Source organism: Stappia indica (assembly GCF_009789575.1).
In the GTDB taxonomy this organism is placed as follows: Bacteria; Pseudomonadota; Alphaproteobacteria; order Rhizobiales; family Stappiaceae; genus Stappia; species Stappia indica_A.
Map to the genome: position 1 here is coordinate 4,878,980 of NZ_CP046908.1, position 57,671 is coordinate 4,936,650.

Genomic DNA, 57,671 nt, shown 5'->3' on the forward strand with positions numbered 1-57,671 from the left:
CGGGCTGGAGGCCGAGCGCGAGCAGGGCATCACCATCGATGTCGCCTATCGCTTCTTCGCAACCGAAGCGCGCAAGTTCATCGTCGCCGACACGCCGGGCCACGAGCAGTACACCCGCAACATGGCGACCGGCGCCTCCAACTCGGATCTCGCGATCATCCTGATCGATGCCCGCAAGGGCGTGCTGCAGCAGACCCGCCGGCACTCCTTCATCGTCTCGCTGCTGGGCATCCGCCACGTGGTGGTGGCCGTCAACAAGATGGACCTGGTCGGCTACGACCGGGAGGTGCTGGAGCGCATCCGCGCGGACTACGCGGCGTTCGCGCAAGGCTTCGGCTTCGAGACGCTGGAAGTGATCCCCATGTCGGCGCTGACGGGGGAGAATGTCAGCCGCCGCAGCGAGGCGATGGACTGGCACGACGGTCCGACGCTGCTGGAACATCTGGAAGCGGTGGATGTCGCCGGCGAGGATCGGCTCGGCCCGTTCCGCATGCCGGTGCAGTGGGTGAACCGCCCGAACCTCGACTTCCGCGGCTATGCCGGCACCGTGGTCAGCGGCGCGATCCGCCCCGGCGACAAGGTGGCGGTGGCCGCGTCCGGGCGCGTTGCCACGGTGGCGCGCATTGCCACCATGGGCGGCGACCTGGACGAGGCGGTGGCGGGCGACGCGGTGACCATCACGCTTCAGGAAGAGGTCGACATCTCGCGCGGCGACGTGCTGAGCACGCCGGAAAGCCGGCCGGAAGTGTCCGACCGGCTGAGCGCCCATGTGATCTGGATGGGCGACCAGGGGCTGCGCACCGACCGCAACTACGTGATCAAGGCCGGCAAGCGCAGCACCACCGGCGTGGTGGCGCGCATCGAGCACGGCATCGACGTCAACTCGCTGAAGCACCTGCCGGCGAGCACGCTGGCGCTCAACGAGATCGGCTTTTGCGAGATCCACCTGAGCGCGCCCATCGCCTTCGACCCCTACGAGGTCAACCGCGAGATGGGCTCCTTCGTGCTGATCGACCCGCTGACCAACCAGACGGTCGGAGCGGGCCTGATCTGGGCGAGCCTGAGGAAGGCGGACAACATCCACCGCCAGGCCTTCGACATCGACCGGGCAGCACGCGCCAGGCTGACCGGGCAGACGCCGCGGGTGCTGTGGTTCACCGGCCTGTCGGGCGCCGGCAAGTCGACCATCGCCAACCTGGTGGAGCAGCGGCTGCACGCGCAAGGACGGCTGACCTTCCTGCTGGACGGCGACAATGTGCGTCACGGGCTCAACCGCGACCTCGGCTTCTCGGAGGCCGACCGGGTGGAGAACATCCGGCGGGTGGGCGAGGTGGCGCGCCTGTTCACCGAAGCCGGCGTGATCACGCTGGTCTCGTTCATCTCGCCGTTCCGCTCGGACCGGCAGATGGCACGCGATCTGTTCGCGCCGGGCGAGTTCGTCGAGATCCACGTCCATGCGCCGCTGGAAGTGGCCGAGACGCGCGATCCCAAGGGCCTGTACCGCAAGGCGCGGGCCGGCGAGATCAGCAATTTCACCGGCATCGACAGCCCCTACGAGGCGCCGGAAGGGGCCGAGCTGGTGCTCGACACGGTGTCGCGCCCGGCCGAGGACCTGGCCGACGAGGTGATCCGCTATCTCGGCCTGTAGGGTCTGAGGCGAAATGCTGAAAAAACCGGCCGGAAGACACGCTTCCGGCCGGTTTTGCCGTCTTTTTAGGCGGCCTTGCACGCGAATTGAGCGCGACCCAAAATTGCTTGATGCATGGGCAATTGCGGGGCAGTCTTTCTGGTGACCCTTCATAAAAACACCAGTGGGGACCACATGCGCAGACTGTTTGGCATTGCCTTCGCGCTGACGCTGGCCGCTCCGGCCGCGATGGCGCAGACCGAGATCAAGTTCACCCTCGACTGGAAGTTCGAGGCTCCGGCCGCGCCCTTCTTCATCGCCCAGGACAAGGGCTATTTCGAGGAGGAGGGCCTCTCCGTCACCATCGACACGGGCGCGGGCTCGCGCGAATCGATCCCGCGCGTGGCCACCGGCGCCTACCAGATGGGGTTCGGCGACATCAACGCGCTGATCAAGCTGCTGGACGAGCAGCCGGACCTGAAGGTCAAGGCCGTGATGATGGCCTATGAGCGCCCGCCCTTCGCGGTGATCGGCCGCAAGAGCCTCGGCGTCACCGAGGATCCCAAGTCCCTGGAAGGCAAGAAGCTGGGCGCCCCGCCGCCGGATGCCGCCTTCGGCCAGTGGCCGGCCTTCGTCGACGTCGCCGGACTCGATACCTCCGGCATGACCATCGAGAATGTCGGCTTCCCGGTGCGCGAGCCGATGCTGGCCCAGGGCCAGGTCGACGCGATCTTCGGCTTCTCCTTCTCCTCGGTGATCAACCTGAAGTCGCAAGGGGTGCCGGTGGACGACATCGCCACCATCCTGATGGCGGAAAACGGCCTCGACCTCTACGGCAACGTGGTGATGGTCAACACCGACTTCGCCGAGAGCAATCCGGAAGCGGTGAAGGGCTTCGTCAAGGCGCTGGTGCGCGGCTTCCTCGACACGATTGCCGATCCGGAAGCCTCCGTGCCTTACGTGCTGAAGCGCAACGAGGTGCTGGACGAGGCGACCGAGACCGACCGCATCCTGATGGCCGTCGACGGCTCCATCGCCACCCCGGCGGTGAAGGCCAACGGCTTCGGCGGTGTCGACATGGCCAAGCTCGCCAAGTCGATGGAATACCTCAAGACCTCCATGGGCGTGAGCGACACGCCGCCGGCGCCGGAGCGGGTGTTCGACGCCTCCTACCTGCCGCCGCTCGAGGAGCGCATGATCAAGTAAGGCCTGCGCCCGCGCATCCCTTGTCTGCCCTCCGCGGCGGGGCAGGGGAGGCGCGGGCGTCGGGTCCTCAGGCTTGTCGGCGCCAGCCAGAACGGGCGCCCCGCGCCGGGCGCACTCGCCCGTCCCAAGGCCCCGCAAAGGGCCGCATCATCCTTTGGAGTTTCGCCCAGCCGTGACAGGTTTCGTCGATCTCAACAACATCCGCCTTGCCTATGACGGCGGCGACGGCACGCTTGCCCTCGACGACCTGACCATGGCCGTGAAGAAGGGCGAGTTCGCCGCCGTGGTCGGCCCGTCGGGCTGCGGCAAGTCCACCTTGATGAAGCTCGCCACCGGGCTGATCCGACCGCAGGCCGGCACCGTCGAGGTGGCCGGCAAGGAAGTGGACGGACCCGTCTCCGTCGTCGGCATGGCCTTCCAGAACCCCTCCATGCTGCCCTGGCGCACGACGCTGAAGAACGTCATGCTGCCGCTGGAGATCGTCCAGCCGCATCGGCGCCGGCTGAAGAGCGAATACGAGAGCTACGTCGCCCGCGCCGAAAGCCTGCTGGAGGTGGTCGGCCTCAAGGGCTTCGGCGACAAGTTCCCCTGGCAGCTGTCGGGCGGCATGCAGCAGCGCGCAAACCTGTGCCGCGCGCTGATCCACGATCCGGCGCTGTTGATGCTGGACGAGCCGTTCGGCGCGCTCGACGCCTTTACCCGCGAGGAACTGTGGCAGGTGATGCGCGACCTGCATGCGGAAAAGGGCTTCACCGTCATTCTGGTGACCCACGACCTGCGCGAGGCGGTGTTCCTGGCCGACCGCGTCTTCGTGATGAGCGCGCGCCCCGGCCGCATCATCGTCGAGCGGGAAGTGGACTTCCCGCGCCCCCGGCCCATCGACCTGACCTATGACGGGGGCTTCAACGACATCGTCCACGAATTGCGCGGACACATTGCCGAGGCGAGGGCCGCCGCATGACCAACGATCGCTGGATCAAGGCCGCCCCCTGGCTGTGGACCATCGGCCTGTTCGTCGTCTGGGAGGCGGCGTGCAAGGGGCTGGATATCGCCGTCTTCATCCTGCCGGCGCCGACCGACATCTGGGCGGCCATCGTCAAGTACTGGTCGCCGATCTGGAAGAACTCGCTGCAGACGCTGTTCACCACGACCGTCGGCTTCCTGCTGGCGGTGGCCGGCGGACTGGCGCTGGGGCTCGCCATCGGCTGGAGCCGGGCGATCTATGCCGGCCTCTATCCCTTGATGATCGGCTTCAACTCGATTCCGAAGGTCGCCGTCGTGCCGATCCTGGTGATCTGGTTCGGCATCGGCACGGTGCCGGCGGTGCTGACCGCCTTCCTGATCGCCTTCTTCCCCATCGTCGTCAACGTGGCGACGGGGCTCGCCACCATCGAGCCGGAAATGGAGGACGTGCTGCGGGCACTGGGCGCGAAGAAGATGGACATCATGCTGAAGGTCGGCATCCCGCGCTCCATGCCCTATTTCTTCGGCTCGCTGAAGATCGCCATCACGCTGGCCTTCGTCGGCTCGGTGATCTCCGAGACGGTGGCCGCGAATGCCGGCATCGGCCACATGATGCTGGCGGCACAGTCGCAGTTCAACGTGCCGCTGGTCTGGGCCGGCCTCGTGGCGCTCGCCGTGCTCGGCATCGTCATGTATGCGGCGATGGCCTGGCTGGAGATGCGCATGACCGGCTGGGCGCACCGTTCGGGCCGGAACTGAACTGACCGCCTCGCGTGCAACACTCCGGCGGAACCTGCCGCCGGAGTGGCGGCAGGGTGTAGGCAAGCGGCGTGCGAGCCTGTAACACGGTCGGCGCATCCAGCCGGCCGGAGACCTGCATGTCGTTCCTCTATGTCCTGAAGCGCCGCATCCAGCGGAACCTGCCCAAGCCGCTCCAGCGCAAGCTCCAGGAGGCGATCTATTTCGCGCTCTACCGGCTGTCGCCGGCCCGCCACCAGAACTTCTTCAACAGCGGTTTCTCGCCGGCTGAGGCGCCCTGGACGGAGCTGGCGCCCTTCGACCGCGAGCCGCTGCAGGCAACGCTCTACGACAAGGTGCTGTGGGAGTTGACCCGGGACGCGGGCCGCAGCGGCGCCGAATGGGCCGACATCCTCGACATCGGCTGTGGCCTCGGCGGCGGCGTGCAGGTCGCCCATCACCGCTTTCCGCAGGCGCGGATCACCGGCGTCGACGTCAATTCCAGCGCCGTCAGCGTCTGCCGCAAGCGGATGCAGCCGTTCCCCGGCATCCGCATCCTGCAGGGCAATGCCCGCGACCTGCCGCTGGCCAACGGCTCCTTCGACATGATCTTCAGCGTCGGCGCGGCGAGCTATGTCGGCATGGATGCCTTCATGAAGGAGGCCGCGCGTGTGCTGCGTCCGGGCGGCGTGCTGAGCTTCTCGGTCGGCTACACGGACAAGGAGTTCGCCGACCAGCGCAAGATCGTCGACGAGCTCTGCGAGAAGAACGGGCTCGACGTGCACAAGGTGGTCGACATCACCGAGAACGTCTTTGCCGCCATCGCCGAGGACGTGCCGCGCCGCCGCGAGCTGATCAACCGGGTGCCCTGGCCGTTCCGCGACTACGCGCTGGACTGGGCCGACATGCCCGGCACCATGCGCTATCAGGAATATGTCGACGGCCGCCGCCTCGACTATGCGGTCTGCTGCGTCAAGCGCTGAGGGGCGAGGGAATGGCGCCTCAGCGCCGCTGGGCGGCCTGCGGCACGCCGGCCGAGGCGGGCGGTGCGGTGCGGGGGCTGGCGAACTCGGTGTCGATGACGTCGCGCAGCTCGCGGTAGAGCAGGGCGTCGAATTCCAGATATTCCTGCACCTTGTCGATGCCCTGAAGCCGCTCGGCCAGCTCCATCGTGCCCGGCAGGGCGTAAGATTCGTAGCCGCCGAAGATGTCGCGTCCGGTGACTTCCTCGACGCAGGCGTTGAACGCGTCGATCCGCTCCTCGACGCCGACCGCATCGAACTCGGCCAGCCGGTCCAGCGCCATGCTGATATGCCGCTCCTCCGGCGCGTCGCCCTGGTCGCAGACCAGCGTGCGCACGAAGGGGTCGGCAATCGTCTGGGCCTGCTGCGGGCGCAGCCGGGTGAAGGCGTCTTGCAGCGACTCCTCGCTCTCCAGGTCGATGGTCTCGCACAGGCCGAACAGGTTCTCGAGCCCCGAGACGAGGTTCTCCAGCAGCTTGCGGTTGGAGGACCGCGAGATCTGCTTGATCATGACCAGCCGCTCGGCGAGCTCGACGATGGGATCGCGCAGCAGCGCGATGCGCGTGTATTCGCGGCTCAGCAGGAACTCGGCGATGCGGTTGTGGTTGTTGCGGCCCATCACGAACTGCGAATGGGCATTGTGGTTGATCAGGATGCTGGAGATCGTCGCGAAGGTGATCCGCTCGCTGTTGGTATAGGTCAGGCTGAACAGGTCGCCCGCCATGTTGCGCATGCGGATCTGCGGCACGACGCAAAGGTTGAAGAACATCACCCGCTTCTCGATGCGGAAGGGCGAGGCCGTGTGCCGGTGCACCATCAGCCCGGTTTCCTGCTCGACGAGCTGGACGTTGTCGGCCTTCTGGATGCCCTTGACGATCTTGTCGTCGATGTGGAAGCCGACGAAGCCGGTCGCGTGAAGCCCCAGGTCCTTGATGTCCTGGCGGTTCACGTTCGGGCCGAGAACGGCGATTTCCTCGTCGTTGACGATGACCTTCACATGCGGCGTCCCGCCCGGATTGTTGGGCACGATCCAGCCGGAAAGGACGCCGTTGGCCTGTCGGTCGATGTGAAACTGCACTGTGCCGGGTCTCCCGGGGCTGTCCCGTCAGATCGCGTGGTCCTTCACCGATGCAACGATCAGCGAGGCGATCGCCCACAGGACGAAGGAAATGAAGAAGATCATGAAGATGCCGGCGGCAACGCGCGGATAGAGCGCGGTGTCGGGCACGGCGGGGCGGACGATCTCGACGAGGTAGAGCTGCTGGCGCTCGGTTTCCTGCCGCGCCTTCTCGTAGGAGGAGACGGCGATGGAATAGCGGTTGGCGGCGAATTCCTCTTCGAGCCGCAGGTTCTCGAAGCTGGCGACCACGTCCGAGACGGTGCCGCCGCTGCGCCCCTGCGAGGCGAGCAGGCCTTCCTGCTCGGCGATCTGGGCCTTGACCTGGGCCAGTTCGCGCTCGATCACCTGGCGCGGCGCGAAGTCCCGGTCGATCATCGAGGCGGTGGTCTCCAGCCGCGCCTCCAGCTCGATCCGCTTGATCATCAGCTGCGACAGGACCTGGCCGATGGATTCGGCGGTCATGGTCGGGTCGATGATCTCGCTGGCATTGCGGTAGACCCGCAAGGTCTCGCGCGCCTCGGCAAGGTCGGACCGGGCGAGCTCCACGTCGGCGAGGGCAACGCGCAGCGCTTCCTCGCGGGCGCGGCGGGAGATCTCGTTGACGAGCGTCTCGCTCTTTTCCACCACCTGCCGGGCCAGCCAGTCCGCCTCCTCGGCTGAAAAGGCCGTCGCCTCCACGGTGATGATGCCCGACTGGGTGTCGAGCGAGGCCGACACCCGGTCCTGCCAGTACTCGACGATGTCCTCCCACGTCGCCTCGGGATCGATGGTCGCGAAGTAGTCGCCGCGATCCCGGTTGAACAGGCGGAAGACGGTCTCCTTGCCGCCGACATCCTCGATGATCGCGCGGCTCTTGACGTAGTTGAGCACGGCGAAGCTGTCGGGGCTGGTGCCGGAGACGCCGGCGACCTTGGCGACCATGGCCAGCGCCCCGGTGCCCACTTCCTGCTGGGTGTCGCCGCTGCGCACCATGAAGCGGGTCTCGGAGGCGAAGATGTCGGAGGCGAGGACGAGGAAATAGAGCGCGGCGAGCACGGTCGGGATCAGCACGAAGATGCCGAAGCTGCGCCACAGCCCGCCGCCGCGCCGGCCGGTCGCATCGGTCTCGCGCAGCTCCTTCAGGTCCTCGCGCACCGTCCGCACGAGACCCGAGACCTTGCCGCCGGCGCGTGCCAGCGGCCCGCGGCGGCGCGGGGCGAGGCTGTCGGGATCCGTGCCGCCGCCGGTCACCTTGACGGCGCGGGCGGCAACGCCCTCCGGCCGGGCCGCCTTGCGCTCGGCCGCGGTCGCCTCGGACTTCGCCGCTTGCGTCCTCCCCTCTTGCGTCTTGGGGGGGCGTTCCCTGGTGCCGGGAAGGCGCGAAAGCAGTCTTTGCATCGTCACGTCCAGCGCCTCGCGTCCATCGTCATACCGCCAGATGATTGCGGATGAGAACCGCGAGGCCGACCAGGGCGCCCCAAGCGGAAATGCACAGCACCAGAACCACCGTCCAGGACCAGATCCGGCGCGGATACTCGGCGTCTTCCGGCAGGGTCGGCTGCATCACGATCGCCGTATAGACCTGCCGCCGGTCAGCGTCCAGCCGCGCCCGCTCGTATTCCAGGCTCGCCTGGGTGTACTGCTTGCGGGCGATCTCCTGGTCGAGCAGATAGCGGTCGAACAGCGCCTTGGTGGTGGACAGCGTCTCGCCGGTGCTGCCCGGCGAGGCAATCTCCCGGCGCAGGCGCGCGATCTCGCCCTCCAGCGTCTCGATCTGCCGGGAGAGGAACTGCATCTGCGGCGTGTCGGCGTCCATCGAGCCGAGCAGGGTCTGCTGCCGCACCTTCATCTCGGTGAGGCGCACCTCCAGCTCGGTCGCGACCGCCGAGATCGACTTGGCATAGGTCTCCGGATCGAGCAGGCCGGTGGTGTTGCGCAGGTCGGCGAGTTCCTCGCTCAAGGTCTTCAGCCGGTCCTGCGCCTGGTCGAGGTCCTGGCGGTTGAACTGCAAGAGGTCGGCGCGGGCGCGGGCCGACAGGTCGTTGACCAGTTCGTCGATGGCCTCGAGGATCAGCCGGTTGATCTGCTGCGCGTCCTGCGCCGAGAACGCCTGCACCGAGACGGTGACGATGCCCGACAGGGTCTCCACATGGACGCCGACGCGCTCGCGCCAGTAGTCCATGAAGTCCTCGATCGGATCGCCTTCGGGGAAGCGCGAGAAATAGTCGATGCCGGGCGCGTTGAACTTGCCGAACAGGTCGATGCGCTCCTGCAGCCGGTCGATCAGCGCCCGGCTGTGCACATAGCTCTCCACCACCTTGGCCTCCTGCATCAGGTTGCCGGTGGGAAGCCCGGTGAGCGACATGAAGGCGGCGGGCGCGGAGGCCTTGAAGTTGCGCAGCGAGAACTGCGTCTCGGACGCATAGCGGTCCGAGGCGATGAGACCGAAATAGATGCCGGAGACCAGCACCGGCACGAACACCACCAGCAGCCAGCTGGCGGCAACCGACATGAGGAACAGCCGCTCGCCGCGCCGGCGCCGGAAGCCGCCGCCGCCGATGACACGGCGGTTCGAGCGGATGCGCCGGCTGGCCTCCTTGAGGGCCGCCGAGATCGCTTCCGTTCGCTTGCCGCTCCTGGCGGGCGCTTCCTCGACAAGGTCGCCGCCGCCGAGCACCACGTCTATCAGCGCGTCCGACATCTTCTCCGCCATCCGCGCCAGGCCTTCCGGCCCGGCACCGCTACATGTTCAACTGCTTGTACATCTCGACCGCATCCGAGACCGAATCGAAGAAATACATCTTTCCATCGGCCAGCACGATGCCACGGTCGCAATACATCTGCACAAGCTCGATGCTGTGCGAGATCATAATCATATCCGAATATTGCTTGCGCTTGTTGAACTCGTCCCGGCAACGCTGCTGGAAGCGGGAGTCGCCCACCGCCATGACCTCGTCGATCAGGTAGCAATCGAAGTCGATCGCCATCGACAGGCCGAAGGCGAGACGCTGCTGCATACCGGAGGAATATGTGCCGAAGGGGGCGTCGATGAAGGGGCCGAGCTCGGAAAAGTCCTCCACGAAGCGCACCGCCTTGCGGATGTCCTGCCGGTAGACCCTCGCGACGAACTGGATGTTCTCGCGCCCCGTCAGCGCCGGATGCAGGCCGCCGGCGAACCCGAGCGGCCAGGACACGCGCGATTCCCGCACGATGCGGCCGCTGTTGGGCATCTCCGTGCCGGCGATCAGCCGCATCAAGGTCGACTTGCCCGCGCCGTTGATGCCCATGATCCCGTAGCTGACGCCCTTGTCCAGCCGGAAGCTGATGTGGTCCAGCACGATCTTGAGCGTCTTCTGCGTGCGGTAGAACTTGAAGACGTCCTGGAACCTGATCATTTCATCAAGAGCTTTCCGCGCACCGCCCGCTCCGCCGCAAAGCCCAGCAGCAGGGTGAAGAGCGACACCTGCACCACGTACATGGGATCGACCGTGCTGCCGCCGTAGCCGTCGTAATAGGCAGTGCGGAGCCACGAGATGCAGTGATAGAGCGGGTTGTAGACGATGTATTCCAGCACCCAGTGCGGCATCATGCTGGGCAGGTAGAGTGCGCCGGAGGTGATCCACTGGGCGATCATGATGAGGATGAAGATCGCCACCCACATGGGAAACAGCACCAGGATCACGCAGCTGAGCAGGCCGACCGAAATGCCGTAGAGCACCGTGAGCGCGATGGCGGCGATGGCGATGGCCGGCTGGTTGGGCAGGAAGTCGACGCCGGCGATGTAGAGGATGGTACAGAAGGCGAGCAGCACGCACATGGCGGTGATCATCTCCAGCAGCGCGCGCGCCAGGATGATGTCGATCACCTTCACCACCGGGAAGAGCAGCATCGGCTTGTTCTGCTGGATGGCGAGCATCATCATCCGGCCAGGATACAGGCACAGGATGTAGGGCATGATGCCGGTGCCGAAGAACACCACATTGTTGGTGCCGAGCGGCACGGCCCGGCCGATCGCGACCCAGATGCCGAGCATCGCCAGAAGGTGGGTGAGCGGCCACGCGACCGCGATGACGAAACCGATCGCCGTGCGCCCGAACCGGGTGCGCATGTCGCGCAGGATGAGCGCGCCCAGCACGGCCTTCTGATTGGCCAGGGCGGCGACGAAGGACGTCCTCATGTCACTCCCGAAGCTTCCGGTCCCGCCGGCGCGTGTTGCATTGCGGGATAATTGACCGGGGAACGCGACGATTCCATGGCATGTCCGGGCCGGCAGGGCAATGCGGCTATTCCCCCAGCCGGTCGGCGACGAGGCCGGCCAGCGCCAGCGCCGAGGTGAGGCCGGGCGACTCGATGCCGTAGAGCGCGACGAGGCCGGCATGGCCGTGCTCGCGAGGTCCGTCGATGCGAAAGTCCGCCGCCGGCTCGCCGGGGCCGGAGATCTTCGGCCGGATGCCGCTGTAGTCGGGCTGCAGCGCGCCGTCGGCAAGGTCCGGCCAGTATTTGCGGATCTCGGCATAGAAGCCGTCGGCACGGCGCGGATCGACCGTGTAGTCGAGGCCGTCGATCCATTCCACGTCCGGGCCGAAACGGGCCTGGCCGCCCATGTCGAGCGTCAGGTGGACGCCGAGGCCGCCGGGCTCGGGCACCGGATAGACCAGCCGCGAGAAGGGCGCGCGGCCGGAAATCGAGAAGTAGCAGCCGCGGGCGAAATAGGCCTGCGGCGGCCGTGTGCCGGCAAGGAGGGCGGCGAGCGAAGGCGCGCCGTGGCCGGCGGCGATCACGAGATTGCTGCAGGTGAGGCCAAAGCCCTCCGCCCCGTCCGCCACCGTGAGCCGGTAGCCGCCGTCGATCCTGTCGAGGCCCGTCACCTTGGAGCCGCAGACCACCTGGCCGCCATGCGCCTCCAGCCCGCCCTGCAGGGCCTGCATGAAGGCATGGCTGTCGATGATGCCGGTGGAGGGGGAGAGCAGCGCGCCCTCGCAGGCAAGATGCGGCTCCAGCGCAAGAGCCTCGGTGCGGGTGAGAAAGCGCAGGTCGTCGACGCCGTTCGCCTCGGCCCTGGCGCGGATCGCGGCGAGCGTCTCGACCTGGTCGGGCGCGGTCGCGACGATCAGCTTGCCGAGCCGGCGGTGGGGCACGCCGTGCTCCTCGCAGAAGCGGTAGAGCAGCTCGCGCCCGGCAAGGCAGGCGCGTGCCTTGAGGCTGCCGGCCGGATAGTAGATGCCGGCGTGGACGACCTCGCTGTTGCGGGCGCTGGTCTGCGAGCCGATGATCGGATGCTCTTCCAGCACCATCACCTCGTGACCGCGCAGGGCGAGATCGCGCGCGGCCGCAAGCCCGACCACGCCGGCGCCGATCACCACCGTCTCGACATCCATCCCCCGCTCCTTCTCAAGCTGCCGGCGCAAGCTGCCGGCGCAAGCTGCCGGCCCAAGCTGCCGGCCCAAGCTGCCGGCCCGAGCTGCCGGCCCAAGCTGCCGGCAAAGCGCCGCATTTCCGTGTGACGTCGCTTAGGCCATTGGCAGGGGCATCGCAACAGGCGGGAATCGTTCTGGTTGCGCTGCGGTCTTGTTCGCCTCGGTTGCGTCTTCTATACAACGCCGGGTCCGTTCCGGTGCCCGAACTCTCAAGCACAGGCTTTCTTTTCATGTCGGTCGATGTTGTCAGTCTCGAAATTCCCGAAGTGAAGATTATCCGGCCAAGGAAGTTCGGCGATCATCGCGGCTTCTTTTCGGAGGTCTACAACAAGAAGGCCTTCGCGGACGCCGGGATCGAGCTGGATTTCATCCAGGACAACCATTCCTACTCGGCGGAAGCGGGAACCCTGCGCGGCCTGCACTACCAGGGCGGGGAGTTCGCCCAGGACAAGCTGGTGCGCTGCGTGCGCGGCCGGATCCTCGACGTGGCGGTCGACATCCGCAAGGCCTCTCCGACCTTCGGCAAGTGGGTGTCGGCGGAGATATCGGCCGCCGAATGGAACCAGATCCTGGTGCCGGTCGGCTTCGCCCATGCGATCCTGACCCTCGAGCCGGACACGGAGATCATCTACAAGGTCACGGGCCACTACGCGCCCACCCACGATTTCGGCATCCGCTGGAACGATCCGGACCTCGCCATCGACTGGGGCGTGGACGAGGACAAGGTGACCCTCTCCGACAAGGACAAGGCGCAGCCCTTCTTCAAGGATGTAATCCACTGGTTCTGACACGTCAGACGCGAGGCGCTCCGGCGCGCGATGACGATTTCTTGAAGATTCGCCAATCTGCGGGTTGATCGGATCGTCTTGCGCTGCAAAATGCGGCCGTCGGTAAGCGACGTCGCGTGATCCTGGGCGAGAGTCGGGCAGGGAAGAAGGCATCCGGGGCAGGAGGCCTTCCTGGAAATGCAAGGGGCTGGCAGTTCTGCCGGCCTGCAACTCGAACGCGGTCGGTGTTTGCATGGAAACTGTTCTGGTCACGGGTGCGGGCGGCTATATCGGCACGACCCTGGTGCCCTTGCTGCTGGACGCGGGCTACGCGGTGCGCGCGGTCGACCGCTTCTTCTTCGGCCGCGAGTTGCTGCCCGAGCACGAGCGGCTGGAGATCGTGCGCCAGGATGCCCGGCTGATCGACCCGGCGCTGCTGTCCGGCATCGACCATGTGATCGACCTCGTCGCCATCTCCAACGACCCCTCCGGCGAGGAATTCAGCCGCGAGACCGACCAGATCAACCACGTCTCGCGCGTGCGCACCGCAAGGCTCGCCCGCGAGGCCGGCGTCAAGCGCTACGTGCTGCCGTCCTCCTGCAGCCTCTACGGCTTCCAGGAGCCCGGCGTCATCGCCACCGAGACGACGCCGACCAATCCGCTGACCGCCTATGCGCGCGCCAACGAGATGGCCGAGCACGGCGTGCTGCCGCTCGCCTCGGACGATTTCACGGTGGTGGTGCTGCGCCAGGCGACCGTCTACGGCTACAGCCCGCGCATGCGCTTCGACCTGGCCATCAACGGCATGGTGTTCGGCGCCTGGAAGACCGGCAAGCTGCCGCTCATGCGCGACGGCACCCAGTGGCGCCCGATGGTGCATGTGCGCGACACGGCCCGCGCCCAGATCTTCATGCTGAGCGCCCCGGCCGAGAAGATCAACGGCCAGATCTTCAATGTCGGGTCGGACGAGAACAACTACCAGATCGGCCCGCTGGCGCAGATCGTCGCCGACACCCTGCCGAACGATGTCGCCATCGAATGGTACGGCGACCCCGACCACCGCTCCTACCGGGTCGGCTTCGACAAGATCGAGGCGCTGGGCTTCAAGGCCGAGCTGACGGCGGTGGACGGCGTGCGCGACGTGCTGGCGGCGCTGGAGGACGGGCGCACCGACAAGACGACCCAGACCATCACGCTCGCCTGGTACAAGGAGCTTGTCACCTGGCACGAGCGCATCAAGGAGCTCGAGCTCAACGGCGGCATGCTGCGCATCTGAGGGTTCCCATGAAGACGATCCTCCTTGGTCCCGGCGGCCAGCTCGGTACGGATATCCGGCGGGCGAACGAGGCCGCGGGCAGCGTGCTGGACATTGTCCCCGTCGGCCGCGACCGGCTCGACCTTGCCGATTTCGACAGGGTGCGAGAGCTGCTGTCGACGGCGGACTTCGACGTGCTGGTGAACTGCTCCAGCTATCACAAGACCGACGAGGTCGAGGGCAACGCCCAGCAGGCCTTCACCATCAACGCCCATCTGGTCGCGCTGCTGGCCGAACTGGCGCAGGCGAAGTCGGCCCGCTTCGTCCATGTCTCGACCGACTACGTGTTCGGCGGCCAGGACAAGCGTGAGCCTCTCGTCGAGGCCGACCCGCGCGCACCGGTCAACGTCTACGGCGCCAGCAAGGCGATGGGCGAGGACCTTGCCCGGCTCGCCTGCGAGAACACGCTGATCCTGCGCGTCGCCTCGCTGTTCGGCGTGGCCGGGGCCAGCGGCAAGGGCGGCAATTTCGTCGAGACGATGATCCGCTTCGGCCGCGAGCGCGGGCACCTGCGCGTCGTCGCCGACCAGCACATGTCGCCGACCTCGACCAAGGACATCGCCGCCGCGCTGCTGACCATGCTGCGCGACGAGGTGCCCGCGGGCATCTGGCATGTGGTGAATTCCGGCGCGACGACCTGGCACGGCTTTGCCGAGGAGATCATCCGCAGGTCCGGGACGAAGGCGAGCGTCGAGGCGATCACCTCCGCCGAATTCCCGACGCCGGCGCGCCGGCCGGCCTATTCGGTCCTGTCGAACGACAAGCTGGCTTCCGCCATCGGCGCCCCGCGCCCCTGGCAGGAGGCGCTGGACGACTATCTCGCCGAGAAGGGGTACCTGGCGTGAGGGGCATCGTGCTTGCCGGCGGGTCCGGCACCCGCCTTTATCCGCTGACCCGGGTGACCAGCAAGCAGCTGCTGCCGGTCTACGACAAGCCGATGATCTACTACCCGCTGTCGGTGCTGATGCTGGCGGGCATCCGCGAGATACTGATCATCTCCACCCCGCGCGACCTGCCGAGCTACGAGGCGCTGCTGGGCGACGGCAGCCAGTGGGGCATCAAGCTCTCCTATGTGGTGCAACAGGAGCCGCGGGGCCTTGCCGAGGCCTTCATCCTGGGCGAGCGCTTCATCGACGGCAGCCCCTGCGCGCTCGTGCTCGGCGACAACATCTTCTACGGCCACGGCCTGTCGGAGCGGCTGGTCAAGGCCTCGGCGCTGACCGCGGGCGGCAAGGTCTTCGCCTATCACGTGCAGGATCCGCAGCGTTACGGCGTCGTCGAGTTCGACGAGGCCGGCCGCGCGGTGTCGCTGGAGGAAAAGCCGACGAGCCCGAAGTCCAACTGGGCGGTCGCCGGCCTCTATTTCTACGATGCCGAGGTGGTGGAGCACGCCCATCAGGTGCGCCCGTCCGCACGCGGCGAGCTGGAAATCACCGACATCAACCGCCGCTATCTCGAGGCGGGCCAGCTGACGGTGGAAAAGCTCGGCCGGGGCTTTGCCTGGCTCGACACCGGCACTCACGACAGCCTGATGGAAGCCTCGGAATTCATCCGGGCGATCGAGCACCGGCAGGGACTGAAGGTCGCCTGCCTGGAAGAGATCGCCATGGTGAACCGCTGGATCACCCCGGAAGATGTCGCCGAACTCGCCAAGCCGCTCGCCAAGACGCTGTATGGCGAGTACCTCCTGCAGATCAGCGGACGAAAATAGGCCAGACGGAACATGCTCGGGCAGGTCATCCATCCAGTTGTCTTCTTTTTCTACAAGCTCTTCAAGCCGATCTGGTACCTGTACTGGTACTTCCTCGTCATCATGCCTTACGAGGCGTATTCCCGCTTTGTCTGCCGGCTGGACCCCAAGCTCTATTCGGAAAAGCGCCGCATCCTCGGGGTGACCGAGGGGCGTCGTTCGCATGAGGGAAAGCGCTTCGCGATCTTCGTGATCTACACGAGGGCCGACATCCAGGTCTTCACCCGCACGGCGATCGACGCGCTCAACGCGCGCGGCATCAACATCGTCTTCGTGACCAACATGCGGGCGAGCGGCGAGGTGCGCGAGGACCTGCTCGACAATTGCCATCTGCTGATCGAGCGCGAGAACCTGGGCCGCGACTTCGGCGCCTACAAGGACGGCTTCAGCCTGCTGCGCAAGCGCGAGCCGGTGATCGACAAGCTGATCCTGATGAACGACAGCGTCTATTATCTGCCGAACGGTCTCGACAAGATCTTCGCCGAGTTGGACGCGGACGAGCCGTTCATCGGCCTCACGGAAGTGTTCGAGCACCACTACCACGTCCAGTCGTTCCTGCTGGCCTTCAACCGCGAGGTGATCGAGGCGCCGGCCTTCCTGGAATACTGGGACAAGTACGTGCCGATCAGCACCCGCCGCTGGTCGGTGCACAAGGGCGAGGTCGGCCTGACCAAATGCGTGCTGCGCAAGGTCGGCCAGGGTCCGCACATCATCGTCAACCCGGTCGAGGTCTACAACGTCCTCGTCGGCATGGACTTCGGCGAACTCAAGTCGACCATCGACCTGGTGCCGTACCGCAACAGAAACCTGTTGCGCAGGCAGCTCTACAAGCTGATCGAGATGCGCTCCAGCCAGGCGATCTCCGAAGAGGCGCTGGCGCAGGGCCAGTTCATCGAGCGGTTCGCCGATCTCGTCACGGCAGCGCGCGCCAAGGGCACGTCGCTGGCCGACGACGACGATGTCACCAAGGCGCTGGACCTGCGCTACGACTTCCAGAGCCGGCGCAACCTCAGCGACTTCAAGGTGGCCGAGTTCATCGAGAGCTACGTCAAGCTGCTGACCGAGCGCAACCAGATCCATTTCGGCGGATTTCTCTACTACAAGTTCCTCGGCGTCCCGGTCCTGAAGCGCGACATGGTCTATCGTGACGTCTACACGTTCGAGCAGATCAACAAGATCATCGACGAGCTGGACCTGCCGTTTGCCGAGGAGATCCGCGTCGACATCCGCAGCAAGGGGATGGGGCGCTACTACAAGGGCCTCAAGAAGGTCCTGTTCCGCTACGGTGCGATCTGAGAATGAGGGCAGCAACCATGGCAAGCAGGCTGCTCGGCCGGTTGATGAACACGCTTGCGAGGGCACGGCGCGCGGTGGTGCTGCCCTACGCGCGCGGACACCAGGACAAGGCGCTGGACGATCGCTACGACATGCGCCCGGCGCGGCCCGAGAACGCCGTCGACCTGTTCGAGGGCGAATGGTCCGGCGCGCTGCCGGGCCTGCCGCCCAACGGCAAGCCGGCCTTCTACACCGACTCGCGCGTCGACTTCTTCGAGCGTGCCAGCGGCGGCTTCGCCAACAAGCACGTGCTGGAGCTGGGGCCGCTGGAAGGCAGCCACACCTACATGCTGCAGATGAAGGGCGCGGCCTCGATCACCTCGATCGAGGCGAACACCCGCGCCTATTTCAAGTGCCTGATCGTCAAGAACAATTACGCCCTGCACAAGGCGCGGTTCCTGCTCGGCGACTTCCTGAAATATCTCGAGGAGGAGCCGCGGCGCTTCGACGCCATCGTGGCGAGCGGCGTGCTCTACCACATGAGCGATCCGGTGGCGCTGATCGAGGCGATGTGCCGGAGCGCCGATGCCGTGTGCATCTGGACGCATTATTACGACCACGAGATCATCTCGCGGCATCCGGTCTATGCCCGCCGCTTCGCCGCGCCCGAGACCATCGAGCATCGCGGCGTGCCGCTGACCATGAGCCGGCAGACCTATGTGCAGCAGGTGCTCGACTGGAAGGGCTTTTGCGGGGGCGCCGAGCGGGTGACCCGCTGGGTGGAGAAGGACTCGCTGCTGCGCCTGTTCGACGTGCTCGGCTTCGACGTCGAGATCGGCAAGGACGATCCGGCCCATGTGAACGGCCCGGCGCTGACCTTCGTCGCCAGGAAGCGGAAGAGCGGGTGATGGGCGGGATTGTCCAGCGGATCGTCGGCGCGCTGACCGGCGCCAAGGCGCGCGCGGAAGCGGAGAAGCCGCACTTCCAGCGCGACTACGAGCGCCATGTCCGCAATCTCAAGGAGAGCCACCCGCTGGACGAGGCGATGTCGCTGGCCGTCGGCGGGCATTACGACATCCAGGGCCGCATCCACCTGGAGCTGCTGCGCTCGCTGGGGCTGAAGGACGGCGACAGTCTCATCGACCTCGGCTGCGGCAGCGGCCGCACGGCGAGACAGCTGGCCGCCAGCGGGAGCTACAGCTATCTGGGCATCGATGTGGTCGAGGACCTCATCGACTACGCCCGCGCCCATACGCCGGCCGACTACCGCTTCCACATCTCCACGGACCTGAAGATCCCGGCCGCGGATGCGTCCGCCGACATCGTCACCTCGTTCAGCCTGTTCACCCATCTGCTGCACGAGGAGACCTACCTCTACATGGAGGAGGTGAGGCGGGTGCTGCGTCCCGGCGGGACGTTCCTGTTCTCGTTCCTGGAATTCGGCAGTCGCGATCATTTTTCGGTCTTCGCCGGCAGTGTCGAGCAGCAGAGAAACGGGACGAAGCCCGTCCTCAACATGTTCATCGAGCGCAACGTCATCGAACTGTGGGCGAAGAAGCTCGGTTTTGCGGTCGAGACCTACATCGACGGCAACCGGGAGATCGTGCCGGGCGGCGGCCTTGGCCAGACCGGCGCGGTGCTGCGGCGTCTCGAACGCTAGGGAAGGTGGCGGAAAATCGTGGTTCAGGACGCTGTTCCAGCGGCTTGATCGCACTGCACCGAGCAACTAGAAGGAGTGCACGGAATGAGTGTCGAAGCGGGTTTCAGCCGCCGGTCCTTCCGTTCGCCGGGGAGCCCGACCAGGCCGTGCGATAGTGCGGCAGGCGGGGGCGGAAAAGGCCAGCAGAGCCAGTACGGACAATCCGGCAGCCAGGACGCGGCTTGCCTTGTACACCATCGCACCGGCCTCGTCGCAAACGGGGCCTCGATGCGGCGCGAGGCGGCGTGATGCATCAGGAAGGGTCGAACTTGCAGGAAGACGTGATGGCGCCCGGTCGCCTCGACAATCTGCGGACGCTCGAGGCGGAAAGCATCCATATCATCCGGGAGGTGGCGGCCGAGTTCCGCAATCCGGTGATGCTCTATTCGATCGGCAAGGACTCCTCCGTCCTGCTGCATCTGGCGATGAAGGCCTTCGCGCCCTCGCGCCTGCCGTTTCCCCTGATGCATGTCGACACGACGTGGAAGTTCCGCGAGATGATCGCCTTCCGCGACGAGACGGCGAAGCGCATCGGCGCGGACCTGATCGTGCACACCAATCAGGACGGCCTGAAGCAAGGCATCGGCCCGTTCAGCCACGGCTCCTCCGTGCACACGCATGTGATGAAGACCGAGGCGCTGAAGCAGGCGCTCGACAAGTACGGCTTCGACGCGGCCTTCGGCGGCGCCCGCCGGGACGAGGAGAAGAGCCGCGCCAAGGAGCGCGTCTTCTCGTTCCGCAGCAAGGCCCACGCCTGGGACCCGAAGAACCAGCGTCCGGAACTGTGGAACCTCTATAACGGGCGCATCGCCAAGGGCGAGTCGATCCGCGCCTTCCCGTTGTCCAACTGGACCGAGCTCGACATCTGGCAGTACATCCTGCTGGAGAGCATCCCCATCGTGCCGCTCTATTATGCCCAGCGGCGGCCGGTGGTGCGGCGCGACGGCATGCTGATCATGGTCGACGACGAGCGCATGCCGATCGGCCCGGACGACCGGGTGGAGGAGCTGATGGTGCGCTTCCGCACGCTCGGCTGCTACCCGCTGACCGGCGCCATCGAGTCCGAGGCCGACACGCTGCCGGCGATCATCCGCGAGATGCTGATCGCCCGCACCTCCGAACGTTCGGGCCGCCTGATCGACCACGACGACAGCGCCTCGATGGAAAAGAAGAAGCGCGAGGGGTATTTCTGACCATGCGCAATCCGGACCCGACCGCCTCCGACGAGGCCGTGCGCGAGTACATCCTGTCCCAGGTCAACAAGGACCAGCTGCGCTTCCTCACCTGCGGCAGCGTCGACGACGGCAAGTCCACCCTGATCGGGCGGCTGCTGTACGACACCAAGCTGATCTTCGAGGATCAGCTGGCCGCGCTGGAGCGCGATTCCACCCGCCACGGCACGGTCGGCGACGACATCGACCTGGCGCTGCTGGTCGACGGGCTGGAGGCCGAGCGCGAGCAGGGCATAACCATCGACGTCGCCTATCGCTTCTTCGCGACCGACCGACGCAAGTTCATCGTCGCCGACACGCCGGGCCACGAGCAGTACACCCGCAACATGGCGACCGGCGCCTCGACCGCCGATCTGGCCGTGCTGCTGGTCGATGCGCGCAACGGGCTGATGACTCAGACGCGCCGGCATGCCTTCATCGCCTCGCTGCTCGGCATCCACCACGTGGTGCTGGCCATCAACAAGATCGACCTGGTCGGCTATTCGCAGGAGCGCTTCAACCAGATCGAGGCGGAGTTCCGCGCCTTCGCGCAGGGCTTCGACTTCGAGACGCTGGTGGCGATCCCCCTGTCGGCGCGCTACGGCGACAACGTCACGGCGCCCGGCGACAACATGCCCTGGTACGCGGGGCCGACGCTGCTGGAGCATCTGGAGACGGTCGAGGTCGGCCGCGACGGCGATGCCCGCCCGTTCCGCTTTCCCGTGCAGTGGGTGAACCGCCCGAACCTCGACTTCCGCGGTTTTTCCGGCACGATCGCCGGCGGGCGCGTCAGCGTCGGCGACGAGGTGGTGGTCGCTGCCTCGGGCCGTACCTCGACGGTGAAGAGCATCCTGTCGCAGGTCGGCGAGGCGCAAAGCGCCGGCTCCGGCGAGGCGGTGACGCTTGTGCTTGCCGACGAGATCGACGCCTCGCGCGGCGATGTCATCGCGGCCGCCGCCGCCCGTCCGGACGTTGCCGACCAGTTCGCGGCGCATCTGATCTGGATGTCGGAGGACGCGCTGCTGCCGGGCCGATCCTACCTGCTGAAGATCGGCACGCGGACGGTCACCGCCTCGGTGACCGAGATCAAGCACAAGATCAACGTCAACACGTTCGAGCGGGTCGCGGCCAAGACGCTGGAGCTGAACGAGATCGCCTTCGCCAATCTGGCGATGACGGTGCCGGTCGCCTTCGACCCCTACGAGGCGAACCGCACGACGGGCTCGTTCATCCTGGTCGACCGGCTGACCAATGCGACGGTCGGCGCCGGCATGGTCTGGTTCGCCCTGCGCCGGGCGACCAACATCCACTGGCAGGCGCTGGAGGTGGACCAGGCGGCGCGCGCGCAGAGCCTCGGCCAGACGCCGGCGGCGCTGTGGTTCACGGGCCTGTCCGGCTCGGGCAAGTCGACGGTCGCCTCGCTTCTGGAAAAGAAGCTGCATGTGCGCGGCCGCCACACCTACACGCTGGACGGCGACAACGTGCGCCACGGCCTCAACCGCGATCTCGGCTTCACCGATGCCGACCGGGTGGAGAATATCCGCAGGGTCGGCGAGGTGGCGCGGTTGTTCGTCGATGCCGGCCTGCTGACGCTGGTTTCCTTCATCTCGCCGTTCCGCAGCGAGCGCGCCATGGCACGCGAGCTGTTCCCGGACGGGCGCTTCATCGAGGTCTTCGTCGACACGCCCATCGAGGAGTGCCGCCGGCGCGACCCGAAGGGCCTCTACCGCAAGGCGGATGCGGGCGAGCTGCGCAACTTCACGGGCGTCGACAGCCCCTACGAGGCGCCGGAAAATCCGGAAATCCACATCCGCACGATGGGCCGCGACCCGGAGGAGATCGTCGACGAGATCATCGTCTATCTGGAGGCGAACGACCTGATCTGAACGCCGGCCCCGGCTCCGTGATCGGAGGGAGCCGGGACCGATGGCGGCGGGAACGGCAAGCTTGTGACACGTGTCACAATGTTGCTGCGACGGCTGGCCATGATGCACTGCAACAAACGAAAGCGACGGGAATCGGGGCATGGCCGAAGAAACTGTTCTGGTGACGGGAGGGGGCGGCTATATCGGCTCGCATTGCTGCAAGGCGCTGCGCCGTGCGGGCTATCTTCCCGTTGCCTTCGACAATTTCGCCACCGGCTGGCGCGAGGCGGTGCGCTTCGGCCCGCTGGAGGAGGGCGACCTTTCCGACCGCGCGCGGCTCGACGAGGTCTTCGCCCGGTGGAAGCCGGTCGCCGTCATGCACTTTGCCGCGCTCTCCCAGGTGGGCGAGTCGATCCGGGATCCGGGCCGCTACTGGCGCGGCAATGTCGGCGCCACGCTGACCCTGATCGAGGCGGCGATTGCCGCCGGCTGCCTCGACTTCGTCTTCTCCTCCACCTGCGCCACCTATGGCGAGCAGGACGGCGTGATGCTGGACGAGGACACCTCGCAGGCCCCGATCAACGCCTATGGCGCCTCCAAGCGGGCGATCGAGGACATGCTGCGCGACTTCTCGATCTCGGCCGGCCTGCGCCACACCATCTTCCGCTATTTCAACGTGGCCGGCGCCGATCCCGACGGCGAGATCGGCGAGTGCCACGTGCCGGAAACCCACCTCATTCCGCTGGTGCTCGACGCGATCAGCGGCCGGCGCGACGCGATCACCATCTTCGGCACCGACTACAGGACGCCGGACGGCACCTGCATCCGCGACTACGTGCATGTGTGCGATCTCGTCGATGCGCATCTGTCCGGCCTCGACTGGCTGAGGCAGGGCAACAGCAACCGCGTCTTTTGCCTCGGCACGGGGCGCGGGTTCTCCGTGCGCGAGGTGATCGAGGCCGCCGCCCGCATCACCGGCCAGCCGGTGCCGGTGCTGGAAGGCGCCCGCCGCGAGGGCGATGCGACGCAGCTGGTCTGCGGCTCGACCCGGGCGCGCACGGAGCTCGGCTGGGACCCGCAGCGCTCCACCCTCGACGAGATGATTTCCGACGCGTGGCGCTGGCACCAGCGCGGCGCCTACACGACCTGAATGACCGGCAAGACCTGCAGATCGGGACAGCGATGTTGAACACTGGGACGAACAGGCCTTCGAAGAACAAGCTGCTGGCCAATCTTGCCTTCTGGCGCGGGCCGCGTCCCGACTTTCATGTCGACAAGACGGGCCCGAGGCTGATCGCCGGCTGGGCCTGGTGGCCGGGCCGTCCGGGCGAGCGCATCAGCATCGAGATCCTGAACGGCGCGCAGGTGGTCGCCACCGTCGAGGCCGACCAGTTCCGCGACGACCTGCTGAAAGCGGGCAAGGGCGACGGCGCCCATGGTTTCCTGATCACCCTGCCGGAGCCGGGCGTCACCGGCCGGCTCGGCCTGCGCTGCAAGGGCGCGCGCCGTCCGTTCTGGCAGGCGCCGCGCGTTGCCGCCGGCAAGGTGCAGTTTCATATCGACAGCAAGACGCCCGGCCGCATCACCGGCTGGGCCTGGATGCCGAAGCGGCCGGGCGAGCGCGTGCGCATCGAGGCCGTGGCCGACGGCCGGGTGGTCGCCAGCACCACTGCCGACGGGTACCGCGAGGACCTGAAGCAGGCCGGCAAGGGCGACGGTGCCCATGCGTTCGACATGCATCTGCCGGAGGAGGTGGCGAAGACGCCGCCGGCGCGGCTCAGCCTGCGCCTTGCCGGTGCGCGCGTGCCGTTCCACGTCTTCCCGCAGGCGGCCTCCGCCTCGGCGCTCGACTTCGCTATGGATACGGTGAGCGACGAGGGCATCGTCGGCTGGATCTGGGCCCCGGCAACGCCGGAAAAGCGCCTGCCGTTGGAACTGGTCGAGGACGGCGTGGTGCTGGCCGAGACCGTGGCCGACCTCTACCGCCAGGACCTGGCCGATGCCGGCAAGGCCGGCGGCTCCTGCATGTTCCGCTTCGCCATCCCGGCCGTGCTGCGCGACGGCCGTTCGCACGCCATCGAGCTGCGATGCAAGGGGCGGCCGAAGCCCTTCCACGTGGTGGGGGCCCGCAGCTTCGCCAAGGTGCGCTGCGAGCTGTCGCGGCTGACGCCGCTGGCCGTCGACGGTGCGGCCTGGCTGCCGCAAGGTGCCGGCAGGTCGGTGGATATCGAGATCTCGCTCGACGGCAAGGTGGTGCATAAGGGCGCGACCGATGCCCTGCATGCCTTCTCCTGGCGGGCGGCGCCTGCCGACATCGCCGCGCTGGTCAAGTCGGCCGGCACGGACACTCCGGCAAAGGTGCGCGTTGCCGTGAGCACCAACGGCCAGCCGGCAGGCTCGGCGCAGGTGCCGCTGCATATCGCCTCCGATGGTGCGCTTGCCGTCGCGGTGACAGAGGTCTCCGACCGCAGGATCGCCGGGCAGGGGCTGTTGCTGAAGGCGGCGAGCGGGCCCTGCGGCGTATGGATCGGCGAACGCCGGGTCGCGGAGCTTTCCGCCGGACCGGATTTCGCCTTCGACACGCATGTGCCCGCCCTGAAGCTGGCAGACGGGACGCACAAGGTCCGCATCGGCGCGGCGGATGCCGCCGGCCAGCCGGGCACTGTGGCGGTTTCCCGGGACCTCTCCTTCCGGCGCTTCGAGCTGTCGATGGACATCGTCGACGACCGGATTTCCGGCAAGGTCGTCGACCGCTGGCAGGACAACCGCGAGACCGCGGTGGAAATCCTGATCGACGACAAGCCGGTGGCCATCGAGGTCGCCCGCGGATTGCCGGACGACGATGTCGGCATCGGCCGGTTTGCGGTGTCCATCTCGGCGCGCTGGCGCGACGGGCTGCCGCACCGGGTCGAGGCCCGCATCGTCGGCGAGGAGAGCCGCTGGCCGGAGCGGCCGCTGATGTTCCGCGCGGGCGAGCCGCGCACCAATGCGCTGACCCGCGTCGAATATTTCGGCGGCGCGGTGTCCGGCTGGGTGGTTCTGCCGTGGGACGGCGAGGCGGTCGCCGAGGTCTCGCTGATCGTCGACGGCAAGGTGGTGGAGACCCGCCTCGCGCGCGATTCCCATCCGCAGCTCGCCGCCGAAAGCTTCCTCACCGATGCGCACGGCTTCCGCTTCGAGCGCGCCATCCCGGAAAAGGCCGCCGTGCGCGTGCGTGCCACGTTCGACGGGCGGGTGCTGCTCGACCAGGCGGTCTCGACCGGCGGCGGGGCGTACCGGCTGCAGGACGCGGGCCATGGCCGCACCGGCGCCTGTTTCGTCATGCCCGATCCGCTCGCCAATGCGCAGTCGCGCGAGGAGGCGCGCGCCGTGCTGCTGGCAGCGGCGGCTGCCGCGCGCGCCGACGTTGCGCCGATCACCATCGTGTCCTGCGGCCACCGCGCTTCGCTGCGCGGTGCGAGCGGCGATCTCGCCCCGCTGGTGGAGGATCTCATCGGCCGCGAGAATGCCGGCCTGCTGGCAAGCGCGGCCTTCGTGCCGTTGCCGCAGGCGGTGCTGCCCTCGACGGCCGGCGGGATGCAGGAGCGGGCCTATGCGCTGGACCTGTGGGCGCGGGCCAATGCCTTCTCGCTGATCGCCGGCACCAGCCGGTCCGGCATCCTGTCCTATTGCGCCACCTCGCGCCGCCAGGGCTTGCTGCCGGCGGCAACGCAGGTGGTGATGCTGGCCGATACCTTCGCCGTGCAGGACCTGCTCGACCGCGACCAGCTGCTGGAACGGCCCGAACTGCTGGTGGAAGAGGCGCTGGAAAAGGCGGCCCTTGCCGCCTGCACCCGGATCCTTGCGCCCTCCGCGCACGTGCTGGAGACCTGCACCGCCCTGGAGCCGTCGGCCGGCGAGCGCGCTCTCGTCGTCCCGGTGGAGGTCGGCACGGCGGCAAGCGCCGCCGGTTTCCCGCAGGAGGGGGACGAGCGCCGCTGGCTGGTCTTCGCCGCGCCCTTGCGCACGCGCACCGGCCTCGTTCAGCTCTGCGATGCCCTCGACCGCTTGATGCGCCGGCCCGGCATCGATCCGGACACGGTCGGCGTGGTCTTTGCCGGCACCGAGGACTGGGTGCGCGGCCGGCGCGCCAGCGCCTATATCCGCGAGCGCGCCCGCAAGTGGCGCTTCGACCTGCGCATCCACCTGGATCTGACGCTCGACAGTTTCGCCGGGCTGCTCGGCTCGTTCGCCGCAAACGGCATCGGTATTCGCCTGCCGGCGGTCGAAGGCACCGCCTGGGACGGCCTTGCCTGTGCTGCCGGGCTTCCCCTGGCCGACCTGACCTCGGTGCGTGCGGGCAATGCCACCGACCTTGCCGATGCGCTGGAAGCCGTACTCTGCGGTGCCCGCGCGCCGCAGGCCCCGGGCGCTGCCGCAGCTGCAATGGGCGCTGCCCTTGCACGGGAGGTGGAGGCTGCCGTGCCGCAGACGGCGAGCGCCGCAAACGCAGCGCCGCGTCCGCGCGTCAGCGTCTGCATCAGCCATTTCAACCGCACCAGCCTGCTGCGGCAGACGCTCGCCTCGGTGCTGGCCTGCGGCTATCGGGAGCTGGAGATCGTCGTCGTCGACGACGGCAGCGCCGTGCCGGGCATTGCCGGGGAACTGGCGGAGATCGAGGCGGAGCTTGCCGCCGTCAACGGCAAGGTCGTGCGCCAGCCGAACAGCTATCTGGGCGCGGCCCGCAACACAGCGGTGCGCAATTCGACCGGCGAGCTGATCGTCTTCATGGACGACGACAATCTCGCCCATCCGGGCATGATCGACGCCTTCGTCGATGCGCATCTGGCGACCGGGGCGGACATCGTCACCTCGCGCTTTGCCATGTTCGACGGCACCGACGCCATAGAGCCCGGCCGCGACATCCCGCGCGAGATCGGCGTGCCGCTGATCCCCGATCTTGCCGTCGGCGTGCTGTCCAACTGCTTCGGCGATGCCAACATGCTGATCACCCGCGCGGCCTTCGAGACCATCGGCGGGTTCACCGAGGACTTCGGCCGCGGCCACGAGGACTGGGAGCTGTTTGCGAGGGCGAGCACGCTCGGCCTGCGGCACGAGCTGCTGAACCGGGCGCATTTCTGGTACCGGGTGGCGGCGCAAAGCATGCTGCGCGGACGCGAGAGCGCGCAGGTCGACTTCCAGCGCAACATCCGCGCCTATTCCCACGAGCTGCCGCACGGCATCCACCGCATGCTGATGCTGGCGCAGGGCCTGACCCAGCGCTGGGACCAGCCGCCGGTCGATCCGCATCTGCCGGCCCGCAGCGGGTTGCCGGTCGCCGGGCGCATCGCCTATGGCCGTGTCGCCGTGATCATGCGCACCAAGGACCGGCCGATCCTGCTGCAGCGCGCGCTCGACAGCGTGCTGTCGCAGACCTACACGGACTGGGCGCTGGTCGTGGTCAACGACGGCGGCGATCCCGAGCCCGTGCGCCAGCTGGTGGAGGCGCGCCGCGCTGCCTTTCAGGGGCGGGTGCTGGTGATCAACAATCCCGTCTCGACCGGCATGGAGAACGCCTCGAATGCCGGCGTCACCAACTCGGCGAGCGAGTTCCTCGTCGTGCATGACGACGACGACGCCTGGGACCCGAAGTTCCTGGAGCGCTGCATCTCCCATCTCGACACCTCGTCGCCGGAGGTTGGCGGCGTGGTCACCCATGCGACCGTGGTGATCGAGGATATCGAGGGCGAGGAGGTCATCGAGCGCCAGCGGTTCCTGTTCAAGAACATGGAGGCGCTGGAGCTGACGCGGCTTTCGGTGGAGAACCAGTTCCCGCCGATCTCCTTCCTGTTCCGCCGCGTGGTGATGGAAACGGTCGGCCTGTTCGACGGCGAGCTGCCGGTGCTGGGCGACTGGGACTTCCACCTGCGCGCGGCGCAGCGCTTCCGCATCGACGTGCTGCGCGAGCCGCTGGCCTTCTACCACCACCGCTCCGCCGGCACGACGAGCGAATACGGCAACACGGTCGTGGCGCAGAAGGACGTACACCGGATCCAGCGCGCACTCTACATCAACCGGCACATGCGCGAAGGGATGGGCCAGGGCAGCGGCGAGGGGCAGATGCTCTACATGGGCGAAATGCACCGCGAGGTGACGGACGAGCTGCGCGAGATGCGCCAGCACATGCACTGGCTGGAGAAGCTGCTCAACGACCGGGGCGATCACATGAAGCATATCGAAAAGCTGATCACCAGGCGCCGTTGACCGGGCGCGCGCGAGGGCAACGCTCATGACCTTGAACCATCTCGATCTGGACGTGGTGCGGCTTCCCGTTGCCGCAACCCCCGCCGGTGCGGACGAGGAACTGGACTTCGTCCTGCGCCGGCTGGCGCCCTTCGACGTGATCTCCTTCGACATCTTCGAGACGCTGCTGCGGCGCGTTGGCGTGTTCCGGCCGATCGACCTGTTCCTGACCATCGGCGAGAAGGCCGGCCCGCTGCTGGGGCTTTCGGCGGCGGAGTTCGCGCGTCTGCGCATGCGCGGCGAGCGCGATGCCCGCTGCGCGCTGGAGGCGCGGCGCGGCCACGAAGTCACGCTGGCGGAGATGTATGAGCGCATGAATGCGCTGCTGCCGACGCTGGGGCGCGCCAGCGTTTCCCATGCCGCGCTCGCCGAGGCGCAGCGGATCGAGCAGGAGGTCGAGCTCGAGCACCTCGCCCCGGTTCCGAGCGTCGAGCCGATCTACCACTGGGCGGTGGCGTGCGGAAAGCGCGTCGTCCTCGTCTCGGACTTCTACTCCAGCGCCGACTTCATCAACGAGGCGCTGTCACGCAATGGCTACGCGGGCCACGAGCGTCTGTTCGTCTCCTGCGACATCGACCGCACCAAGCATCATGGCGATCTCTATGCCCATGTCTGCGAGGAGATGGGCGTGAGGCCCCGGCAGATCGCCCATCTCGGCGACAATCCCTGGTCGGACGGCTCGCGTGCGCTGCAATCCGGCATCACGCATCTGCGCGTCGGCAATCCGGCGGGGCGGCTTGTCGGCCGCTGGCGGATCGACTGGCGCAATCCCAGCCCGCAGCCCTCCAGCGCGATGTTTGCGGCCGTTGCGGACGATCTCTTCGGCTCCGGCATCGCGCCGCGCGAGCCCGAAGACCTGCCGGTGCTGCAGCGGGTCGGCCGCGAATGCCTCGGCCCGCTGCTGTTCGGCATGGCCGGCTGGCTGCACCAGGAGGCGCAGGCGAACGAGACACCGGCGCTGCATTTCTGCTCGCGCGACGGCCTCGTGATGAAGCGGGCCTTCGACCTCTTTTGCCGGCGCTTCGGCACGAAGACGGAAAGCCGCTACCTGATGGTCTCGCGCCAGGCGATCTACCGGGCCCGCGCGGTGAGCGAGCCGGAGGCGGCGGCCGCACTCTTCGCCCAGAACTGGGCGCGGCTGACGCCGGCCGACGCGCTGGCCCGCTGGGGGCTGGATCCGCAGGAGTTTGCAGCCGAGATCCGCAGCGCGGGCTTCTCATCCCCGCAGGACGTGGTGGCCATCGGCGACCGGGCCGGGGCGGGGCGCTTCGCCAAACTCTTCGAGGCGTGCCGGGCAGCGCTGCAGGCCGCCAACCAGGCGCATGCGGACCTTTTCGCCGACTATCTGGCGCAGAAAGGGGTGATCGGCGCGCAGGCCGTCACGCTGGTCGATATTGGCTGGCACGGCTCGCTGCAGAAGGGGCTTGGCGAGGTGCTGCGCGCGCGCGGCTGGAGCGGCCATCTGGCGGGGCGCTATCTCGGCCTCTTCCTCGACAGGGCGGCGCTGACCGGCTTCGATGCGGCGGGCTATCTGTTTTCGCTCGACGGCACCGTGCGGGCGCAGGCGCTGCGCAAGAGCCCGAGCCTGGTCGAACTGCTGCACACCGCCGGGCACGGCTCGACGGCGGGCTATCGCCGGACGCCGCAGGGCATCGTCGCGACGTGCGAAGAGCGTCCCGACGAGGAGCGCCAGCATGCGGATGCCATCGGTCCGATCCAGGAAGCGGCGCTCGCCTTTGTCGAGGAGATGCTGGCCAATCCCCGCCTGGGCGCCGGTGCGCTCGATCCGGCGGACGCCTTCCGCGGGCTCGACCGGCTGCTCGGCCGGCCGTCTCCCGACGAGGTCGAGATCATCGGCCGGCTGCGGATCGCGGCGAACTACGGCGCCACCGCGACCAGCACTGCCTTGACGGACCGATCTCCGGAAGGATATCGACTCTGGAACGTGGGTTGAGCAACTCGGTTTCGTCTTGCGAGAAAATCAGGAAAAGTGAATGGCCGTCGTTCTGAACAACCATAACATTGTGTATTTCCCGGTTCCGAAGACAGCTTGTACTTCTCTGAAAATGCTCATGTTCGAGTTGAACCATGGGCGCAAGTTCGAGATGTACGAGGAGGACGGTGTTCTCAAGCACATTCACAACGCCGCCTATGGGACACCCGCGTTTGCGGATGTCGACCGGAGCCCTTTTGCTGGAATGACGCGGGTGGCCGTCATTCGTGATCCTATCACCCGTTTGCTTTCGGCCTTCAGCAATCGCGTGGCATTCCATCGGGAGCTCTCGGAGAACCACATCGACGTCGATCTGGCGTCTCGGCTCGGGGTTCATCCCAATCCGTCACCGGACCATTTCTTCAATAATCTCGGTAAGTTCCGTATTCTTTCCGGGTCTATCAGGCATCACACGGATCCGGTGTCCGCGTTTCTCGGTCCCGATCTTGCCTATTATCATCGGGTTTTCCGCATCGAGGAGATCGGCGGCCTGGTGGACCTGTTGTCCAACGCGGTCGGACGCCCCCTTGAGCTCGGTCGCGAGCAGGTGGGAGGAGACAAGATCCACTTCAAGGATCTTGGCCCGCGTGCACAGAGGAATCTTGTTGAGTACTGCTACGGCGATTATGCGTTGATGAGAGGATTCTATTCCGCTCAATACTAAATTATGGAAGGAAAAGTGGTGAATAAGGATGATGTAATTCGCGCGCATGGCCCTTGGACTGCGCATAATATTGAGTATTCACCCGGAGAATTTACAATTGCTCCTGGGGGTAACGCTGATTGGATTAGGGAGCGCGCTACTTTTTATGCTGCGTGTGCAGAGTACTCCCTGGGGCGTCCCTTTGCCTCGCTAAGGACTTTGGATCTGGGCTGTCTTGAGGGAGGGATGTCATTTCACTTTGCAAAATTTGGTGCCAAAGCTCTCGGTTTGGAAGTGAGAGAAAGTAATGTTGCGAAATGCAATTTCACTGCAAGCGCAGCTAAACTAGATAATCTTTCGTTTATTCAGGGAGATATGCTGGATATTCCATCTGATATTGGTAAATTCGACGTAATTCTTGCTGCTGGGATTCTTTATCATGTTGACGCTCCCGACCTGCTGGGCTTCCTTACGAGGTTGCGAGAGATTTGTAGCGGCGTAGTTATTTTCGATACGCACGTTGCAATGGATTGCTTGGAGGTTTTCGAGGCGGGCTCAAGTGGAAAGATCTATGGACGGTCTATCGTCGAGCACGAGGGTGGTAGCTCCGACGGGGCTAAAGATAAGCGATCTTGGGCCTCTCATCGAAATGACTATGCCTTTTGGCCGACTGAACGAAGCTTGATGAATTTGCTTAACGAAGCTGGGTTTGTATTTGCATATAAGCCGATGCTGCCATTTCTTGAGTGGCCGTGGAAGGATCGCGGTATCTGGATTGCGGACACTCGCAAATCTCAGTTGCTAAGCCAGTGCAAGCATAGGAAGTACAGGGACCCAGACGCACGACCGCAAGATCATCCGTTCTTTGGAAGGCCGGAGCAGATCAGGGCAAGAAATCCGTCTACAAAGCGGCTTTATGATTAGGTTGAAACACTAGGCAAATTATCCTCGCCTGTCTTGTGGGTGCTAAAGTTTCCCAGAGACAAGAAGGAGGAGTTAGTCTAGTGAGCGCGGTTACAAAGAACCTCTCTCTGCCTCTGTTGCAAGCTGCGCAGGGGCAGAAACACGTTACGCACAATGAAGCGTTGGCGATGCTGGATGATCTTGTCCAGCTTTCTGTTTTGTCGCGCTCGTTGGGTGTGCCGCCGGTCTCCCCGCTCGACGGCGACAGGTATCTTGTCGCCGGTGCGGGGAGCGACGACTGGGAAGGGCACGGCGCATCGGTCGCGATATGGCATCAGGCAGGCTGGCGGTTTTGCGTTGCCGGTGCGGGTTGGCTCGCCTGGATCGAGGACGAGGAGAAGCTTCTCGTCCACGATGGGGAAGAATGGCGCGATCTTCCGGCCGCATTCGGCATGCTTGGGATCAATGCGACGGCGGACGCGACCAACCGGCTGGCGGTACGAGGCCCGGCAAGCTTGTTCGACGGCGGAGACGGCAGTCATTCCCTCAAGGTGAACAAGGCGACGACGGGCGACGCCACCGGCGTGATGTTCCAGTCCGGTTATTCGGGGCGGGCCGAATTGGGGCTTCTCGGTTCGGACGATCTACACCTGAAAGTGTCCGCCGATGGCGCGGACTGGGTTCAGGCCTTCACAGTCGATCGCGCCAACGGCCACGTCGGCATCGGTAAGGCGCCGGGTCCTGTACGCCTGGAGATTTCCGGCAGTCTGCGAATGACCACTTCGGCGGCCGCCTTCCTCCAACTCATCAATACAGGCCCCGGCGGTACCCAGGCCTGGATCGGCGTTCCCGACTGGAACCGCTCTGCCTTCTACATCTACGGGGCGCAGGCGGACATCATGTCGATGTACGACACACCGACGCGCTCGCATCGGCTTTTTGCCGGCGGCAGCGAGCGTGTGCGGATCGCCAGCGGCGGCGAGGTCGGCGTGGGAACCGCGGCGCCGACGACGCGGCTGCATGTGGCGGGGCCGGTGCGCACCGGGTCCTATCTCAAGGCAGCGCTGCCGTCGGCCTCGAGTGTCGGGGCCGGCACGCTCGCCTATGTCCAGGACGCGGCGGGTGGAGCCCAGTTCGCCTATTCCGACGGGGCGCAATGGCTGAAGATGCGGGACGGAGCAGCCGTCTGAATTGTGGAAACCGCCCACTGCTCGTACGGATGCTGGTCGCAGCTTGTCCGCTGGTCTAGGTATGGTCGGCGGCAACCGTACGAGCAGGAGCCTTATGATGACCAAGCAGGGTCTGCGCCCGGACCTTAGCGCGCTCGCGGACAGATACGGCTCGGACAAGGGCTATCGCAATCGCGACGCGCATGGCTATACCGCCGTATATGACCTGCTCCTTGCTCATCGCAGGGCGGAGCCGCTCAATTTTCTGGAGATCGGACTGCTGGTCGGCGGGCCGGAAGCGACCGGGGGCAGTGCGCGTCGCGAGACCGTCGACGCGCCGTCGGTACGGATGTGGCTGGACTATCTGCCGAATGCACAGATCTTCGGCTTCGACATTTCCGATTTCTCCGCCGTTTCCCTTGAGCGTTTCACGTTCGTGCAGGGCGATATGGGGGAGCCTGTGGACCTTGCGCGACTACGGGGGGCGTGTCCGGAAGGCTTCGACGTCATCGTGGACGACGGATCGCACGCCTCGTGGCATCAGCAGACGGCGTTCATCGAGCTGTTTCCGGCGCTGGTGCCGGGCGGGACCTACATCATCGAGGACCTGCACTGGCAGCCGGCGCAGATCGAAGAGCTGAAGGCGGTGCCGAAAACGGCCGAGCTGTTCTCGCGGTTCCTGCTGGATGGCCGGTTCGCGGAAACCGGAGATATCCCCGAAGAACGCTATCAGCAGGCCGCTTCGCAGATTGCCGGCGTGACATTCGTAAATGAAGCGGGCCTGTCCGACGGCCCCGCCAAGATGGTGATCATCCGCAAGACGGCCGCCGAGGAACCGCAGCCTTCGCGCAGCTACCATCGCTCGAGAGTTTTCCAGCGTCTTGGCAACGCGGAAGAGGCGGTGCGATGGGCACGCAGGGCCGAAGCGGAAGACCCATCGCATTTCGATGCCTCGCATGAACATGCAAGGCTCACATTTTCGCTGGAAGGACCCAGCCCTGCGGCTCTGGAGCTGGCCCGCGGGCTCGTCGAGCGGTTTCCCGACAATGATCGTGGACTGGCCCTCGGCGCCTGGGTTCTGTCGCGCCTTCCGGAACATGCAGATGAAGCTGTGAGGCTTCAGCGGAGGGCTGTCGAGCGCGCCCCCGGTGTTGCGGGCTACCGGGTGACGCTGGCGCATCTGCTGCGCCGCTCCGGCGAACACGATATGGCCCGCTCGGTCCTGGAAGAAACCCTGGAGCTTTTCCCGGACAACGAGCTTGCCCGTCAACGGCTCGCGGAACTCTCGCAAGAGGGCACCGCGTGATCCTGCGTCCCAACCTGTTTCGCAAGGCGGCGCTGGCGACGGCTTTCGACCATTTCACCGGCCGGCCGAAGACCGCCTATCCGACGCGCTATCACTATCTGGAGATCTGCGAGCCGGAGCTCGCCGCCGCCGGGCTGCGGATCGGCCGCATCGGCCAGCACGGCTTGACGCTGACCGACGGTGAGGGGCGCCGCCTTGCCGTGGTCGTACGCTACGTGACGGGGCGCGACCTGCGGCTGCTTGCCGCCTTCCGGGCACAGGGCGGGCGCGTCGCCTATCTCCTCGACGACGATCTGTGGGCGATGGCGAGCGACATCCGGCTCGATCCCCGTTACCGCGGGCGGATCGCGCGGTTCCTGTCGGGCCTGTTTCCAAGGCTGCTCGAACTCGTCGACGTGGCGGTCGCCCCCAACCGGCGGCTGCTGGAGCGGCTGGCGCCGGTGCCGGGCGCCTTCCTGCATCCGGCCGATCTTGCGCCCACCGGCGACCTTGCGCATTTCGACCGGGAGGACGGCGAGACGCGGGTGCTGTTCCTGGGAACGGCCACCCATGCGGAGGACTTCGCAGCCGTCGCCCCCGGCCTTGCGGAGGCGCTCGGTGCCGAGCCCGGCCTGCGCGTGGAGACGTTCCTCGGGGCCAAGGGCGAGGCGCTTCTGCCGGCCTCGCGGCGGGTCGCGCATAGGGCGCCGATGGTGCTGGAGGATTTTCAGCGCTGGCTGAACAGGGCGCGGCACCATGTGGCGCTGGCGCCTTACGCCGTCAATCCGGTCAATGACGGGCGCTCGATCATCAAGCTGCACCAGCATGCGGTCGCGGGCGCGGCCGGCATCTACACGCCGACGGCGGTGTTCGGCCCGGTGATCGAGGACGGCCGCAACGGTGTTTTCGCCGCGCACGCGCCGGCCGCCTTCCGCGATGCGGTGCTGACGCTCGCGCGCGACCGGGCGCGGACGCGGGCCATTGCGCAAGGAGGCATCGCGCTCAGCCGCCGGCTCGGCGACCGCACGGCAGTCGCGGGTTTCTGGGCGGGCCTTGTCGCGGGAGAGGACGGCGGCGCTTGATCCTTACGAGACGAGGCGCCGGTAGATCGCCGGCAGGGCGCCGGGCAGCCGCTCCGGATCGGCGATGATCGCGTAGGAGCCCTTGCCGAACAGGTAGGGGAAATAGTCACGCGCCGCCTCGTCGACGGTGACGCCGAAGACGGTCAGCCCCGCCCGCCGGGCCTCGCGGATCGCCGCCCGCGTGTCCTCGATCCCGTAGCGCCCCTCGTAATAGTCGATGTCGTTCGGCTTGCCGTCGGTGAGCAGGAGCAGCAGGCGATGGCGCTGCGGTCTCAAGGCGAGCTGCCCGGCAACGTGGCGGATCGCCGTTCCCATGCGGGTATACTGGCCGGGCGTGAGCGCCGCGATCCGGCGCTCGACGGCGAGGCCGAGAGGCTCATCGAAGGTCTTCACCGTGTCGACCCGCACGCTTTGCCGCCGGCGCGAGGTGAAGGTGTAGACCGCATGTTCGTCGCCGCAGGCGGTCAGCCCGTGGGTGAGGGCGAGCAGGGCCGCCTTCTCCACATCCAGGACCCGGTGCCCGCCGATCCAGGCGTCGGTCGACAGCGACACATCCATCAGCACGGCGACGGAGAGGTCCCGCTCCACAGCGCGGCCGCAGGTGAAGACGTTCTCGGAACCCGCGCTGCCGGCGCGGCGGTCGGCTTCGGCGCGCACCAGGGCGGAAAGGTCGAGATCGTCGCCGTCGGGCTGCCCGTGCAGCACGATGCGCCGGGGCCGCAGCGCTTCGAACTGGCGGCGGACGGCGCGGATGCGGCGTTGCATGGCCTCGTCCGGCTGCCACACATCGCCGGTCTCGGGCGCGCGCGCGGCGATGACGCGGCAATGGTCGGGCCGGTGGGCCTGCCGCTTCCAGTCCCACTCCGGATAGGTGAGCCCTTCGGCCAGGCTCCCGTCCTCGGCCTCGGAGGGGGCGAGATCGAGATCCATCTTCAGCCGTACGCCGGCCTTCTGCCGGTTGCTGCCGATGGTCAGTTCGCTGATGTCGTCGGCCGCCTGCCGGGCGCCGTCCTCGTCGTCGTCGTCCACCCGGCGGCTGACATTGACCATCTCGGCCAGCGAGAAGATCGTCTCGAACCGGTGGAAGTAGAGCGGATCGCCGCGGTCGCTCATGTCGGTGTCGCGCCGCTCGGCCTGGCGGCGGCGGGCGTCGACGGAAATCGAGGTGCCGGTCGGGTCTTCGGCATCGTCGGGGCGCGGAGCGCCGGCCTCCGCGCGGATTTCGCCGAACAGCGGCACGGGCAGATAGGTGCGGTAGCCGCGCGGCGCCGTGAGGCCGGAAAGGCTCGCGTCCGGGCTCTCGATCAGGGCGAGAAACCCGTCCGCCGCATCACCGCGCTGGCCGCCGAGCAGGGCGCGGATCGCCTGTTCGACGCGCATCTCGGTGGCGGGAAGGGCGCGCTGCGGGCGCACCGCAAGGGCCGCAGCGCGCAGCCGGTGGAACTGCGGGCGCAGGCCCGGCCAGGCAACGAGCGCCGCGCGCGTGGTGGCGACGCTCATGCGCAGGCGCAGAAGATCGTCGACCAGCGGATCGCCGGTCCGCTCGCGACCTTCGCCGGCATGGGCGAACCAGGCGACCAGCCACTCGTACAGCGCGACATTGTCGGAGCGGTCGGGAAAGCTGTCGATGACCGGCGGCAGGCGCAGCGTCGCCCTGTCGAGGATCGCAAGGCTCATCTTCTCCGCGCCGAGCCCGATACGCCGCAGCGGCGACAGGCGATGCGCGGAGACGGCCGGCGCGCTTTCGACGAGGCGCAGCGCGCCGCTGCCGCCCATCGCCCGGAACAGCACGCCGAGCTGCCGGCGCTGTCCGGCAAGCGTCACCGCAGCGTCCGGATGACGGGGCAGGGTGGTCAGACCGCCCACCAGCCTGTGCCAGTGCGACCCGACGAACTCTTCCGGCTCGAACAGCGACATGACGTTACCCCAGCGCCAGTTCGGCGACGCGGGCGAGCGCGGCCTGCACGTCCGGATCGTCGCTGAGCGGCTGCAGCAGCGCCGCGTCGATGGCCGCTGCCGGTTTCATGCCGGCATGGATCAGCGTGGCCGCATAGACGACGAGGCGCGTCGAGGCGCCTTCGTCGAGGTCCTGGCCCTTGAGGTCGCGCAGCGCATTCGCCACCCGCACCAGCAGCGCACAGCGCTCCGGCGCAAGGCCGGTCTCGCTGGCGACGATGGCCGCTTCCGTCTCCGGGTCGGGATAGCCGAACTCCATCGCCACGAAGCGCTGGCGGGTGGAGGGTTTCAGCGATTTCATGACGTTCTGGTAGCCGGGATTGTAGGAGACGACGAGCATGAACTCGGGCGGGGCGACAAGCGTCTCGCCGGTCCGCTCCAGCGTGAGCGTGCGCCGGTCGTCGGTGACCGGGTGCAGCACGACGGTCACGTCCTTTCGTGCCTCCACCACCTCGTCGAGATAGAGGATGGCGCCCTCGCGCATCGCGCGGGTCAGCGGCCCGTCCGCCCAGACGGTCTCGCCGCCCTTCAGCAGGTGGCGCCCGGTCAGGTCGGCGGCGGTGAGGTCGTCATGGCAGGCGACGGTGTAGAGCGGCCGGCCGAGGCGCGCGGCCATATGGGCGACGAAGCGGGTCTTGCCGCAGCCCGTCGGTCCCTTCAGCAGAACCGGTAGCCGGTTGCGCCAGGCCTGCTCGAACAGCACGCATTCGCCTCCCGAGGCCGCATAGTAGGGAAGGTCCGGGGCGGTGCCTTGCGCGGCGGCGGTATTGGTCGCGGGGGTCATCGGAGATCGCTCCTTGCAGCGCCGAACGAGGGCGCGTCTGGAAAGGGTATGCGGGGGAAGGCCGGGCGCCGGCGATGCGGCGCCCGGCTTTTGTCACTCGGCGGCCTGCAGCGAGGCGGCACGGCCCTCGCGGGCGGCCTTGCGCCGTTCGCGGACGGGGCCGAACACCGACCACAGGAACATCAGTGCGGCGATGACCACGAGGACGCCGGAGCCGAGTCGCACCCAGTAGAAGGGGGCGATCTCGTCCTGGACCTCCATGTAGGACATGCCCAGCACGCGCTGCAGATGGACCTGTACGGCCCCGGCGAAGGTCAGTGCGAAGGTCATCACCATCATCGCGCCGCTCATCAGCCAGAAGGAGGCGATGTTCAGCGTCTGGTGGTAGGGCGCCTTGCCGCGCAGATACGGCATTGCGTAGGAGATCAGCGCCAGGTTCAGCATCACATAGGCGCCGTAGAAGGCCAGGTGCCCATGGGCGGCGGTCAGCTGCGTTCCGTGCGTGTAGTAGTTCACGAAAGACAGGGTGTGGAGGAAGCCCCACACGCCGGCGCCGAAGAAGGCTCCGACCGTGCAGCCGAGCGACCACAGCACCGCGGCCCGGTTCGGATGGTCCTTGCGTCCGCGGAAGACCATCGTGAAGGCGAAGACCACCATCGCGAAGAACGGCGCGACCTCGAGCGCGGAGAAGATCGAGCCGACCCACTGCCAGTAGCCGGGCGCGCCGATCCAGTAGTAGTGGTGGCCGGTGCCGAGCAGGCCGGAGAACAGGGCAAGGCCGACGATGGAGTAGAGCCACTTCTCGATGACTTCACGGTCGACGCCGGTCAGCTTGATCAGCAGGAAGGCAAGGACCGAGGCCATCACCAGTTCCCACACGCCTTCGACCCACAGATGGACGATGTACCACCAGTAGACCTTGTCCAGCGACAGGTTGTCCGGCGCGTAGAAGGCGAAGAGCCAGAAGACGGCAATGCCCCACAGGCCCAGCAACAGGACGCTGGTGACGGCGGTGCGCCGGCCCTTCAGCACGGTCATCGACACGTTGTAGAGGAAGATCAGCGCCACCACGACGATGGCGATCTTGATCCAGAGCGGCTGCTCCAGGAACTCGCGCCCGCCATGGATGCCTTGCGTGTAGCCGACGACCGCGGCCAGTGCGCCGACCATCAGCAGCACGAGCTGCACATAGGCGAGGAACGGGCTCTCGATCTCGCGCTCCGCCTCTTCCGGCACCAGGTAGTAGGCGCAGCCGAAGAAGCCCATCAGCAGCCAGACGATGAGCGCGTTGGTGTGGATCATGCGGATGATGTTGAACGGCATCAGTTCCGCCAGCGTGTTCGGCAGGACATAGACCGTGCCGGCCAGACCGCCGGCAAGGATCTGGACGCCGAACAGGACCATGGCACAGACGAAGTACCAGTAGGCCACTCTTTGGGAAGCGTATTTCATCGGGGTGTGCTCCTCAGCCCGCGTCGTTGGGCGGCCAGCCCTGCGTGTCGATCCGGCTCGTCCACTCCAGGAAGTCGACGAGATCGTTCAGTTCCTGGTCGGTCAGGTTGAACTGGGGCATCTGACGGCGCCCCTCGATGCCGGTGGGCTGGGCCTGCATCCAGGCGATGAGGCCTTCCCTTGCGCCTTCCGGGTCGTCCTTGCCGCCGTAGCGGACCCAGACATTGCCGACCTCGGGCGCGAAATAGGCGCCTTCGCCGAGGATCGAGTGGCAATTGACGCAGGAGTTCTTCTCCCACACGTGCTTGCCGCGGATCACGCCCGCGGTCAGCGTCGACTCGTCTGTCGAGTTGGTGACGATGTGCCAGTGGCTTTGCGCGGTCAGGCCGACGAAGACGACGAAGAAGAAGATCGAACCACCGTAGAAGATGTTTCTGGCGGCCGACTTGGTGAAACGCTCGACCGGCGGTCGATGCGGTTCGCTTGGTCCGGACATATGTGCTCTCCAGTTGCTGGCGGATGCCGACAGTGGAGCCAAGAGCTAGGGCCAAGCCGCGGGGCGAACGTTGTTCCAGCGCAAACTCGCCCGCACCACCTCGCTGCGAGTTTGAGCCGGCTCAAATTCGCGCTGCCCGCAGCCTGTTAGGGTCGCGCCGACTGGAGGCGCGAGCATGTACGACGAAGCTGCGGGCGAGACGCCCGAAGAGGGATGGGGGCCGCTCGACGGGCTGCCCGGCAACCCGATGATGTGGATCCTGATTCTCGGCGAGCTTGCCGTATTCGGCGCGCTGCTTGTCGGGTTCTCGGTGGCGCGGGCGCTGGACCCGCTCGCCTTCGCGCAAGGGCAGGCGGCGCTGGACGTGCGGCTCGGCGGGCTCAACACGCTGGTGCTGATCGCCAGCGGCTGGTGCGCGGCGCTCGCCGTGGAAGGGCGCAAACGGGGGCGCTCCGGCCGGCCGCAGCTTGTCGCGGCGATGGCGCTCGGGGCGGTGTTCCTCGTGGTGAAGGGGATCGAATACGCCGCCAAGCTCTCGGCCGGTCACGGGGCGGACAGCGGCACGTTCTTCGAGCTCTACTATCTCGTCACCGGTTTCCACGCCCTGCATGTGGTCGCCGGCATCGTGCTGCTTGCCGTGGTCGCCTGGCGCAACAGCCTGGAGAACCTGGAGACGGGCACCGCCTTCTGGCACATGGTCGACCTGGTCTGGATCCTGGTCTTTCCCGTCATCTACCTGATCGGGTGACCGCGATGGCCCGTCTGCATCTTGCCGCCCTTGCCCTGGCGCTGCTCGCCGTCGTCTCGCTCGAGGTTTCGGGCGGGCCGGCGCCCGTCCTCGTCTGGTCGATCCTTGCGCTTGCGCTCGCCAAGGCCTGGATCGTGCTGACCCAGTTCCTCGGCCTGCGCGAGGCGCCGGCCGGCTGGCGCTACGGCCTCATTGCCCTCGTTGCCGCGCTGGGCGGCTCCATCGGCGCGGTCTTCACCGCCGCGCATTACTCCTTCGCCGGATGAGGACGGACCTCCGGCGGCACGACCTCTCCCGAAGGACAGAGCATATGGCAGACATCACGGCCCGTCCGGCACGCATCGGCATTCTCACCGTTTCGGACCGCGCCAGCGCCGGCCTCTACGAAGATCTCAGCGGGCCGGCGGCGCTCGACTGGCTGCGGGCGCATCTGACCGGCGACTGGGAGTTCGTCAGCCGCATCGTGCCGGACGGCGTCGACAGCGTTGCCGGCGCGATGCGTCACCTGTGCGATGAGGAAGGCTGCGACTTGCTTCTGGTTACCGGCGGAACGGGCCCGGCCCCGCGCGACGAGACGCCGGAAGCGCTGGGCCAGGTCGCAACGCGCATCCTGCCCGGCTTCGGCGAGGCGATGCGGCAGGCCAATCTCGCCGAAGTGCCGACCGCGATCCTCTCGCGGCAGGAGGCCGGCACGCGCGGCGCCAGCCTCCTCATCACCCTGCCGGGCAAGCCGGCGAGCATCGCCACATCGCTGCGGGCGGTCTTTGCCGCCGTGCCCTATTGCCTCGACCTGATCGGCGCGGCACGGATAGACGCCGATCCGGCGCGGCTCAAGGCGTTCCGGCCGGCTGCGTCCTGACCTGATCCTTGGAGCCCGACCAGGAGACCCCGGTCGGGCCGTCGAGAAAGCCGTCGCAAAAGGCCCCGCCCGGCGCGTGCGGCAGAGCCCTGGCGCAGAACTCCTCCGCATCAATGCGGCCCGCCGTCAGTTGCGCGAACAGCTCGATCACCTCGAAGAAGCCGCTCGTCTGCGGCGACAGGCGCAGGCCCGCAACGCCGGCCTCGCGCAGGGCCGGCAGGTGATGCGCCATGTTCGCGCACTGGCCGGACAGGGTCTGCAGCCCGTTGATCGCCAGGAACTGCTGGTCGTCGAGCGTGTCGACGGCCAGCCCGTCCGGGTCCTCGGCGCAGACGAACTGGCACTGGTCCTTGGCCCGGTCGTGATAGCGCGCGTGGTAGCAGCGCCCGGACATGGCGAGCGGCAACCGCCCCCAGCCCCACACGTCCACCGGCATGTCGGTCGCGGCCGCAATGCGGCGGACGGAGGTGGCGGACAGCTCCGGCGGCAGGCAGATGCGCATCGCGCCGCGCCGCGCCAGGACCGCCAGCGTGCCCTCGTTGTAGACGTTCACCAACGGGCCGACGGAAAAGCGCGCGTCCGGCGCCAGATGCGCCAGCATGGTGAGGTCGTTGACCTCGACCTCCAGGTCCATCGCCGCAAGCTCTGCCGCCATCCGCCGCTCCCGCTTCAGCGGCGTCACGAGGGCAAGGCTGGCCAGCGCCACATCCTTGCCGCCGGCCAGCAGCTGGGCAATCGCGTCCGGCAGGCGGGTCTGGTAGAAGGGCAGCCGCTTCGAGCAGACGAGCTCGCCGAGGACGACGCGGGAGACGTCCGGCGTGTCCGCCAGTTGCTCGTAGAACGCGCTCCACTTCCCCGGATCCCAGAAGCCCTGGATCGGGCCGACGGTCAGTTGCATCTGCTTATCTCCAGATCTTGTTGTAGGCGCCGGCGGTCGCGGCCTGTCCCTCGGTCAGCCGGGCAAGCGTGCCGAGCGGCACATCGCGCCCTTCGGCGAGCGCTTCCACCGCCTGGCGGAAGTTGCGCACCACCTGCGCGACATAGGCGCGCGAGCGCTGGCGGCCCTCGATCTTCAGCGCCGTGACGCCGGCCCGGGCAAGCGCGGGCAGCAGCTCCGAGGCGTCCAGGCTTGCCGGGTCCTCGAAGACGTAGCCGGTGCGCGCGCCGACCTTGAAGCAGCCCTTGCACAGGGTGGGGTAGGGAGCGGGGGCGTCCTTCGGTGTCCGGTGGATTGTGTAGCCGCCGAGGCGCGCGGCCATCTCGCCGTCTTCTTCCGCGTAGGCGACGTGGCTTGCCGGCGAGCAGACGCCGTTCATGTTCGGCGACTTGCCGGAAATGTAGGAGGAGAGCGAGCACCGCCCCTCGGCCATGACGCAGAGCCCGCCGAAGACGAAGACCTCCGTCTCCACGTCGATGTCGCGGTTGATCGAGGCGATCTCGTCGACGGTGAGCACCCGTGGCAGCACCACCCGCTTCACGCCGAAGGCGCTTGCATGGAAGTTGATGACGTCCGGGTTCGCTGCCGCTGCCTGCACCGAAAGATGGCGGCGCAGGTCCGGATGGCGTTCGGCCGTATGGGCGATCAGCCCGAGATCGGCAAGGATCACCGCGTCGGCGCCGAGCGCTTCTGCGTCGCTCACCGCCCGGTGCCAGAGCTCCGTCTCGCCGGCCCGCGGAAACGTGTTGATGGCGACCAGCACCCTGGCGCCGCGCGCATGGGCATAGGCGATGCCGTCCGCCATTTCGGGGCGGGAGAAGTTGAGGCCGGGGAAGTTGCGGGCGTTGGTGTCGTCGGCAAAGCCGCAATAGATGCTGTGGGCGCCGGCATCGACGGCGGCACGCAGCGAGGCCGGCGTGCCGGCGGGGCAGACCAGCTCCATCATCGCACGCCTCCCGCGCGGGTGAGCGGTACGCCCGTTGCCGCTTCCAGGCGGGCGATCGCGCGTGCGGCCAGACCCGACAGCGGGCCGGTGAGGCCGGCGAGTTCCGCGCCGATGTCGAGCTCCGCATCGTCGATGGCGTTGCGCAGGGCCAGCACCGCCGACGTGTCACCCTCGACGGTCAGGTCGCGGGAGAAGAACAGCGCGTCGCCGTCCCACACCCCGTGGACGAGGCCGACCAGCGCTGCAAGGCTTCCGGTGATGCGGGCATCGCCCGCAGGCGGTTCGCGGTGGAGGCTGACCGCGGGGGCATCGCCGGCAAGGTCGAGCAGGAAGGAGACCGGCACGTCGCTTGCCGTCACCACAAACCGCGTTCGGCGATAGGGGCCGAGGCGCTCCAGAAGTCCGGCATGGCTTGCGAGAATTCTTCGGGTCACCCGCGTCAGGAGCAGGTCGGCCGGCCCGTGCGGCGCCAGGCGGATGCCGAGCGCCAGCAGCGCGGGCATTTTCGGTATCGCACGATGTTCCAGAGGATCTGCAAGGGCTTGCGGCATGGGGCGCTCCGGCGGAAGGGGTCGGGTGGCCCGCACCATAGAGGGGCGATCTGCCGCCGTTGTTGATCCGCATCAACTTCGCGGGCGATGCCCTTTGCTAAGGCAGGCGCACCCTTTCCAAGGAGCCGCCATGCGCCGCCTGCCAGCCTTTCCCGATCTCCGCAGTTTTCTCCGCTGGTGCGATGCGGCCGGGGACCTGCAGAATATCGAGCAGCCGGTCTCCTTGGTGGAGGAAGTCACCGCCGTTCACCGCAAGGTGCTGCTGGCGGGCGGGCCGGTCCTGCGCTTTGCGCGCCCGGTCGCGGCGGATGGCTCGCAGTCTTCCATCCCGCTCATCGCCAATCTCTTCGGCACCCGCCGCCGCGTCGCGGCCGGCCTCGGCGTCGACCCGGCCGACATTGCCGGCCTTGGAGACTTTCTCGCCGCGCTGCGCAGCCCTGTGCCCCCGCAAGGCGTTGGCGATGCGCTGTCGCGCTGGCCGCAGATGGCTGCAGCTTTGCGCGCCCGGCCGCGGGTATTGGGCACAGGAACCTCGCAGCAGGAGCGGATGGGCGCGCCGGACCTGTCCCGCCTGCCGGTGCAGACCTGCTGGCCGGGCGACGCCGGACCGCTGATGACCTGGCCGGTGGTGCTGACCCGCGATGCGGGGTCGCAGGCGAGCGACAGCGGGCGCTACAATGCCGGCATCTACCGGGCGCAGGTGCTGGGCCCCGACCGCCTGATCCTGCGCTGGTTGCCGCATCGGGGCGCGGCCGCCCACCATCGCAGCTGGCAGCGCAAGGGCGAGCCGATGCCGGTCGCCATTGCGCTCGGTGCCGATCCGGCCTTGCTGCTGGCCGCAGCCCTGCCGCTGCCGGAAACCGTGTCGGAGCTGGCCTTTTCCGGCGTGTTGCGCGGGGCCCGCACCTCGCTGGCACCGGCCGTCTCCGTGCCCATGCTGGTTCCCTCCAGCGCCGAGATCGTGGTGGAGGGCTGGGTGCATCCGGGCGAGACCGCGCCGGAAGGCCCGTTCGGCGATCACACGGGCTATTACAACTCGGTCGAGCCGTTCCCGGTGATGCGGGTGAGCGCGATCACTCACCGGCGTGATCCGCTTTACCTGTCCACCTGGACCGGCCGGCCGCCGGACGAGCCCTCGATCATCGGCGAGGTGTTCAACGAGCTCGCGCTTCCCGTCATCCGCCAGCAGATCCCGGAGGTGGTGGACCTGTGGCTGCCACCGGCCGCATGCTCCTACCGGATCGCGGTGATCGCCATCGACAAGCGCTATCCGGGGCAGGCGCGCCGGGTGATGCTGGCGCTGTGGGGCCTGCTGCCGCAGTTCAGCTATACCAAGATGATCGTCGTGGTAGATGCCGATATCGATCCGCGCAGCTGGGACGATATCGCCTGGGCGCTGGCAACGCGCTACGACCCGGCGCGCGACACGATGCTGCTCGACCGCACGCCGATGGATTATCTCGACTTCGCCTCGCCGCTGGAGGGGCTTGCCGGCAAGATCGGGCTCGACGCCACGGTGAAGATCGGGTCCGAGACCGCCCGCGCCTTCGGCGAGGTGATGCGGCTGTCGCCGGAGGCGGAGAGCGCGGCCGAGCGCATCCTGAAAGCGGAGGGGCTGGCATGAGCCGCGTGGTCCTTGGCGTCTCGGGCGCTTCCGGGGCGCAGCTGGCGCTCGCCTGTGCCCGCGATCTCGCCCGCCGCGGCGCGCTGCTCGATCTGGTCGTCAGCGCCGGGGGAGAGCGGACCTTCGAGCTCGAATGCGATCCAGCCGCGCGAAGCGAGCTGTCCGCCCTTGCCGCGCGCGAACACGGCATCGCCGATGTGGGAGCGGAGATCGCCTCGGGCTCCAGCGCGGTCGCCGGCATGATCGTCGCCCCGTGCTCCATGCGGACCCTTGCCGCCATCGCCCACGGGCTCGACGACAACCTGCTGACGCGGGCGGCCTCGGTGCAGCTGAAGGAGCGCCGGCCGCTCGTGCTGCTGGTGCGCGAGGCGCCGCTGTCGCTCGTGCATCTGCGCAACATGGTGCTCGCGACCGAGGCCGGCGCCATCATCCTGCCACCGGTGCCTGCCTTCTATCTGCAGCCCGTCTCGCTTGCCGACGTGGTTGCCCAGATTGCGGCCCGCGCCGTCGACCTCCTGCGGCTGGGGCCGATGGAGGCGCGGCCCTGGCAGCCGGCAACTGCGCAGATGTGAGCCGGGGCCGGTTTTCTCTGCTGTTTCACACCTCTGGCGTTTCGGGTTAACCTCCTGTCAGTCCGGGATTGGGCAAAAGAGGGACAGACCTTTTTCGCATCCTGCGGCACACCCTGGCGACGAGAGACCTTGCGTGATCATCCCCTGCATCTTGTCCGGCGGCTCCGGCTCGCGGCTCTGGCCCCTCTCGCGCTCCGCCCGGCCCAAGCAGTTCCTTCCGATCTTCGACGGGGAGAGCCTGTTCCAGAAGACGCTGAAGCGTTTCGGCGCGGCCACGTTCTCCGCTCCCATCGTCATCGCCAATTCCGAGCATCGCTTCCTCGTCGGCGAGCAGATGGCGGAAGTTCGCGCCCCGGCCGAGGATACGGCCATCGTGCTGGAGCCGGTCGGCCGCAACACGGCGGCCCCTGCCGCCATCGCCGCGCTGTTGGCACAGGCGCGCGACCCGGACGCATTGGTGTTGCTGGCGCCCTCCGACCATCTGCTGCGCGACACCGACGCCTTTGCCGCCGCCGTCGAGCGGGCGCTGCCGGCCGCAAGGGCCGGGCGCATCGTCACCTTCGGCATCAAGCCGTCGGAGCCCAACACCGGCTACGGCTATATCCGTCTGGCGGAAGCCGGCGAGGGGCCTTGCGCGGTCGAGGCCTTCGTCGAGAAGCCGGACCTGGAGCGCGCCCGCGCGTTTCTCGAAGCCGGAACCTATGTCTGGAACGCCGGCATCTTCCTGTTTTCCGCCCGCGCCATGCTGGAGGAGTTCGCGCGCCATGCGCCCGATGTCCTCGACCGGGTGCGCGCAGCGCTGGACGCGGCGACCCGCGATCTCGACTTCCTGCGTCTCGATGCCGGCCTCTTCGCCAAGGTGCCCAACATCTCCATCGATTATGCGATCATGGAGAAGTCGGAGCGGATTTCCTGCGTGCCGATGGAACCGGGCTGGAGCGATCTGGGTTCCTGGTCTGCGGTATGGGAAGCGTTCGAGAAATCCGAGGACGGCAACAGCGTTCTGGGTGAGGCGCGTTTCGTGAAGGCGCGAGACAATCTCGTCGTCAGCGACGGCGCGCTGGTCTCGGTGGTCGGCCTCGACCATGTCATGGTGGTCGCGACCAAGGATGCGGTCCTCGTCGCCGACAAGGCCCATGCCCAGGACGTCAAGACCGTGGTCGAGGGGCTGCAGGCGGAAGGCCGCCGCGAGACCCGCGAGCATCGCCGCCTGTACCGGCCCTGGGGCTGGCGCGAGGAGATCGCCGTCGGCGGCCGGTTCCAGGTGCAGGAGATTGAGATCAAGCCGGGCGAGAGCATGTCCCGGCAAAGCCATGTCAACCGGGCCGAACACTGGGTGGTCGTCTCCGGCACGCTCTCGGTCGAGATCGACGGCGAGACCCGGTTGATGACCGAGAACCAGTCGGCCTACGTCCCGGTCGGGGCGCGCCATCGCCTCGCCAATCCGGGCCGGGTGCCGGCGCGTGTCATAGAAATCCAGTCGGGCGCCTATATAGGCGACGACGACATTATCCGTTACGACGAGGCGGGGGCGCCGTTTTCGTCCAAGTAAGCGCGAGATTGCCTTGCGACCCCGCGCGAGCCGAACCGGACCAGATCCTGAGGAAGATACATGCTGCCAGTGCCTGTCGCCGAACTGAAGCCGAACACCTACGCCTACGAATCCCGGCCGATGGTGAAGGCCACCGGGTTCCGCGAGTATGACGCCCGCTGGCTGTTCGAGAAGGAAATCAACCTCATGGGGATGCAGGCCCTCGGCATGGGCATTGCAACCCTCATGCACGAGCGCGGCGTGCGCCCCGATATCGTCGTCGGCCATGATTTCCGCGGCTATTCCGCCTCGATCAAGATGGCGCTGATCACCGGCCTGATGGCGGGCGGCGTGCGCGTCCACGACATCGGCCTTGCCCTGTCGCCGATGGCCTATTTCGCGCAGTTCGCCCTCGACGTGCCGGCGGTCGCCATGGTCACGGCCTCGCACAACGACAATGGCTGGACCGGCGTCAAGATGGGCATCGAGCGTCCGCTGACCTTCGGCCCCGGCGAGATGGGGCGGCTGAAGGAGATCGTCCTGACGGCGAGTTTCCGCGAAGGCTCGGGCAGCTACCGTTTCGTCGAGAATTTCCAGGAACAGTATATCGCGGATCTCACCAACCGGCCGCGCCTGTCCCGCCCCATCAAGGTGGTGGCTGCCTGCGGCAACGGCACGGCGGGCGCCTTCGCGCCGCGCGTCCTTGAGGCCTTGGGCGCCGAGGTGATCCCGCTCGATTGCGAGCTCGACCACACCTTCCCGCGCTACAACCCCAATCCGGAAGACATGAAGATGCTTCATGCGCTCCGCGACCAGGTGCTGGAGAGCGGCGCCGAGGTGGGGCTGGGCTTCGACGGCGACGGCGACCGCTGCGGTGTCGTCGACAACGAGGGCGAGGAGATCTTCGCCGACAAGGTCGGGGTGATGCTGGCCCGCGACCTGTCCGCGCTGCATCCCGGATGCCGCTTCGTCGTCGACGTGAAATCGACGGGCCTGTTCGCCACCGATCCGGTGCTGCAGGAAAACGGCGCGGTGACCGACTACTGGAAGACCGGCCATTCCTACATCAAGCGCCGCGTCAACCAGCTGGATGCGCTGGTCGGCTTCGAAAAGTCCGGACACTATTTCTTCAACGCGCCGATCGGCCGCGGCTACGACGACGGCCTCGTCTCGGCCATCGCCATTCTCGACATGCTGGACCGCAACCCGGACCGGTCGATGGCAGACCTGCGCCGCGCGCTGCCGCGCACCTGGGGCTCGCCGACCATGTCGCCGCATTGCGCCGACGAGATCAAGTACGAGGTCGTCGACCGGGTGGTGGAGCGCTTCACCGCCATGAAGGAGCGCGGCGAGACGATTGCCGGACACGGCATCGCCGATCTGGTCACGGTCAACGGCATCCGTGTCGTCGCCGAGGACGGTACATGGGGTCTGGTGCGTGCCTCGTCCAACAAGCCGGAGCTTGTCGTCGTGGTGGAAAGCCCGGTCTCCGAGGAGCGCCTGCACGCCATGTTCCACGCGGTGGATGCGGTCCTGCGGGAAAATCCGGAAGTCGGCGACTACAACCAGACGCTCTGACGCTGCGGCGTCGGTCTTGGGGAGGAGGCGGTAGTGCGCGCGACATGGTCCGAGGGTCCCGCCTCCGAACTGATGGTGGTTCGCGAGCGGTTGAAGAACTGGCTCGTGCGCGACGCCCTGCCGCTGTGGGCCGAGGCCGGCTACGACGCGCAGAGCGGGCGTTTCGCCGAGAGCCTGACGCTGGAAATGGCCGAGCCCTCACGAGCGCCCGCACGGCCGCGGGTGCCGCCCCGGCAGATCTATTCCTTCCTTGAGGGCGCGCGGCTCGGCTGGCCGGGCGATGCGGCAGGCATCGCCACCCGAGGACTCTCCGCGTTCCATGCCGACTTTCTGCAGGGCGATGGCAGCCTGCGCCCGCAGGCCGCTGGCGGATCGCGCCCCTTCGACCTCTACGACCAGGCCTTTGCCCTGTTCGCCTATGCCAGCATCGCCGGCGCCGTGGCGGGCCTGCGCGAGGCCGCAGTCGAGGAGGCCAGGCGCCTTCGGGATCTGTTGACGGGCAAGCTCGCCCATCCGGACGGCGGCTTCGAGGAGGATGTTCCGCGCCGGCTGCCGCTGCGCGCCAATCCCAACATGCACCTGTTCGAGGCGGCGCTCGCCTGGGAGCAGCTGTCGGGCAGCCCGCGCTGGGGCGCCATGGCACGCGGCATTGCCGAACTCGCCATGAGCCGCTTCATCGATCCCGATCTCGGGATGCTTCGCGAATATTACGAGGGCGACTGGTCGCCGGCGGCAGGCGAGGCGGGACACAAGATCGATCCGGGGCACCTCTTCGAATGGTGCTGGCTGCTGACGGTGTGGGGCCGCCGAGCCGGCCGCAATGATGCGCTTGCCGCGGCCGCGCGGCTCTATGCGGCCGGGATGCAGCATGGCATCTGCCCGGACCGCGGCGTCGTCATGCTGGAGATCGGCGACGATTTGCGTCCGCGCGAGCCGGTCGCGCGGCTGTGGTCCCAGACGGAATGGCTGAAGGCCTCCCTGGTCATGATGGAAGAGGGGCGCAAGGCCGGGGACGTGCCGCGCGAGCGCGAGGCTGCAGCGTCCGCGATTGCGGCCGCCCGCGTCATCGAGAGCTATCTGGACGTCGAGCCGCGCGGCCTCTGGCGCGACCGCCTGGCGCCGGACGGCCGGTTCGTCGAGGAGTCGGCGCCGGCCAGCTCGCTGTATCATCTCGTCTGCGCCGTCGCCGAACTCGACCGTGTCTGCGGCTGAGCCGGGCCTGCTATCACGCAAATTTCACGCAACTCGTGGAAAGTGCCGTGAAACGAGGCTATGGTTAACGTCGGTAGGTAATTTTGGCAGTGTGGGATTCTGCTGTGTCAGCGCGTTACTGCAAAACGATTGCTGATTGGAGCTTGGTCCCGCAGCTTGGGCATATTTTGGTTGTTGCCGCCACGGTAGCTGCCGTTATGGTGCCGGAAACGGGCGCGGCCCGTATCGCCGGCAAAAAGGTAACCGATCTTGTGATTGCACAGGGGCCTCAAAAACTTGTCGTCACTTGCGATGCAGGTGGGGACGACTGGCGCAGAAACGCATGCGAAGGGCTTGCGGCCGGCCTTCGCGAGCGGATGCCAGGTGCGGAAGTCCGGATTGCCGGAGACGACAGCAATGCCTCCGCCATGCGCGTATCCGTGGAATGGGTCAGGTCCCACGAGACCTTCGTGATGGCGCGCCTGTCCTGGCGCCAGGGCGCGGAGGCCGCTGCCCAGGGCCCTGTGATCGAGTTTTCCGTCAACGACAGGCGGATCGAAGCTTCCGATGCCCGGCCGTTCGGCCGGACGTTGGCCGATACTTTCCCCTTGGGGGGATGATGATCAGCGGCCGGCGCGCGCTGCCGGTCATTCGGGCGCTTGGCGTCCGATCAGATTGCGAAAGGGTGGAAGATCATGTGTGACCTTTGTGCGATGACCTACCGGGATCCCGAAGTTCCCGTGGTTGCCGGCTACAGCTGCGACGAGACGTTCACTCCGGGTGCGGATGCGGACTTCGCGGTCATCTCGGAAGGCGTGGATGCCTCTGCAAGCACCTCCACCTCCTACACGATCAATGTCGGCGACAGCTTCAACGGCACTCTGACGAGCGGCGACCGGGACTGGGTACGGGTCACGCTCGAGGCAGGCACGACCTACAACATCGCATTGACCGCAAACACGTCGGGCCTCGACACTTATCTTCGCGTCCACAACTCCTCCGGCACCCAGATCGCTTATGACGACGATGGTGGCTCTGGCGTCAATTCGTTCCTCTCCTTCACCGCGACGACCGGCGGCACCTACTATCTCAACGCAGGTTCCTATAACGGTGCATCCACGGGCAACTACACCCTGTCGATCACGGCCCCGCCGCCGCTCCCGGTCTTCGACAACGACCAGATCGCCGCGCAGCTGACCAACGGCTATTGGGAGTCGACCGGGCGGGCGCAGCGGTCCTTCAATGTGTCCTCCGGCGGCACTCTCGATGTGAACATCACGGGCCTGACGGCTGACGGGCAGTTCCTGGCGACACAGGCGCTGGCTGCCTGGAGTGCGGTGACCGGCATCAACTTCAACTTCGTGTCCGGTTCCGCCGCGATCATGATCGACGACAACGACAGCGGCGCCTACAACTCGTCGACCACCAGCGGCAACACGATCCTGTCGTCGACCGTGAACGTCTCGACCGCCTGGCTCGCCAATTCCGGCACGACGATCGACAGCTATTCCTTCCAGACCTACATCCACGAGATCGGTCATGCGCTGGGGCTGGGGCATGCCGGCAACTATAACAGCACGGCGACCTACGGCATCGACAACCACTACAGGAACGACTCCTGGCAGGGCACCGTGATGTCCTACTTCGACCAGGACGAGAATACCTATATCAACGCCACGCGCGCCTACATCATCACTCCGATGGTGGCGGACATCATCGCCATCCAGAACCTGTACGGCGCATCAACGACGACCAATCTCGGCAACACCGTGTACGGATCCACCGGTGCCAACAACACCGGAACCTATGTCGACAACTTCCTGAGCTATGGAAGCAATGTCGCCCTGACCATCCATGACAATGGCGGTACCGACACTCTCGACTTTTCCGGCATCAACGCCGATCAGCTCATCGACCTGCGCCAGGAAACCTATTCGAATGTCGGCGGCCTGACCGGCAACCTCACGATCGCGCGCGGCACGGTCATCGAGAATGCGACCGGCGGCAACGGCAACGATACGTTGATTGGCAACAGCGCGAACAATCAGCTGAACGGCAATGCTGGCGCCGATACGATGATCGGCGGGGCGGGCAATGACACGTATTACGTGGACAATGCCGGCGACACGGTTGTCGAGCTTGCCGGCGAGGGGACGGACAGCGTGTTCAGCTCGATCTCGATCGAGCTTTGGCGTCACAGTCAGCATCTTGAGAATGTGACGCTCCAGGGTACGGGCGACCTTTTTGCCGTCGGCACGGTGCAGGCGAACGTGATGACGGGCAATTCCGGGAACAATGCGCTTGATGGCGCGTCGGGCGCTGACACGATGATCGGCGGCGCGGGCAACGACATCTACTACGTGGACAATGTTGGTGACACGGTCGTCGAGCTTGCCGGCGAGGGGATCGACTGGGTTCGCAGTTCGGTGAGCTTTGCGCTGAATGCGCATGGTCAGCACATCGAGAACCTTGTTCTGACGGGTTCGGGCAACATCAACGGCACGGGTAATGGCCAGAACAATCAGATCACGGGCAATTCCGGCGACAATGTGCTGGACGGTGGCAACGGCTGGGACGTCCTGATCGGCGGCGCGGGCAACGATACGTTCAACGACTTTGGTGGCGGCGACCGGATGGAAGGCGGCACTGGCAACGACACCTATTATGTCGACAATGCGGGTGACCGGATCGTCGAGCTTGCCGGCGAGGGGACGGACAGCGTGTTCAGCTCGATCTCGATCGAGCTTTGGCGTCACAGCCAGCATCTTGAGAATGTGACGCTCCAGGGTACGGGCGACCTTTTTGCCGTCGGCACGGTGCAGGCGAACGTGATGACGGGCAATTCCGGGAACAATGCGCTTGATGGCGCGTCGGGCGCTGACACGATGATCGGCGGCGCGGGCAACGACATCTACTACGTGGACAATGTTGGTGACACGGTCGTCGAGCTTGCCGGCGAGGGGATCGACTGGGTTCGCAGTTCGGTGAGCTTTGCGCTGAATGCGCATGGTCAGCACATCGAGAACCTTGTTCTGACGGGTTCGGGCAACATCAACGGCACGGGCAATGGCCAGAACAATCAGATCACGGGCAATTCCGGCGACAATGTGCTGGACGGTGGCAACGGCTGGGACGTCCTGATCGGCGGCGCGGGCAACGATACGTTCAACGACTTTGGTGGCGGCGACCGGATGGAAGGCGGCACTGGCAACGACACCTATTATGTCGACAATGCGGGTGACCGGATCGTCGAGCTTGCCGGCGAGGGGACGGACAGCGTGTTCAGCTCGATCTCGATCGAGCTTTGGCGTCACAGCCAGCATCTTGAGAATGTGACGCTTCAGGGTACGGGCGACCTTTTTGCCGTCGGCACGGTGCAGGCGAACGTGATGACGGGCAATTCCGGGAACAATGCGCTTGATGGCGCGTCGGGCGCTGACACGATGATCGGCGGCGCGGGCAACGACATCTACTACGTGGACAATGTTGGTGACACGGTCGTCGAGCTTGCCGGCGAGGGGATCGACTGGGTTCGCAGTTCGGTGAGCTTTGCGCTGAATGCGCATGGTCAGCACATCGAGAACCTTGTTCTGACGGGTTCGGGCAACATCAACGGCACGGGCAATGGCCAGAACAATCAGATCACGGGCAATTCCGGCGACAATGTGCTGGACGGTGGCAACGGCTGGGACGTCCTGATCGGCGGCGCGGGCAACGATACGTTCAACGATTGGGGCGGCAACGACATCTTCACCGGTGGAACGGGTGCCGATACCTTCGTTTTCCGCACTGCCGGTGAAACCGACACGATCACGGACTTCGAGGCGGGGATTGACACGATCCGGATCGGGGTTGGCGCCAGCAACTTCTCGCAGGTGACGGTGACGGATGTGGGGGCGGACACGCACCTGACCTTCGGCAGCAACACGGTCATCCTGCAGAACTTCGATCACACGCTGGTGTCGTCCGGTGACTTTGCGTTCGTGTGACCCGGGCGGAGATGTGCTGACGAGATGGATGCCGGCGATCCGCTGAGGGCGCCGGTGTTCCCTTGAACCGGCAATGAGGTCCCTTGCGGGCTTTCGCTCAAGGAACTCTCAAAATTGCCCGAGGCGTTTACAATTTGATTCTTATTGCGATAACTAACAGGGCTGACTGATCGAACCGCGTTTCTCGCTCGCAATTTTCCGCCTGAAGACCTCTCCCCGATAAAGTATTTCGGTTGCGGCGGGAGGCATCGATGCCAGGCTCAATCGTGCCGAGCGGCGCCGTTCAAGGGGATTTGGGCCATTGCCAGGCTCATTGGAGGGGTTGAAATGACGACGTATTCAGGCGGAAACGGCAACGACGTATTCTCGATTACCGGCTTCGGTCACACCTATATCGGCAGCGGTGGCAACGATACGATCACGCTTCTTCCCGAGGTCGATCTTTATGCCGACTACACGGGTTTTTCAGCGGCGCTGACGATCGTCGTCGACGGGGACGCTGGTGGTGGGCAGGTCACCAAGGACGGGATCGGCACGGATACCTTCCTTGCGGGCGGCGAACTTGATCCGGATATCAGCGGTCTGACGTTCGGTCTCGGCTCGGGCAACGACAGCGTCACGATCGACGACCCGGGCGGGATCTTCTTCGGCATCCGGTCCAGTGCGGGCAACGATACGATCACCAACATCGCGGGCTTCGTACGCGTCGACTACCGCAGCGTCGGTTCCGGGATCACCTACACCAGCAACAACGGGTCGGGCGTCAGCGGCACGGTGACCGGGACCGGCATGGGCACGGATACGCTCGTCAACGTCTCCGAGATCATGGGTTCGACCGGCAACGACACGTTCAACGGCGGCAATGGCAACGAGCGTTTCATTCCGCTCGGCGGCAATGACATCGTCAATGGCGGCAACGGCTTCGACATGATCCGCTTCGACCGTGATGGAGTCGGGTCCGTTGTCGTCGACCTGGGCGCCGGAACGGCGACGGGAACCTACAACGGCGTCGGGTTCTCGCATACGCTGTCCGGCATCGAGCATGTCCGCGGATCGCGGACGGAAAGCACCCAGTTCATCGGATCCAATGCCGACGAGCGCTTCGATGGTTATGCCGGCGACGACACTTTCAACGGCGGCGGTGGCAACGACATCATCAATGTCGGCACCGGCAGCGATACGGTCTACGGTTCGACCGGCAATGACACGATCAACATTCTGGCCAGCGAAGACGCTTTCCTGAACTACAGCGCGTTCTCAAGCGCCCTGTCGGTAAATCTCTCCGGCACGACAATGACCATCGACAAGGGCGCTGGTGGCATCGATACGGTCAATATCGGCGGCCCCTACGACAACAGCGGCACGATCACCCTTGCTCTGGGCTCCGGAAACGACAACGTCACCATCGATGCGGTCGGCGGCATCTTTATCCAAGTCCGGGGCGGTGCGGGCGACGACACGATCACCCAGCTGGGTTACGGATCGGTGCGTGCCGATTATCGCAACGTTTCGTCCGGCATCACCTATACCAGCAACAACGGATCTGCCGTCAGCGGTACGGTGACCGGCACCGGCATCGGCACCGATACGCTGGTCGGCATCTCGGAGATCCGCGGCACCGACTATGATGACGTCTTCAACGGCGGCGACGGCGACGAGCGCTTCATCCTTCGCGGCGGCAACGACACCGTCAACGGCGGCGGCGGCTACGACATCGTTCGCTTCGATCGCAGTGGTATGGGCGCGGTAACCGTCGATCTGCAGGCAGGCACGGCAACGGGCCTGTTCAACGGCAATGCCTTCAGCCATACCCTGTCCGGGATCGAGGCCATCCGCGGCTCGCGGACGGAAGGCGACAGCCTGACGGGCTCGTCCGGCAACGACACGCTGGAGGGACTTGGCGGCAACGACACGCTGAACGGCGGGGCCGGCAACGACTACCTCGACGGAGGCGACGGCAACGACATCATCAACACCGGCGCGGGCGAGGACACGGTCATCGGGTCTGCCGGCAACGACACGATCAACGTGCTGCAGCAGCACGATTCCTTTATCGATTATGGGCAATTCGGCACCAACATGACGGTCACGATGACCGGCAGCGTGATAACCATCGACAAGGGAACCGGCGATGTCGACACGCTGAATGTCACCGGCCCGATCGATCCCGCTCTGGGCAGTGTTACGCTCTCTCTCGGGTCCGGGAACGACACGGTCACGATCAATGCGACCGCAGGTATTTTCGTGCAGGTTCGCGGTGGTGCCGGCGACGACACCATCACGCAGACCGGTGATGGTTCGGTCCGCGCAGACTATCGCAACGCGTCCTCCGGTATCACCTATACCAGCAACAACGGCTCCGGCGTCAGCGGCACCGTGACCGGCGCAGGCATCGGCACCGATACCCTGGTCAATGTGAGCGAGATCCGTGGCTCCGACTCCAACGACGTATTCAACGGCGGCGATGGCGACGAGCGTTTCATCCTGCGCGGCGGCAACGATACGGTCGATGGCGGCGGTGGCTTCGATACGGTTCGCTTCGATCGCAGTGGGATGGGGGCCGTCACGGTCAATCTCGCGGCCGGTACGGCGACGGGTTTGTTCAACGGCAATGCCTTCAGCCATACGCTCGCCAATATCGAGCACGTTCGCGGATCGCGCACCGAGAGCGACACGTTGACAGGTTCCAACGGAAACGACCGGCTCGAAGGTCTCGGCGGCAACGACACGCTGAACGGTGGCTTGGGTGCCGACACGCTGATCGGCGGTACGGGCAATGACACCTATTACGTGGACAACGTCGGTGACACGATCGTCGAGCTTGCCGGCGAGGGGACCGACAGCGTGTTCAGCTCGATCTCGATCGAGCTTTGGCGTCACAGCCAGCATCTTGAGAATGTGACGCTCCAGGGTACGGGCGACCTTTATGCCGTCGGCACGGTGCAGGCGAACGTGATGACGGGCAATTCTGGGAACAATGCCCTTGATGGCGCGTCGGGCGCCGACACGATGATCGGAGGGGCGGGCAATGACACGTATTACGTGGACAATGTTGGCGACACGGTTGTCGAGCTTGCCGGCGAGGGGACGGACAGCGTGTTCAGCTCGATCTCGATCGAGCTTTGGCGTCACAGCCAGCATCTTGA

Annotated in this window: 46 protein-coding genes (2 of these 46 running past the window's edge); 33 read left to right on the top strand and 13 right to left on the bottom strand. The window is 66.5% G+C overall.

Annotated features, from left to right (window positions below; translation table 11 throughout):
• From cysN (GH266_RS22325) to GH266_RS22345, 5 genes are all read left to right on the top strand, one after another.
• Nucleotides 1-1,648: the 3' portion of a sulfate adenylyltransferase subunit CysN gene (gene cysN, locus GH266_RS22325; RefSeq protein ID WP_158195804.1), read on the top strand. It extends 239 nt beyond the left edge of the window; the window shows 1,648 of its 1,887 coding nt (coding positions 240-1,887); its start codon lies off the left edge, out of view; it ends in the stop codon at nt 1,646-1,648.
• A 174-nt stretch (nt 1,649-1,822) separates the two neighbouring features.
• Nucleotides 1,823-2,833, top strand: a complete 1,011-nt coding sequence (locus GH266_RS22330; protein WP_158195805.1) for an ABC transporter substrate-binding protein — start codon at nt 1,823-1,825, stop codon at nt 2,831-2,833.
• Between the two features lie 172 nt (nt 2,834-3,005).
• A complete protein-coding gene (locus tag GH266_RS22335) occupies nt 3,006-3,794 on the top strand; it encodes an ABC transporter ATP-binding protein (RefSeq protein ID WP_158195806.1) in 789 nt (262 codons plus the stop codon).
• Entirely contained in the window at nt 3,791-4,555 is a 765-nt protein-coding gene (locus GH266_RS22340) for an ABC transporter permease (RefSeq protein WP_158195807.1), read from the top strand. The genes GH266_RS22335 and GH266_RS22340 overlap by 4 nt, the downstream gene beginning before the upstream one ends.
• Nucleotides 4,556-4,674: 119 nt before the next feature.
• Complete coding sequence (locus GH266_RS22345; RefSeq protein WP_158195808.1) at nt 4,675-5,517, top strand: class I SAM-dependent methyltransferase; 843 nt, start codon at nt 4,675-4,677, stop codon at nt 5,515-5,517.
• A gap of 19 nt (nt 5,518-5,536) precedes the next feature.
• Here the strand turns inward: GH266_RS22345 and GH266_RS22350 are convergent, their stop codons facing one another.
• The 6 genes from GH266_RS22350 to GH266_RS22375 form a co-directional block, all read right to left on the bottom strand.
• Nucleotides 5,537-6,634, bottom strand: a complete 1,098-nt coding sequence (locus GH266_RS22350) for a hypothetical protein (protein ID WP_158195809.1) — start codon at nt 6,632-6,634, stop codon at nt 5,537-5,539.
• Nucleotides 6,635-6,661: 27 nt separating this feature from the next.
• On the bottom strand, nt 6,662-8,053 hold the full coding sequence (locus GH266_RS22355) for a KpsE/RkpR family capsule polysaccharide export protein (protein WP_158195810.1): 1,392 nt from the start codon (nt 8,051-8,053) through the stop codon (nt 6,662-6,664).
• Nucleotides 8,054-8,081: 28 nt separating this feature from the next.
• A complete protein-coding gene (locus GH266_RS22360; protein WP_158195811.1) occupies nt 8,082-9,368 on the bottom strand; it encodes a KpsE/RkpR family capsule polysaccharide export protein in 1,287 nt (428 codons plus the stop codon).
• 28 nt (nt 9,369-9,396) lie between these two features.
• Nucleotides 9,397-10,050 (bottom strand): ABC transporter ATP-binding protein, encoded by a 654-nt coding sequence (locus GH266_RS22365; protein ID WP_158195812.1) that lies wholly within the window; start codon nt 10,048-10,050, stop codon nt 9,397-9,399.
• Nucleotides 10,047-10,832, bottom strand: coding sequence for an ABC transporter permease (locus GH266_RS22370; RefSeq protein ID WP_158195813.1), 786 nt, complete (start codon nt 10,830-10,832; stop codon nt 10,047-10,049). Before GH266_RS22370 ends, GH266_RS22365 begins: the two co-directional genes overlap by 4 nt.
• 106 nt (nt 10,833-10,938) lie before the next feature.
• Nucleotides 10,939-12,033: an NAD(P)/FAD-dependent oxidoreductase gene (locus GH266_RS22375; RefSeq protein ID WP_158195814.1), complete on the bottom strand. Its 1,095-nt coding sequence runs from the start codon at nt 12,031-12,033 to the stop codon at nt 10,939-10,941.
• Between the two features lie 269 nt (nt 12,034-12,302).
• Here GH266_RS22375 and rfbC point away from each other — a divergent pair, with 269 nt between their 5' ends.
• The 17 genes from rfbC (at nt 12,303) to GH266_RS22460 (ending at nt 35,311) form a co-directional block, all read left to right on the top strand.
• The gene (gene rfbC / locus GH266_RS22380; RefSeq protein WP_158195815.1) at nt 12,303-12,860 is read left to right on the top strand and encodes a dTDP-4-dehydrorhamnose 3,5-epimerase; all 558 of its coding nucleotides are present in this window, start codon (nt 12,303-12,305) and stop codon (nt 12,858-12,860) included.
• 232 nt (nt 12,861-13,092) lie between these two features.
• A complete protein-coding gene (locus tag GH266_RS22385) occupies nt 13,093-14,115 on the top strand; it encodes an NAD-dependent epimerase/dehydratase family protein (RefSeq protein WP_158195816.1) in 1,023 nt (340 codons plus the stop codon).
• 8 nt (nt 14,116-14,123) lie between these two features.
• Nucleotides 14,124-14,999, top strand: coding sequence for a dTDP-4-dehydrorhamnose reductase (rfbD, locus tag GH266_RS22390; protein ID WP_158195817.1), 876 nt, complete (start codon nt 14,124-14,126; stop codon nt 14,997-14,999).
• Nucleotides 14,996-15,865, top strand: coding sequence for a glucose-1-phosphate thymidylyltransferase RfbA (gene rfbA, locus GH266_RS22395; protein WP_158195818.1), 870 nt, complete (start codon nt 14,996-14,998; stop codon nt 15,863-15,865). Before rfbD ends, rfbA begins: the two co-directional genes overlap by 4 nt.
• 12 nt (nt 15,866-15,877) lie before the next feature.
• Complete coding sequence (locus tag GH266_RS22400; RefSeq protein WP_158195819.1) at nt 15,878-17,200, top strand: rhamnan synthesis F family protein; 1,323 nt, start codon at nt 15,878-15,880, stop codon at nt 17,198-17,200.
• Between the two features lie 17 nt (nt 17,201-17,217).
• On the top strand, nt 17,218-18,087 hold the full coding sequence (locus tag GH266_RS22405; protein ID WP_158195820.1) for a class I SAM-dependent methyltransferase: 870 nt from the start codon (nt 17,218-17,220) through the stop codon (nt 18,085-18,087).
• Nucleotides 18,087-18,839: a class I SAM-dependent methyltransferase gene (locus GH266_RS22410; RefSeq protein WP_158195821.1), complete on the top strand. Its 753-nt coding sequence runs from the start codon at nt 18,087-18,089 to the stop codon at nt 18,837-18,839. Before GH266_RS22405 ends, GH266_RS22410 begins: the two co-directional genes overlap by 1 nt.
• 323 nt (nt 18,840-19,162) lie before the next feature.
• On the top strand, nt 19,163-20,071 hold the full coding sequence (gene cysD, locus GH266_RS22415) for a sulfate adenylyltransferase subunit CysD (protein WP_158195822.1): 909 nt from the start codon (nt 19,163-19,165) through the stop codon (nt 20,069-20,071).
• Between the two features lie 2 nt (nt 20,072-20,073).
• The gene (cysN, locus tag GH266_RS22420) at nt 20,074-21,975 is read left to right on the top strand and encodes a sulfate adenylyltransferase subunit CysN (protein ID WP_158195823.1); all 1,902 of its coding nucleotides are present in this window, start codon (nt 20,074-20,076) and stop codon (nt 21,973-21,975) included.
• Between the two features lie 139 nt (nt 21,976-22,114).
• Nucleotides 22,115-23,104, top strand: coding sequence for a UDP-glucose 4-epimerase GalE (galE, locus tag GH266_RS22425; protein WP_158195824.1), 990 nt, complete (start codon nt 22,115-22,117; stop codon nt 23,102-23,104).
• A 35-nt stretch (nt 23,105-23,139) separates the two neighbouring features.
• Nucleotides 23,140-28,197 carry a glycosyltransferase family 2 protein gene (locus GH266_RS22430; RefSeq protein ID WP_158195825.1) on the top strand — a complete coding sequence of 1,686 codons (5,058 nt, stop codon included), beginning with the start codon at nt 23,140-23,142 and terminating at the stop codon, nt 28,195-28,197.
• 25 nt (nt 28,198-28,222) lie between these two features.
• Entirely contained in the window at nt 28,223-30,190 is a 1,968-nt protein-coding gene (locus tag GH266_RS22435; protein ID WP_158195826.1) for an HAD family hydrolase, read from the top strand.
• A gap of 40 nt (nt 30,191-30,230) precedes the next feature.
• Nucleotides 30,231-30,893, top strand: a complete 663-nt coding sequence (locus GH266_RS22440) for a sulfotransferase family 2 domain-containing protein (protein WP_158195827.1) — start codon at nt 30,231-30,233, stop codon at nt 30,891-30,893.
• A gap of 18 nt (nt 30,894-30,911) precedes the next feature.
• A complete protein-coding gene (locus GH266_RS22445; RefSeq protein WP_158195828.1) occupies nt 30,912-31,796 on the top strand; it encodes a class I SAM-dependent methyltransferase in 885 nt (294 codons plus the stop codon).
• A gap of 80 nt (nt 31,797-31,876) precedes the next feature.
• On the top strand, nt 31,877-32,965 hold the full coding sequence (locus GH266_RS22450; RefSeq protein ID WP_158195829.1) for a DUF2793 domain-containing protein: 1,089 nt from the start codon (nt 31,877-31,879) through the stop codon (nt 32,963-32,965).
• Between the two features lie 97 nt (nt 32,966-33,062).
• Nucleotides 33,063-34,250: a tetratricopeptide repeat protein gene (locus GH266_RS22455; protein WP_158195830.1), complete on the top strand. Its 1,188-nt coding sequence runs from the start codon at nt 33,063-33,065 to the stop codon at nt 34,248-34,250.
• Nucleotides 34,247-35,311, top strand: a complete 1,065-nt coding sequence (locus tag GH266_RS22460; protein WP_158195831.1) for a glycosyltransferase family protein — start codon at nt 34,247-34,249, stop codon at nt 35,309-35,311. Before GH266_RS22455 ends, GH266_RS22460 begins: the two co-directional genes overlap by 4 nt.
• Nucleotides 35,312-35,314: 3 nt before the next feature.
• Here GH266_RS22460 and GH266_RS22465 read toward each other — a convergent pair whose 3' ends face one another.
• The 4 genes from GH266_RS22465 to GH266_RS22480 form a co-directional block, all read right to left on the bottom strand.
• A complete protein-coding gene (locus GH266_RS22465; protein ID WP_158195832.1) occupies nt 35,315-37,228 on the bottom strand; it encodes a nitric oxide reductase activation protein NorD in 1,914 nt (637 codons plus the stop codon).
• A 4-nt stretch (nt 37,229-37,232) separates the two neighbouring features.
• Nucleotides 37,233-38,051: a CbbQ/NirQ/NorQ/GpvN family protein gene (locus GH266_RS22470; protein ID WP_158195833.1), complete on the bottom strand. Its 819-nt coding sequence runs from the start codon at nt 38,049-38,051 to the stop codon at nt 37,233-37,235.
• Nucleotides 38,052-38,144: 93 nt separating this feature from the next.
• Nucleotides 38,145-39,503 carry a cbb3-type cytochrome c oxidase subunit I gene (locus tag GH266_RS22475; protein WP_158195834.1) on the bottom strand — a complete coding sequence of 453 codons (1,359 nt, stop codon included), beginning with the start codon at nt 39,501-39,503 and terminating at the stop codon, nt 38,145-38,147.
• A gap of 13 nt (nt 39,504-39,516) precedes the next feature.
• Nucleotides 39,517-39,999 (bottom strand): c-type cytochrome, encoded by a 483-nt coding sequence (locus GH266_RS22480; protein WP_158195835.1) that lies wholly within the window; start codon nt 39,997-39,999, stop codon nt 39,517-39,519.
• A gap of 175 nt (nt 40,000-40,174) precedes the next feature.
• On the opposite strand from GH266_RS22480, the gene GH266_RS22485 reads away from it, so the two are divergent.
• Genes GH266_RS22485 through mog form a run of 3 tightly spaced genes read left to right on the top strand, consistent with a single transcriptional unit; the run spans nt 40,175 to nt 41,606 of the window.
• On the top strand, nt 40,175-40,747 hold the full coding sequence (locus GH266_RS22485; RefSeq protein WP_209001507.1) for a cytochrome c oxidase subunit 3 family protein: 573 nt from the start codon (nt 40,175-40,177) through the stop codon (nt 40,745-40,747).
• 5 nt (nt 40,748-40,752) lie between these two features.
• Complete coding sequence (locus GH266_RS22490) at nt 40,753-41,013, top strand: cytochrome C oxidase subunit IV family protein (protein ID WP_158195836.1); 261 nt, start codon at nt 40,753-40,755, stop codon at nt 41,011-41,013.
• A gap of 44 nt (nt 41,014-41,057) precedes the next feature.
• The gene (gene mog, locus GH266_RS22495) at nt 41,058-41,606 is read left to right on the top strand and encodes a molybdopterin adenylyltransferase (protein ID WP_158195837.1); all 549 of its coding nucleotides are present in this window, start codon (nt 41,058-41,060) and stop codon (nt 41,604-41,606) included.
• Here mog and ubiV read toward each other — a convergent pair.
• From ubiV to ubiT, 3 genes are read right to left on the bottom strand one after another with little or no spacing between them, the layout of a single operon-like run.
• Nucleotides 41,578-42,504 (bottom strand): ubiquinone anaerobic biosynthesis protein UbiV, encoded by a 927-nt coding sequence (gene ubiV, locus GH266_RS22500; RefSeq protein WP_158195838.1) that lies wholly within the window; start codon nt 42,502-42,504, stop codon nt 41,578-41,580. The genes mog and ubiV overlap by 29 nt on opposite strands.
• Before the next feature lie 4 nt (nt 42,505-42,508).
• The gene (ubiU, locus tag GH266_RS22505; protein WP_158196366.1) at nt 42,509-43,486 is read right to left on the bottom strand and encodes a ubiquinone anaerobic biosynthesis protein UbiU; all 978 of its coding nucleotides are present in this window, start codon (nt 43,484-43,486) and stop codon (nt 42,509-42,511) included.
• Nucleotides 43,486-43,992: a ubiquinone anaerobic biosynthesis accessory factor UbiT gene (gene ubiT / locus GH266_RS22510; protein ID WP_158195839.1), complete on the bottom strand. Its 507-nt coding sequence runs from the start codon at nt 43,990-43,992 to the stop codon at nt 43,486-43,488. The genes ubiU and ubiT overlap by 1 nt, the downstream gene beginning before the upstream one ends.
• A 178-nt stretch (nt 43,993-44,170) precedes the next feature.
• Between ubiT and GH266_RS22515 the strand changes: the two genes are divergently transcribed.
• From GH266_RS22515 to GH266_RS22550, 8 genes are all read left to right on the top strand, one after another.
• Nucleotides 44,171-45,664 (top strand): UbiD family decarboxylase, encoded by a 1,494-nt coding sequence (locus GH266_RS22515; RefSeq protein WP_158195840.1) that lies wholly within the window; start codon nt 44,171-44,173, stop codon nt 45,662-45,664.
• A complete protein-coding gene (locus GH266_RS22520; protein WP_158195841.1) occupies nt 45,661-46,236 on the top strand; it encodes a UbiX family flavin prenyltransferase in 576 nt (191 codons plus the stop codon). The genes GH266_RS22515 and GH266_RS22520 overlap by 4 nt, the downstream gene beginning before the upstream one ends.
• 133 nt (nt 46,237-46,369) lie before the next feature.
• Complete coding sequence (locus GH266_RS22525; protein WP_158195842.1) at nt 46,370-47,788, top strand: mannose-1-phosphate guanylyltransferase/mannose-6-phosphate isomerase; 1,419 nt, start codon at nt 46,370-46,372, stop codon at nt 47,786-47,788.
• A gap of 60 nt (nt 47,789-47,848) precedes the next feature.
• The gene (locus GH266_RS22530) at nt 47,849-49,345 is read left to right on the top strand and encodes a phosphomannomutase/phosphoglucomutase (RefSeq protein ID WP_158195843.1); all 1,497 of its coding nucleotides are present in this window, start codon (nt 47,849-47,851) and stop codon (nt 49,343-49,345) included.
• Between the two features lie 33 nt (nt 49,346-49,378).
• Nucleotides 49,379-50,557: an AGE family epimerase/isomerase gene (locus GH266_RS22535; RefSeq protein ID WP_158195844.1), complete on the top strand. Its 1,179-nt coding sequence runs from the start codon at nt 49,379-49,381 to the stop codon at nt 50,555-50,557.
• 89 nt (nt 50,558-50,646) lie between these two features.
• A complete protein-coding gene (locus GH266_RS22540) occupies nt 50,647-51,156 on the top strand; it encodes a hypothetical protein (RefSeq protein WP_158195845.1) in 510 nt (169 codons plus the stop codon).
• A 93-nt stretch (nt 51,157-51,249) separates the two neighbouring features.
• Nucleotides 51,250-54,525: a M10 family metallopeptidase C-terminal domain-containing protein gene (locus GH266_RS23390; protein WP_158195846.1), complete on the top strand. Its 3,276-nt coding sequence runs from the start codon at nt 51,250-51,252 to the stop codon at nt 54,523-54,525.
• Nucleotides 54,526-54,852: 327 nt separating this feature from the next.
• Nucleotides 54,853-57,671, top strand: the 5' portion of a protein-coding gene (locus GH266_RS22550; RefSeq protein WP_158195847.1) for a beta strand repeat-containing protein. The gene runs 1,777 nt beyond the window's last position; the window shows 2,819 of its 4,596 coding nt (coding positions 1-2,819); it begins with the start codon at nt 54,853-54,855; its stop codon lies off the right edge, out of view.

What these genes read in the sequence shown, in the direction of transcription:
- GH266_RS22330 (WP_158195805.1), top strand. Translation starts at nt 1,823, where the DNA reads ATGCGCAGACTGTTTGGCATTGCCTTCGCGCTGACGCTGGCCGCTCCG.
- GH266_RS22340 (WP_158195807.1), top strand. Translation starts at nt 3,791, where the DNA reads ATGACCAACGATCGCTGGATCAAGGCCGCCCCCTGGCTGTGGACCATC.
- GH266_RS22345 (WP_158195808.1), top strand. Translation starts at nt 4,675, where the DNA reads ATGTCGTTCCTCTATGTCCTGAAGCGCCGCATCCAGCGGAACCTGCCC.
- GH266_RS22355 (WP_158195810.1), bottom strand. Translation starts at nt 8,053, where the DNA reads ATGCAAAGACTGCTTTCGCGCCTTCCCGGCACCAGGGAACGCCCCCCC.
- GH266_RS22360 (WP_158195811.1), bottom strand. Translation starts at nt 9,368, where the DNA reads ATGGCGGAGAAGATGTCGGACGCGCTGATAGACGTGGTGCTCGGCGGC.
- GH266_RS22365 (WP_158195812.1), bottom strand. Translation starts at nt 10,050, where the DNA reads ATGATCAGGTTCCAGGACGTCTTCAAGTTCTACCGCACGCAGAAGACG.
- GH266_RS22370 (WP_158195813.1), bottom strand. Translation starts at nt 10,832, where the DNA reads ATGAGGACGTCCTTCGTCGCCGCCCTGGCCAATCAGAAGGCCGTGCTG.
- GH266_RS22375 (WP_158195814.1), bottom strand. Translation starts at nt 12,033, where the DNA reads ATGGATGTCGAGACGGTGGTGATCGGCGCCGGCGTGGTCGGGCTTGCG.
- rfbC (WP_158195815.1), top strand. Translation starts at nt 12,303, where the DNA reads ATGTCGGTCGATGTTGTCAGTCTCGAAATTCCCGAAGTGAAGATTATC.
- GH266_RS22385 (WP_158195816.1), top strand. Translation starts at nt 13,093, where the DNA reads ATGGAAACTGTTCTGGTCACGGGTGCGGGCGGCTATATCGGCACGACC.
- rfbD (WP_158195817.1), top strand. Translation starts at nt 14,124, where the DNA reads ATGAAGACGATCCTCCTTGGTCCCGGCGGCCAGCTCGGTACGGATATC.
- GH266_RS22400 (WP_158195819.1), top strand. Translation starts at nt 15,878, where the DNA reads ATGCTCGGGCAGGTCATCCATCCAGTTGTCTTCTTTTTCTACAAGCTC.
- GH266_RS22405 (WP_158195820.1), top strand. Translation starts at nt 17,218, where the DNA reads ATGGCAAGCAGGCTGCTCGGCCGGTTGATGAACACGCTTGCGAGGGCA.
- GH266_RS22410 (WP_158195821.1), top strand. Translation starts at nt 18,087, where the DNA reads ATGGGCGGGATTGTCCAGCGGATCGTCGGCGCGCTGACCGGCGCCAAG.
- cysD (WP_158195822.1), top strand. Translation starts at nt 19,163, where the DNA reads ATGGCGCCCGGTCGCCTCGACAATCTGCGGACGCTCGAGGCGGAAAGC.
- cysN (WP_158195823.1), top strand. Translation starts at nt 20,074, where the DNA reads ATGCGCAATCCGGACCCGACCGCCTCCGACGAGGCCGTGCGCGAGTAC.
- galE (WP_158195824.1), top strand. Translation starts at nt 22,115, where the DNA reads ATGGCCGAAGAAACTGTTCTGGTGACGGGAGGGGGCGGCTATATCGGC.
- GH266_RS22435 (WP_158195826.1), top strand. Translation starts at nt 28,223, where the DNA reads ATGACCTTGAACCATCTCGATCTGGACGTGGTGCGGCTTCCCGTTGCC.
- GH266_RS22440 (WP_158195827.1), top strand. Translation starts at nt 30,231, where the DNA reads ATGGCCGTCGTTCTGAACAACCATAACATTGTGTATTTCCCGGTTCCG.
- GH266_RS22455 (WP_158195830.1), top strand. Translation starts at nt 33,063, where the DNA reads ATGACCAAGCAGGGTCTGCGCCCGGACCTTAGCGCGCTCGCGGACAGA.
- GH266_RS22465 (WP_158195832.1), bottom strand. Translation starts at nt 37,228, where the DNA reads ATGTCGCTGTTCGAGCCGGAAGAGTTCGTCGGGTCGCACTGGCACAGG.
- GH266_RS22470 (WP_158195833.1), bottom strand. Translation starts at nt 38,051, where the DNA reads ATGACCCCCGCGACCAATACCGCCGCCGCGCAAGGCACCGCCCCGGAC.
- GH266_RS22475 (WP_158195834.1), bottom strand. Translation starts at nt 39,503, where the DNA reads ATGAAATACGCTTCCCAAAGAGTGGCCTACTGGTACTTCGTCTGTGCC.
- GH266_RS22480 (WP_158195835.1), bottom strand. Translation starts at nt 39,999, where the DNA reads ATGTCCGGACCAAGCGAACCGCATCGACCGCCGGTCGAGCGTTTCACC.
- GH266_RS22485 (WP_209001507.1), top strand. Translation starts at nt 40,175, where the DNA reads ATGTACGACGAAGCTGCGGGCGAGACGCCCGAAGAGGGATGGGGGCCG.
- GH266_RS22490 (WP_158195836.1), top strand. Translation starts at nt 40,753, where the DNA reads ATGGCCCGTCTGCATCTTGCCGCCCTTGCCCTGGCGCTGCTCGCCGTC.
- mog (WP_158195837.1), top strand. Translation starts at nt 41,058, where the DNA reads ATGGCAGACATCACGGCCCGTCCGGCACGCATCGGCATTCTCACCGTT.
- ubiV (WP_158195838.1), bottom strand. Translation starts at nt 42,504, where the DNA reads ATGCAACTGACCGTCGGCCCGATCCAGGGCTTCTGGGATCCGGGGAAG.
- ubiU (WP_158196366.1), bottom strand. Translation starts at nt 43,486, where the DNA reads ATGGAGCTGGTCTGCCCCGCCGGCACGCCGGCCTCGCTGCGTGCCGCC.
- ubiT (WP_158195839.1), bottom strand. Translation starts at nt 43,992, where the DNA reads ATGCCCGCGCTGCTGGCGCTCGGCATCCGCCTGGCGCCGCACGGGCCG.
- GH266_RS22515 (WP_158195840.1), top strand. Translation starts at nt 44,171, where the DNA reads ATGCGCCGCCTGCCAGCCTTTCCCGATCTCCGCAGTTTTCTCCGCTGG.
- GH266_RS22520 (WP_158195841.1), top strand. Translation starts at nt 45,661, where the DNA reads ATGAGCCGCGTGGTCCTTGGCGTCTCGGGCGCTTCCGGGGCGCAGCTG.
- GH266_RS22530 (WP_158195843.1), top strand. Translation starts at nt 47,849, where the DNA reads ATGCTGCCAGTGCCTGTCGCCGAACTGAAGCCGAACACCTACGCCTAC.
- GH266_RS23390 (WP_158195846.1), top strand. Translation starts at nt 51,250, where the DNA reads ATGACCTACCGGGATCCCGAAGTTCCCGTGGTTGCCGGCTACAGCTGC.